This is a genomic window from Streptomyces exfoliatus, assembly GCF_000725545.1.
Classification (GTDB): Bacteria; Actinomycetota; Actinomycetes; order Streptomycetales; family Streptomycetaceae; genus Streptomyces; species Streptomyces exfoliatus.
In genome coordinates this window covers 1-54592 of record NZ_JNZP01000023.1, presented here as the reverse complement: position 1 = coordinate 54592, position 54592 = coordinate 1, and the positions used below count along the sequence as shown (strand labels likewise).

Annotated in this window: 54 protein-coding genes, 2 tRNA genes and 3 pseudogenes; 38 read left to right on the top strand and 21 right to left on the bottom strand. The window is 71.2% G+C overall.

Features of this window, described 5'->3' with window-relative positions; all coding sequences use genetic code 11:
- Positions 1-56 precede the first annotated feature (56 nt).
- The 3 genes from IO20_RS0125995 to ygfZ are packed head-to-tail and all read left to right on the top strand — an operon-like array spanning position 57 to position 2096.
- Positions 57-629, top strand: a complete 573-nt coding sequence (locus IO20_RS0125995; RefSeq protein WP_030218907.1) for a heme-binding beta-barrel domain-containing protein — start codon at positions 57-59, stop codon at positions 627-629.
- 42 nt (positions 630-671) lie between these two features.
- Positions 672-1109: a Fur family transcriptional regulator gene (locus tag IO20_RS0125990; RefSeq protein ID WP_030554316.1), complete on the top strand. Its 438-nt coding sequence runs from the start codon at positions 672-674 to the stop codon at positions 1107-1109.
- A 21-nt stretch (positions 1110-1130) separates the two neighbouring features.
- Positions 1131-2096 carry a CAF17-like 4Fe-4S cluster assembly/insertion protein YgfZ gene (gene ygfZ, locus IO20_RS0125985; RefSeq protein WP_030554314.1) on the top strand — a complete coding sequence of 322 codons (966 nt, stop codon included), beginning with the start codon at positions 1131-1133 and terminating at the stop codon, positions 2094-2096.
- Positions 2097-2175: 79 nt separating this feature from the next.
- On the opposite strand, the gene dtd is transcribed toward ygfZ, so the two are convergent.
- Positions 2176-2601 (bottom strand): D-aminoacyl-tRNA deacylase, encoded by a 426-nt coding sequence (dtd, locus tag IO20_RS0125980; RefSeq protein WP_030218900.1) that lies wholly within the window; start codon positions 2599-2601, stop codon positions 2176-2178.
- A gap of 139 nt (positions 2602-2740) precedes the next feature.
- On the opposite strand from dtd, the gene IO20_RS0125975 reads away from it, so the two are divergent.
- The 4 genes from IO20_RS0125975 (at position 2741) to IO20_RS0125960 (ending at position 7485) form a co-directional block, all read left to right on the top strand.
- Positions 2741-3364, top strand: a complete 624-nt coding sequence (locus IO20_RS0125975) for an RsiG family protein (protein ID WP_030554313.1) — start codon at positions 2741-2743, stop codon at positions 3362-3364.
- Positions 3365-3427: 63 nt separating this feature from the next.
- Positions 3428-4672 carry a GNAT family N-acetyltransferase gene (locus IO20_RS0125970; protein ID WP_030554312.1) on the top strand — a complete coding sequence of 415 codons (1245 nt, stop codon included), beginning with the start codon at positions 3428-3430 and terminating at the stop codon, positions 4670-4672.
- Between the two features lie 126 nt (positions 4673-4798).
- The gene (locus tag IO20_RS0125965; protein WP_030554311.1) at positions 4799-5431 is read left to right on the top strand and encodes a TetR/AcrR family transcriptional regulator; all 633 of its coding nucleotides are present in this window, start codon (positions 4799-4801) and stop codon (positions 5429-5431) included.
- Between the two features lie 77 nt (positions 5432-5508).
- On the top strand, positions 5509-7485 hold the full coding sequence (locus IO20_RS0125960) for a HelD family protein (RefSeq protein WP_030554310.1): 1977 nt from the start codon (positions 5509-5511) through the stop codon (positions 7483-7485).
- 226 nt (positions 7486-7711) lie between these two features.
- Here IO20_RS0125960 and IO20_RS0125955 read toward each other — a convergent pair whose 3' ends face one another.
- Both IO20_RS0125955 and IO20_RS0125950 read right to left on the bottom strand, forming a co-directional pair.
- Positions 7712-9220, bottom strand: coding sequence for an MFS transporter (locus IO20_RS0125955; RefSeq protein WP_051874695.1), 1509 nt, complete (start codon positions 9218-9220; stop codon positions 7712-7714).
- 90 nt (positions 9221-9310) lie between these two features.
- Positions 9311-9796, bottom strand: a complete 486-nt coding sequence (locus IO20_RS0125950; protein WP_030554307.1) for a MarR family winged helix-turn-helix transcriptional regulator — start codon at positions 9794-9796, stop codon at positions 9311-9313.
- 212 nt (positions 9797-10008) lie between these two features.
- On the opposite strand from IO20_RS0125950, the gene IO20_RS0125945 reads away from it, so the two are divergent.
- Positions 10009-10509, top strand: coding sequence for an HAD domain-containing protein (locus tag IO20_RS0125945; RefSeq protein ID WP_030554305.1), 501 nt, complete (start codon positions 10009-10011; stop codon positions 10507-10509).
- Positions 10510-10544: 35 nt separating this feature from the next.
- On the opposite strand, the gene IO20_RS0125940 is transcribed toward IO20_RS0125945, so the two are convergent.
- Both IO20_RS0125940 and IO20_RS0125935 read right to left on the bottom strand, forming a co-directional pair.
- Positions 10545-11297 carry a DUF5710 domain-containing protein gene (locus IO20_RS0125940; RefSeq protein WP_051874694.1) on the bottom strand — a complete coding sequence of 251 codons (753 nt, stop codon included), beginning with the start codon at positions 11295-11297 and terminating at the stop codon, positions 10545-10547.
- An 80-nt stretch (positions 11298-11377) separates the two neighbouring features.
- Positions 11378-11794: a VOC family protein gene (locus tag IO20_RS0125935; protein WP_030554301.1), complete on the bottom strand. Its 417-nt coding sequence runs from the start codon at positions 11792-11794 to the stop codon at positions 11378-11380.
- Between the two features lie 242 nt (positions 11795-12036).
- Between IO20_RS0125935 and IO20_RS39875 the strand changes: the two are divergent.
- From IO20_RS39875 to IO20_RS0125895, 8 genes and pseudogenes are all read left to right on the top strand, one after another.
- Positions 12037-12189, top strand: a pseudogene (locus IO20_RS39875) (transcriptional repressor); the annotation flags it as partial.
- Positions 12190-12301: 112 nt separating this feature from the next.
- Positions 12302-12955 carry a hypothetical protein gene (locus tag IO20_RS41550; RefSeq protein ID WP_063761440.1) on the top strand — a complete coding sequence of 218 codons (654 nt, stop codon included), beginning with the start codon at positions 12302-12304 and terminating at the stop codon, positions 12953-12955.
- Positions 12955-15828, top strand: coding sequence for a M48 family metalloprotease (locus IO20_RS0125920; protein WP_030554298.1), 2874 nt, complete (start codon positions 12955-12957; stop codon positions 15826-15828). The genes IO20_RS41550 and IO20_RS0125920 overlap by 1 nt, the downstream gene beginning before the upstream one ends.
- A gap of 89 nt (positions 15829-15917) precedes the next feature.
- The gene (locus tag IO20_RS0125915; RefSeq protein WP_030554296.1) at positions 15918-16463 is read left to right on the top strand and encodes a hypothetical protein; all 546 of its coding nucleotides are present in this window, start codon (positions 15918-15920) and stop codon (positions 16461-16463) included.
- Positions 16460-17683 carry a hypothetical protein gene (locus IO20_RS40835; protein WP_169749547.1) on the top strand — a complete coding sequence of 408 codons (1224 nt, stop codon included), beginning with the start codon at positions 16460-16462 and terminating at the stop codon, positions 17681-17683. Before IO20_RS0125915 ends, IO20_RS40835 begins: the two co-directional genes overlap by 4 nt.
- A 664-nt stretch (positions 17684-18347) precedes the next feature.
- A complete protein-coding gene (locus tag IO20_RS0125905; protein ID WP_030554292.1) occupies positions 18348-18803 on the top strand; it encodes a helix-turn-helix domain-containing protein in 456 nt (151 codons plus the stop codon).
- A gap of 35 nt (positions 18804-18838) precedes the next feature.
- On the top strand, positions 18839-19405 hold the full coding sequence (locus tag IO20_RS0125900; RefSeq protein ID WP_030554290.1) for a hypothetical protein: 567 nt from the start codon (positions 18839-18841) through the stop codon (positions 19403-19405).
- Positions 19406-19493: 88 nt separating this feature from the next.
- Positions 19494-19841 carry a DUF2516 family protein gene (locus IO20_RS0125895; RefSeq protein ID WP_030218866.1) on the top strand — a complete coding sequence of 116 codons (348 nt, stop codon included), beginning with the start codon at positions 19494-19496 and terminating at the stop codon, positions 19839-19841.
- A gap of 37 nt (positions 19842-19878) precedes the next feature.
- On the opposite strand, the gene IO20_RS0125890 is transcribed toward IO20_RS0125895, so the two are convergent.
- From IO20_RS0125890 to IO20_RS0125880, 3 genes are all read right to left on the bottom strand, one after another.
- Positions 19879-21108, bottom strand: a complete 1230-nt coding sequence (locus IO20_RS0125890) for a PP2C family protein-serine/threonine phosphatase (RefSeq protein WP_030554288.1) — start codon at positions 21106-21108, stop codon at positions 19879-19881.
- Between the two features lie 414 nt (positions 21109-21522).
- Positions 21523-22572: a C40 family peptidase gene (locus tag IO20_RS0125885; protein WP_030554286.1), complete on the bottom strand. Its 1050-nt coding sequence runs from the start codon at positions 22570-22572 to the stop codon at positions 21523-21525.
- A gap of 239 nt (positions 22573-22811) precedes the next feature.
- The gene (locus IO20_RS0125880) at positions 22812-23642 is read right to left on the bottom strand and encodes a hypothetical protein (RefSeq protein WP_030554285.1); all 831 of its coding nucleotides are present in this window, start codon (positions 23640-23642) and stop codon (positions 22812-22814) included.
- A gap of 312 nt (positions 23643-23954) precedes the next feature.
- Between IO20_RS0125880 and mshA the strand changes: the two genes are divergently transcribed.
- From mshA to IO20_RS0125865, 3 genes are all read left to right on the top strand, one after another.
- Positions 23955-25322, top strand: coding sequence for a D-inositol-3-phosphate glycosyltransferase (gene mshA / locus IO20_RS0125875; RefSeq protein ID WP_030554283.1), 1368 nt, complete (start codon positions 23955-23957; stop codon positions 25320-25322).
- Complete coding sequence (locus tag IO20_RS0125870) at positions 25315-25815, top strand: type III secretion system chaperone family protein (protein WP_030554282.1); 501 nt, start codon at positions 25315-25317, stop codon at positions 25813-25815. The genes mshA and IO20_RS0125870 overlap by 8 nt, the downstream gene beginning before the upstream one ends.
- 113 nt (positions 25816-25928) lie before the next feature.
- Complete coding sequence (locus IO20_RS0125865; RefSeq protein ID WP_030554280.1) at positions 25929-27608, top strand: glycosyl hydrolase family 28-related protein; 1680 nt, start codon at positions 25929-25931, stop codon at positions 27606-27608.
- Here the strand turns inward: IO20_RS0125865 and IO20_RS0125860 are convergent.
- Positions 27595-28575, bottom strand: coding sequence for an AraC family transcriptional regulator (locus tag IO20_RS0125860; RefSeq protein ID WP_051874693.1), 981 nt, complete (start codon positions 28573-28575; stop codon positions 27595-27597). The two genes, IO20_RS0125865 and IO20_RS0125860, sit on opposite strands and share 14 nt — an antisense overlap.
- Positions 28576-28681: 106 nt before the next feature.
- Here IO20_RS0125860 and IO20_RS0125855 point away from each other — a divergent pair, with 106 nt between their 5' ends.
- Positions 28682-29617 carry an MBL fold metallo-hydrolase gene (locus tag IO20_RS0125855; protein WP_030554276.1) on the top strand — a complete coding sequence of 312 codons (936 nt, stop codon included), beginning with the start codon at positions 28682-28684 and terminating at the stop codon, positions 29615-29617.
- Here the strand turns inward: IO20_RS0125855 and IO20_RS0125850 are convergent.
- A complete protein-coding gene (locus IO20_RS0125850) occupies positions 29596-30930 on the bottom strand; it encodes an MDR family MFS transporter (RefSeq protein WP_078946169.1) in 1335 nt (444 codons plus the stop codon). The two genes, IO20_RS0125855 and IO20_RS0125850, sit on opposite strands and share 22 nt — an antisense overlap.
- A 125-nt stretch (positions 30931-31055) precedes the next feature.
- Between IO20_RS0125850 and IO20_RS0125845 the strand changes: the two genes are divergently transcribed.
- The 3 genes from IO20_RS0125845 (at position 31056) to IO20_RS0125835 (ending at position 32928) form a co-directional block, all read left to right on the top strand.
- Positions 31056-31817 carry a phosphoglyceromutase gene (locus IO20_RS0125845; protein WP_030554270.1) on the top strand — a complete coding sequence of 254 codons (762 nt, stop codon included), beginning with the start codon at positions 31056-31058 and terminating at the stop codon, positions 31815-31817.
- Between the two features lie 223 nt (positions 31818-32040).
- The gene (locus tag IO20_RS0125840; RefSeq protein ID WP_030554269.1) at positions 32041-32391 is read left to right on the top strand and encodes a hypothetical protein; all 351 of its coding nucleotides are present in this window, start codon (positions 32041-32043) and stop codon (positions 32389-32391) included.
- 69 nt (positions 32392-32460) lie between these two features.
- Positions 32461-32928 carry a GNAT family N-acetyltransferase gene (locus tag IO20_RS0125835; RefSeq protein WP_030554267.1) on the top strand — a complete coding sequence of 156 codons (468 nt, stop codon included), beginning with the start codon at positions 32461-32463 and terminating at the stop codon, positions 32926-32928.
- Between the two features lie 51 nt (positions 32929-32979).
- On the opposite strand, the gene IO20_RS40830 is transcribed toward IO20_RS0125835, so the two are convergent.
- Together IO20_RS40830 and phoU are read right to left on the bottom strand one after the other, a co-directional pair.
- The gene (locus IO20_RS40830; RefSeq protein WP_169749546.1) at positions 32980-33135 is read right to left on the bottom strand and encodes a hypothetical protein; all 156 of its coding nucleotides are present in this window, start codon (positions 33133-33135) and stop codon (positions 32980-32982) included.
- 162 nt (positions 33136-33297) lie between these two features.
- Positions 33298-33978, bottom strand: coding sequence for a phosphate signaling complex protein PhoU (gene phoU, locus IO20_RS0125830; RefSeq protein ID WP_030554266.1), 681 nt, complete (start codon positions 33976-33978; stop codon positions 33298-33300).
- Between the two features lie 264 nt (positions 33979-34242).
- Here phoU and phoR point away from each other — a divergent pair, with 264 nt between their 5' ends.
- Together phoR and phoP are read left to right on the top strand one after the other, a co-directional pair.
- Positions 34243-35472, top strand: coding sequence for a two-component system sensor histidine kinase PhoR (phoR, locus tag IO20_RS0125825; RefSeq protein WP_030554265.1), 1230 nt, complete (start codon positions 34243-34245; stop codon positions 35470-35472).
- Positions 35473-35477: 5 nt separating this feature from the next.
- Positions 35478-36149 (top strand): two-component system response regulator PhoP, encoded by a 672-nt coding sequence (gene phoP, locus IO20_RS0125820; RefSeq protein ID WP_465270246.1) that lies wholly within the window; start codon positions 35478-35480, stop codon positions 36147-36149.
- Positions 36150-36260: 111 nt separating this feature from the next.
- On the opposite strand, the gene IO20_RS0125815 is transcribed toward phoP, so the two are convergent.
- A complete protein-coding gene (locus tag IO20_RS0125815) occupies positions 36261-36905 on the bottom strand; it encodes a copper chaperone PCu(A)C domain-containing protein (protein ID WP_030554264.1) in 645 nt (214 codons plus the stop codon).
- A 605-nt stretch (positions 36906-37510) separates the two neighbouring features.
- Between IO20_RS0125815 and IO20_RS0125810 the strand changes: the two genes are divergently transcribed.
- The 6 genes from IO20_RS0125810 (at position 37511) to IO20_RS0125785 (ending at position 43775) form a co-directional block, all read left to right on the top strand.
- On the top strand, positions 37511-37993 hold the full coding sequence (locus IO20_RS0125810; protein WP_003953493.1) for a CarD family transcriptional regulator: 483 nt from the start codon (positions 37511-37513) through the stop codon (positions 37991-37993).
- 333 nt (positions 37994-38326) lie between these two features.
- On the top strand, positions 38327-39076 hold the full coding sequence (ispD, locus tag IO20_RS0125805; protein ID WP_030222315.1) for a 2-C-methyl-D-erythritol 4-phosphate cytidylyltransferase: 750 nt from the start codon (positions 38327-38329) through the stop codon (positions 39074-39076).
- Positions 39066-39581, top strand: a complete 516-nt coding sequence (ispF, locus tag IO20_RS0125800) for a 2-C-methyl-D-erythritol 2,4-cyclodiphosphate synthase (RefSeq protein WP_030554262.1) — start codon at positions 39066-39068, stop codon at positions 39579-39581. Before ispD ends, ispF begins: the two co-directional genes overlap by 11 nt.
- A 65-nt stretch (positions 39582-39646) precedes the next feature.
- The gene (gene cysS / locus IO20_RS0125795) at positions 39647-41047 is read left to right on the top strand and encodes a cysteine--tRNA ligase (RefSeq protein ID WP_030554259.1); all 1401 of its coding nucleotides are present in this window, start codon (positions 39647-39649) and stop codon (positions 41045-41047) included.
- Between the two features lie 80 nt (positions 41048-41127).
- Positions 41128-42093, top strand: a complete 966-nt coding sequence (gene rlmB / locus IO20_RS0125790) for a 23S rRNA (guanosine(2251)-2'-O)-methyltransferase RlmB (RefSeq protein WP_030554257.1) — start codon at positions 41128-41130, stop codon at positions 42091-42093.
- 92 nt (positions 42094-42185) lie between these two features.
- Complete coding sequence (locus IO20_RS0125785) at positions 42186-43775, top strand: DoxX family protein (protein WP_030554255.1); 1590 nt, start codon at positions 42186-42188, stop codon at positions 43773-43775.
- A 103-nt stretch (positions 43776-43878) separates the two neighbouring features.
- On the opposite strand, the gene IO20_RS0125780 is transcribed toward IO20_RS0125785, so the two are convergent.
- From IO20_RS0125780 to IO20_RS0125770, 3 genes are all read right to left on the bottom strand, one after another.
- On the bottom strand, positions 43879-44595 hold the full coding sequence (locus IO20_RS0125780) for a nucleotidyltransferase family protein (RefSeq protein WP_030554254.1): 717 nt from the start codon (positions 44593-44595) through the stop codon (positions 43879-43881).
- Between the two features lie 53 nt (positions 44596-44648).
- Positions 44649-45059: a hypothetical protein gene (locus tag IO20_RS0125775; protein WP_030222298.1), complete on the bottom strand. Its 411-nt coding sequence runs from the start codon at positions 45057-45059 to the stop codon at positions 44649-44651.
- 232 nt (positions 45060-45291) lie between these two features.
- Positions 45292-46389, bottom strand: a complete 1098-nt coding sequence (locus tag IO20_RS0125770; protein ID WP_030554252.1) for an ABC transporter ATP-binding protein — start codon at positions 46387-46389, stop codon at positions 45292-45294.
- A 182-nt stretch (positions 46390-46571) separates the two neighbouring features.
- Between IO20_RS0125770 and IO20_RS0125765 the strand changes: the two genes are divergently transcribed.
- Positions 46572-46645, top strand: a tRNA-Thr gene (locus IO20_RS0125765).
- A 71-nt stretch (positions 46646-46716) separates the two neighbouring features.
- On the opposite strand, the pseudogene IO20_RS38855 reads toward IO20_RS0125765, so the two are convergent.
- The 4 genes and pseudogenes from IO20_RS38855 to IO20_RS39860 form a co-directional block, all read right to left on the bottom strand.
- A pseudogene (locus tag IO20_RS38855) lies at positions 46717-47110 on the bottom strand (tyrosine-type recombinase/integrase); the annotation flags it as partial.
- A gap of 170 nt (positions 47111-47280) precedes the next feature.
- A tRNA-Ser gene (locus IO20_RS40390) sits at positions 47281-47361 on the bottom strand.
- The gene (locus IO20_RS0125755) at positions 47326-47700 is read right to left on the bottom strand and encodes a hypothetical protein (protein ID WP_342668791.1); all 375 of its coding nucleotides are present in this window, start codon (positions 47698-47700) and stop codon (positions 47326-47328) included. Before IO20_RS0125755 ends, IO20_RS40390 begins: the two co-directional genes overlap by 36 nt.
- 184 nt (positions 47701-47884) lie before the next feature.
- A complete protein-coding gene (locus tag IO20_RS39860) occupies positions 47885-48229 on the bottom strand; it encodes a hypothetical protein (RefSeq protein ID WP_245685047.1) in 345 nt (114 codons plus the stop codon).
- On the opposite strand from IO20_RS39860, the pseudogene IO20_RS41545 reads away from it, so the two are divergent.
- The 5 genes and pseudogenes from IO20_RS41545 to IO20_RS0125735 form a co-directional block, all read left to right on the top strand.
- A pseudogene (locus IO20_RS41545) lies at positions 48197-48295 on the top strand (dCTP deaminase); the annotation flags it as partial. The gene IO20_RS39860 and the pseudogene IO20_RS41545 overlap by 33 nt on opposite strands.
- Positions 48296-48882: 587 nt before the next feature.
- Positions 48883-49236 (top strand): hypothetical protein, encoded by a 354-nt coding sequence (locus IO20_RS40385; RefSeq protein WP_157850803.1) that lies wholly within the window; start codon positions 48883-48885, stop codon positions 49234-49236.
- A 24-nt stretch (positions 49237-49260) separates the two neighbouring features.
- Positions 49261-50253, top strand: coding sequence for an ice-binding family protein (locus IO20_RS37725; RefSeq protein ID WP_078964552.1), 993 nt, complete (start codon positions 49261-49263; stop codon positions 50251-50253).
- Positions 50254-50606: 353 nt separating this feature from the next.
- Entirely contained in the window at positions 50607-51191 is a 585-nt protein-coding gene (locus IO20_RS0125740) for a DUF5819 family protein (RefSeq protein WP_051874689.1), read from the top strand.
- A 61-nt stretch (positions 51192-51252) separates the two neighbouring features.
- Positions 51253-52305, top strand: a complete 1053-nt coding sequence (locus IO20_RS0125735) for an HTTM domain-containing protein (RefSeq protein WP_030554246.1) — start codon at positions 51253-51255, stop codon at positions 52303-52305.
- A gap of 3 nt (positions 52306-52308) precedes the next feature.
- On the opposite strand, the gene IO20_RS0125730 is transcribed toward IO20_RS0125735, so the two are convergent.
- Positions 52309-52707, bottom strand: a complete 399-nt coding sequence (locus tag IO20_RS0125730; protein ID WP_030554244.1) for a thiol-disulfide oxidoreductase DCC family protein — start codon at positions 52705-52707, stop codon at positions 52309-52311.
- Between the two features lie 430 nt (positions 52708-53137).
- Between IO20_RS0125730 and IO20_RS0125725 the strand changes: the two genes are divergently transcribed.
- Positions 53138-53560, top strand: a complete 423-nt coding sequence (locus tag IO20_RS0125725) for an STAS domain-containing protein (protein ID WP_030554242.1) — start codon at positions 53138-53140, stop codon at positions 53558-53560.
- Positions 53561-54592 lie beyond the last annotated feature (1032 nt).

The following is a 54592-nucleotide window of genomic DNA, read 5'->3' as shown; positions in this document are numbered from 1 at the left end:
GAAGAAGCTGTACCAGGGCCAGCGCTAACCACTTCTAGAGAACGCCAGAGCTGCTCATGATCGAGATCCCGTCCGACCTCAATCCGGACCTCGTCCCCCTCGCGTTCCTGCTCGGCACGTGGGAGGGCGCGGGCGTCTCCGACTTCCCCGGCGCCGAGAAGTGCAACTTCGGCCAGTCCGTGACGTTCAGCCACGACGGCCGGGACTTCGTCGAGTACCACTCCCACTCCTGGGTCCTGGACAACGAGGGCAACAAGGTCCGCCCGCTGGAGAGCGAGAGCGGCTACTGGCGCATCGACAAGGACCGCAAGGTCGAGGTCGTCATGGTCCGCGACGACGGCGTCGTCGAGATCTGGTACGGCGAGCTCGCCGACCAGAAGCCGCAGATCGACCTGGCGACGGACGCCGTCGCCAGGACCGCGGCCTCCGGCCCGTACTCCGGTGGCAAGCGCCTCTACGGCTACGTCAAGAGCGACCTCATGTGGGTGGGCGAGAAGGCGACCCCCGAGGTCCCGCTGCGGCCGTACATGTCGGCGCACCTGAAGAAGGTCGTGACGCCGGAGGAGGTCGCCGACATGGCCCGCAACCTCGGCGACCTGCCTGACGACGGCATCGCGTTCTTCCGCTAGAGACCTATTAGGCGCGTGCCGCGCCCTCCTACACTGGAGGGCGTGGTGAGCACCGACTGGAAAAGCGACCTGCGGCAGCGCGGCTATCGGCTGACGCCGCAGCGTCAGCTTGTCCTGGAGGCCGTCGACGCGCTGGAGCACGCGACGCCCGACGACATCCTCGTCGAGGTCCGCAGGACCGCGTCGGGGGTGAACATCTCCACCGTCTACCGGACCCTGGAGCTCCTGGAGGAGCTCGGGCTGGTGAGCCACGCCCATCTGGGGCACGGGGCTCCGACGTACCACCTCGCCGACCGGCACCACCATCTGCACCTGGTCTGCCGGGACTGTTCCGGGGTGATCGAGGCGGACGTCGAGGTGGCCGCCGAGTTCACCGGGAAGCTCCGGGAGACCTTCGGCTTCGAGACGGACATGAAGCACTTCGCGATCTTCGGGCGGTGCGGGGACTGCGCTGGGAAGGCAACCGGCGCGGAGTCGTAGGCGAGTCGTAGGCTTTCCCTCATGAAGAGCCCTCTGCTGTCGCTCCCGGGTGCCGTCGCCGCCGAAGGCCGCGACGAAGGTGTCGCCGCGCACTACGGCGACCTGTTCCGTGAACAGCGCACCCTCGCCGAAGGCCACGGCTTCGTCGACCTCTCGCACCGTGGTGTCGTCACGGTCACCGGTGACGACCGGCTGAGCTGGCTGCACCTGCTCGTCACCCAGCACGTGACGGACCTGCCGCCCCACCGGGCCACCGAGGCGCTCGTACTCTCCGCGAACGGGCACATCGAGCACGCCCTGTACCTCGTCGACGACGGCGAGACGCTGTGGGCGCACGTCGAGCCGGGGACGCGGGAGGAGCTCGTCGCGTACCTGGAGTCGATGAAGTTCTTCTACCGGGTGGAGGTCGCCGACCGTACGGACGAGATCGCGCTCGTGCACCTTCCGGCCGGTTCCATCGCCGAGGTGCCCGAGGGTGTCGTCGTACGGGAGACCCCGTACGGCCGCGACCTGTTCCTGCCGCGCCCGGACCTGGAGTCCTTCGCCGACTCCCACGGGCCGGCCGCCGGGATCCTGGCGTACGAGGCGCTGCGCGTCGAGGCGCACCGGCCGCGGCTCGGCTTCGAGACCGACCACCGGACGATCCCGCACGAGGTCGGTCTCATCGGCAGCGCCGTCCACCTCCAGAAGGGCTGCTACCGGGGGCAGGAGACCGTCGCCCGGGTGCAGAACCTGGGGAAGCCGCCGCGCCGCCTCGTCTTCCTCCACCTGGACGGCAGCGAGGTGCTCCTGCCGGGGCACGGCACCCCGGTGCGGCTCGCGGCCGACGGGGAGGAGGGCCGACAGCTCGGCTTCGTGACGACCTCCGCCCGCCACCACGAGCTGGGGCCGATCGCCCTCGCCCTGGTGAAGCGGAACGTACCCGTGGACGCGCCGCTGATCGTCGGGACGACGGCGGCGGCGCAGGAGGTCGTCGTCGAGCCGTAGGGCCGTAGGACGCGACCTCGGGGTCAGAGACCTCGGGGGTCGGACCTCGGGTCAGAGACCTCGGGGTCAGACCTCGGGGTCAGACCTCGATCAGTACCGTGAACGGGCCGTGGTTCGTGAGTGAGACGCGCATGTCCGCTCCGAAGCGGCCCGTCTCCACGTGCGCGCCGAGTTCCCGCAGACGGTGCACGACCTCGTCCACGAGGGGTTCGGCGACGGGGCCGGGCGCGGCGGCGTTCCAGGTGGGCCGGCGGCCCTTGCGGGCGTCCCCGTAGAGCGTGAACTGAGAGATCACGAGCAGCGGCGCGTTCACGTCCGAGCATGACTTCTCGTCGTCCAGTACCCGGACGGACCAGAGCTTTCTGGCCAATTGGGCGGCCTTCTCCGGGGTGTCCTCGTGGGTCACCCCGACCAGCACACACAGCCCCTCGCCGGTGATCTCACCGACGGTCTCCCCTGCGACGACGACACTCGCGCCGTCGACCCTCTGCACCACTGCACGCATGCGCCCCAACCTACCGAGTCGCCCGCAGGCCGGTGGATGAGGGGCCGAACGGGTGCAGAGCGCCTGCACGCGCGCGGGCAGGAGTGGCACCATGCGTGTCAGGCGGTGCGGCTCCGCACCGGTCGAGGGGACGATTCTCATGAGTGCACATGGCACCGGGCCGACGCCGTTCGGCCCCGTACCTCTGATCCGCGCCGGAACCAGGGGCGGCGGTGGACCGGGCGGAGGCCCGGCCACGCGCCCACCCGTGCAGCGGACCGCCGAACCGGCCCTGCCGGACCGGGCGCAGCCGGACCTCGGGGCGCTGCGGCTGCCCGAGCTGCGGGCGCTGCGCCGGGAGGCGCAGAGCGACGAGGCCGACCTGAGCTATGTGCGGAGGATGCTCCAGGGGCGGATCGACATCCTGCGGGCCGAGCTGGCGCGGCGGACCGATCCCGAGTCACCGGTCCTGGACCGGCTCTCCGAGATCCTGGCCGACGTGCCGTCGCGGCATCGCAGTTCGGCCCGGCACGTGACGCTGTCGACGCCGCGGAGCGAGGAGTACCGGCGGCTCGCGTCCGAGATGCTGTCGGAGGTCGAGCTGTCGGACCTGTCGGCCCGTACGGACGACGAGCTGCACACGGCGATGGGGCGGCTCGCGGGCTACGAGCAGCAGATCTCCCGGCGTCGGCAGCACCTCCAGCGGACCGCCGACGACTGCAGCGCGGAGATCGCCCGCCGCTACCGGGAGGGCGAGGCCCAGGTCGACGACCTGCTGGCCTGACCCGGTCAGGAGCGTGCGGAAACTCGGGTGCGGGCGCGAAAGGGCCGTGCGTAGGGTCGGAGGATGACTGTCGACGTACGCACGGTGGCGGAGTCCGAGTTCCCCGACTGGCAGCGGGCCCTGCGCACCGGGTTCCTCCGCCCGCCCGTCGTGTCCGACGAGGAGGCCGCCGACCGGCTTGCGCACGTCGACCTGGCGCGGACGCTGGGCGCCTTCGACCGTGGCCGGATCGTCGCCACCTTCCGGTCGTTCCGGCAGGAGGTCAGCACGGTCGGCGGGGGCAGTGTCACCGCCGACGCGATCAGCCAGGTCACGGTTTCCCCGACGCACCGCAGGCGCGGCCTGCTCAGCCGGATGATGGCCGCCGACCTGTCCGACGCGAAGGAGCGGGGCGACGCGGTCGCGACGCTGATCGCCGCCGAGTACCCCATCTACGGGCGGTTCGGCTTCGGCGCGGCGAGCTGGATCACCGAGTGGAGCGTGGACGTCCGCAGGGCGGGGCTCGACCCGCGCCGCTCGGGCCGCCCGGAGGACGGCGGCCGGATCGACCTGACCGACGCCGAGGAGATCCGCAAGGTCGGCCCGGAGGTGCACGCGCGTCTCGCCGCCGTCCGGGCCGGGATGACCAGCCGCAGTACGCGTGACTGGGAGCTTCGTACCGGCCTCGGCGTGCAGGAGGAGCCGTGGCGCGAGCGGTTCCACGCGGTGTACCGCGCGGAGTCCGGCGAGGTCGAGGGCTATGTGGCCTACACGGCCGACGACAAGTGGGACGACGCCAAGCAGCCGCTGAACACCGCGACGGTGCGGGACCTGATCGCCTGCACCCCGGCCGCCGAGCGCGCCCTCTGGCACTTCCTCTGCTCCATCGACTGGATCAACACGGTCCGCTCCGGGTACCGGGCCCCCGACGACCCGCTGCCGCTGCTGCTGCCGGACCCGCGCGCCGCGAGGACGCTGACGCACGCGGACATGCTGTGGGTCCGGGTCCTGGACGTCGTCCGGCTCCTGGAGAGCCGGACGTACCCGGTGACGGACGGCCTCGTCCTCGACGTGCGGGACCGGGACGGGTTCGCGGGCGGCCGCTACCGGCTCGACGCCTCCCCGGACGGCGTCTCGTGCGCCCGTACGGACGAGACCGCCGATCTCGCCTTCGACATCGCCGAGCTGGGCACGCTCGCCTTCGGTGACGAGTCGGCGGTACGGCTCTGCCGGCTCGGGCGCGTCGAGGAACTGACGGCGGGCGCCGCCGCGCGCGCCGACCTGCTGTTCCGTACGCCGCTGCGGCCCTTCTCGCCGGACATCTTCTGACCCGTCCCTCTTCCGCTGCCGATCCCGATACCCCTGCGGTACGGGATCGGGGACGCGTTTCCGCCCGGGCCTCGCGCGTCACTAGGATCGAACGTCGGGCGTGTGAGTGCCGGGAGGCGGCGGGTCATGGCAGGTGGCGAGGGCGGCAGGGGTGACGGGCTGCGCGAGCGGAAGAAGGAGCGCACCCGGCAGGCCCTGTCCGACGCCGCCGTCGCGCTCTTCCTGGAACGGGGCTTCGACGCGGTCTCGGTCGCCGAGGTGGCCGCCGCGGCGGAAGTCTCGAAGCCGACGCTCTTCCGGTACTTCCCCGCCAAGGAGGACCTGGCCCTCCACCGGTTCGCCGATCACGAGGACGAGGCGGCCCGTGTGGTGGTCGCCGGGCGCCGCACCGGCACCGCCCCGCTCGACGCGCTGTACGCGCACCTGCGCGACGGGCTCGCCCGGCGCGATCCCGTCACCGGACTCTGCGACCATCCGGCCGTCCTGGCGTATCTGCGGCTGCTGTACGGCACGCCGGCCCTGGTGGCCCGCATGCACGCCTATCAGCTGAGGTCGGAGGCGGCCCTCGCGGACGCGCTCGCCGGTGACCCTCTGGGCGCACGGCTCGCCGCCGGGCAGATCGTGACCGTGCTGCGCATCCTCGCGGAGGAGAACACGGCCCGGATCGCGGGCGGGGAGACGGTCGAGGCGGTGGAGGCGGACGCGGTGGCGGCGGCGGAGCTCGCGTTCCATGCGCTGCGCGAGGGGCTTCCTTACTGAGTGCCGGCCGGCCCGCACCCGCTGCGTGAACAAGTAAAGAATGTAACCCAGTAACGTTTTCCGTTAGGCTTCTCGGAATGACGTCACTGGACCTTGAGCTCGTGCGCGAACGCTCCCACCACGACGCCTGCCGCGCCGCCCTGACCCGGATGACCGAGGACGTGGCCGAACAGGTCGTCACCGGCGAGGACACCGCCGCGTCCGGCGCCGACGCCGAGGCGCTCGGCAGACACCTCCGCAGCCGCGCCAAGGAGATGCGGGAGCAGCCGCCGGGCCCCCTGTTCTTCGGACGCCTCGACCGCGAGGACGGGCAGACCCACCACATCGGCCGCCGCCGGATCGCCGAGGACCCCGCCGCCCCGCCGCTCGTCGTCGACTGGCGCGCCCCCGTCTCCCGCGCCTACTACCAGGCCGGCGCCCACGACCCGCAGGGCGTCCTCCGGCGCCGCCGCTTCGGATGGGCCCCGCAGAGCCGGGGCGCCTCGGAGGACCTGACCGCCCTGGAGGACGAACACCTCACGGCCGGCGGGGCGGTGACGGTCAGCGCCCTCCTCGCCGGGGAGATCGAGCGCCCACGGGTCGGGCCCATGCGGGACATCGCTGCCACGATCCAGCCCGACCAGGACGACCTCGTACGCTCCGAACCGGCCGCCTCCCTGTGCGTCCAGGGCGCGCCCGGCACCGGCAAGACCGCCGTGGGCCTGCACCGGGCCGCGTACCTCCTCTACACCCACCCGCAGCGGATCCGCCGCTCCGGCCTCCTCGTCCTCGGCCCGCACCGCGCTTTCCTCTCGTACATCTCCGAGGTGCTCCCGGCGCTCGGCGAGACCGGCATCCGGCAGGCCACACTCGACGAGGAGATCGCCCGCCATCCGGTGCGCGCCGAGGACGGCGAGGCCGCCGCCCTCGTCAAGCACGACGCCCGGATGGCCCGGGTGCTGCACCGCGCGTTGTACGGCCGGGTCGATCCGGCCCCGGCGGCCGACCTCGCCGTCCCCGACGGCTCGTACCACTGGCGGCTGCCGGCCGCCCTGCTCGCCGAGATCGTCGCGGCCGTACGGGAGGAGGCGCCGCCCTACGCGACGGGCCGCGAGCGGGTCCGCGCCCGGGTCGTACGGGCCCTCCAGCTGCGAGCCGAGCGCCGGTCGGGGCCGATGGGCGCGGCCTGGGCGCGGCGGATCGAGCGGGCGCGGGCGGTGACCGCGTTCCTCGACGCGTGCTGGCCGAGGACGAGCCCGGAGGAGGTGCTCGCGGGGGTGCTGGCCGACCCTTCCGATCCCGTTCTGACGGAGGCCGAGCGGGCCGCGATCCGGTGGGACCGGCCGCCGCGCTCGTACCGCTCGGCGCGCTGGACCGCCGCCGACCTCGTCCTGCTCGACGAGCTGGCCGGCCTCGTCGAACGTCCCGAGAGCTACGGCCACGTCGTCGTCGACGAGGCCCAGGACCTTTCGCCCATGCAGTGCCGGGCCATCGCCCGCCGCACCGCCTTCGGCTCGCTCACCGTCCTCGGGGACCTCGCCCAGGGCACCACCCCGTGGGCCGCCCGCAGCTGGCGTGAGCAACTCGCCCACCTGGGCAAGGCCGAGGCGCCCGTGGTGCCGCTGACCCTCGGCCACCGCGTCCCGGCGGCCATCGTGGACCTCGCCAACCGGCTCCTTCCGCACCTCGGCGCGGACGTACCGGCGGGCCGCTCCGTCCGGAGGGACGGTGAGGTGGAGGTCCGGCGGACGACGGACCTCCTCGCCGCGACCCGCGAGGCCGTGCGGGACGCGCTCGCGCGAGAGGGCTCGGTGGGCGTGATCACGGCCGACGGCCTGGCCGGCCCGGTGCGGGAGGCGGTGCGCGCCTGCGGGGCGGGGGAGCGGGTGACGGTGCTGCCCGCGACGGGCGTCAAGGGCCTGGAGTTCGACCACGTCGTGGTGGTCGAGCCCGCCGCGATCGTGGCGGCCGAGGCGCGCGGAGCGAACCGGCTGTACGTGGTGCTCACCCGGGCGGTGTCCAGGCTGACCCTGGTGCACGCGGCAGAGCTTCCGGGGTGGCTGAGGCCGGAGTGAGGCGGCCTCTACACCTCGTACAGCGAGGTGAGTTCGATGCCGATACGGCTCAGGGCCGCCCGCGCATCGGGCGGTTCCAGGAGTACGGGGAACGCTCCCCCGACGGCCGGCGGCCCATCGGAAGAGCAGGGCGGCGACGAGTCGGTCGGCTCTCATGGCGCCGTTGTCGCCGTGCTCGCCGCCGTGCTCGTCGCCGCCTTCGGGGCCGTGCCCTGCACCGCGCTTCTCAGTGGGTCGCGAGGGCCTTCGGGGGGTTCGGCGCCGTGGTCGCCTCGGGTGCCTGGACCGCTTCGGCCGCCTGCGGGGCTTCCGGACGGTGGGCGGTCGGGCGGCGCAGGACGGTGAACGTGAGGGCCAGGGCGACGAGGAGGAGACCGGCGCCGACGCCGAACGCCAGGTGGTAGCCGCCGGTCAGGGCCTCGGCGGCGGGCCTGCCCGCCTCGGTGAGGGACTCGGTGCGGGAGGCGGCCAGGGTGGAGAGGACCGCGACACCGAGCGCCATGCCGATCTGCTGGGTGGTGTTGAAGAGACCGGAGGCCAGACCCGCGTCCTTCTCCTCGGCACCCGACATGGCGAGCGAGGTGAGGGCGGGGAGCGCCAGGCCGAAGCCGGCGGCGAGCAGCATCACGGGGAGCAGGTCGGTGACGTAGTCGGCCTGGACGGGGAGGCGGGTCAGCAGGCCGAGGACGCCGACGAGCAGGAGGAGGCCGGTGAGGAGGATGTTCCGCTCGCCGAAGCGGGCGATGAGGCGGGCCGAGACGCCGAGCGAGACGGCGCCGATGACGAGCGCGGCGGGCAGCATCGCGAGGCCGGTCTCGGCGGCTCCGTAGCCGCGGACCTTCTGCAGGTAGAGGGCGACGAGGATCTGGAAGGAGAAGAGCGCGGCGACCATCAGCATCTGGACGGCGTTGGCGCCGGAGACGCTCCGCGAGCGGAGGACGCGCAGCGGCATGAGCGGGTTCGCCGCCTTCGCCTGGCGGACGAGGAACCCGGCCAGGAGGACGAGGGCGAGGGCCCCGAGACCCAGGGTGTGCGCCGAACCGGCCCCGTACTCCTCGATCTTGACGACCGCGTAGATGCCGGTCATGAGACCCGTGGTGACGAGCAGCGCGCCGATGACGTCGGCGCCGGCGCCGAGCCCGAGGCCGCGGTCGGAGGGGAGGGCGCGGAGGGCCACGAGGAGGGTGGCGATGCCGATGGGCAGGTTGATGAAGAAGATCCAGTTCCAGGTGAGCGCGTCGGTGAGGACACCGCCGAGGACCTGGCCGAGGGAGGCGCCGGCGGCGCCGGTGAAGCTGAACACGGCGATGGCCCGGGCCCGTTCGCGGGGCGCGGTGAAGAGGGTGACGAGGATGCCGAGCCCGACCGCGGAGGACATCGCGCTGCCGACGCCCTGGAGGAAGCGGGCGGCGATGAGGACCTCGGGGGAGGCGGCGACCCCGGCGAGGAGGGAGGCGGCGGTGAAGATCCCGGTGCCCGCGAGGAACATCCGCTTGCGCCCGATCAGGTCGCCGAGGCGGCCGGCGAGGAGGAGGAGCGAGCCGAAGGCGATGAGGTAGGCGTTGACGACCCAGCTGAGGCCGACGGGGGTGAAGCCGAGGTCGCCCTGAATGGCGGGCATCGCGACGGTGACGATGCTGCCGTCGAGGACGGTCATGAGCATGCCCGTGGAGAGGACGCCGAGGGCGACTCCGGGGGAGAGGGCGCGGGTGGAGGGGCGGGCCGGGGAGGGCATGAGGGTCACTCCTGTTCGGTGGGGGCAACAGGAGTGACATTAGCAGAAGGTTTTGTTGCAGACTATTTTTTACGGAACGTGTTCCGGGGGTCAGGCGCGCTGGCGTGCGCGGCGGGTCGCCTTCGGGCCCTCGACCGGGGTCTCCAGGTGGCCGGTGGCCAGGCGGTTCAGGGCGCGCAGCAGGGCGGTGCGCTCGTCGTCGGGGAGGGAGGAGAGGGCGCCCTGGTGCACGCCGTCGACGATCTTCTGGCTCTCCCTGGCGACCTTCGCCCCCGCCTCCGTCACGGCGATGATCCGCGCCCGCCGGTCGGTGCTCGACGGCCGGCGCTCGGCGAGCCCGGCCTTCTCCAGGGCGTCGACGGTGACCACCATGGTGGTCTTGTCCATGTCACCGATCTCCGCGAGCTGCGCCTGGGTGCGCTCCTCCTCCAGGGCGTGGGTCAGGACGCAGTGCATGCGGGGGGTGAGCCCGATGGCGCCGAGTTCGGCGGCCATCCGGGTCCGCAACACGTGGCTGGTGTGGTCGAGGAGGTAGGAGAGGTCGGGCTCGGTCCGGGTGGGTGCCATGGCTGTCATGCCTCCCAGGGTAACCAGGGTCGATCCGTCGCGGATTATCGAGAAGCGGACGAGTGGGGGCCGGGGCCCGGACCCCGGTCGTGCTCCGGACTGCGGTCGCACCCGACCTCGGTCGTACCCCGACCTCGGGCATGCTCCGGACCTCGGTCGTGCCCCGGACCTCGGTCGTGCCCCGGACCTCGGGCATGCTCCGGCTTCGTCACGATGGAGGCATGACGATCGCGCCGCTGCTCTTCCTGGACGTGGACGGGCCGCTCATCCCCTTCGGGGCGAGCGGCGGGGCTCACCCCACGTACCCGCCCGCCCCGCCCGCGTCCGTGAGCCCGCTCCTCGCGCGGCTCGACCCCGCGCAGGGACCGCGGCTCGCGGCACTGCCGTACGCGCTGGTGTGGGCGACGACCTGGCAGGAGGACGCGAACTCCTGGATCGCCCCGCGCCTCGGGCTGCCCGCTCTGCCCCTGGTGCGGTGGCCGGACGAGGATCCCGCGCCGGCGGCGGGCCGCCACTGGAAGACGGCGGCGCTCGTGGCGTACGCCGCCGGGCGGCCGTTCGCGTGGGTCGATGACGAGATAGGCGCCGCCGACCGCGAGTGGGTCACCGCCCACCACCCGGGCCGGGCGCTGCTCCACCGCGTGGACCCCTGCCGTGGGCTCACGGCGACCGATTACGAGACGCTGACGGCCTGGGCGGGGCTCCCGGCAGGACCGGCCTGAGGGCCGGCCGGTCAGAGGCGGGGGGAGGGGGCTCGTCATGCCCGCTCACCGCCCTTGCGGGCGGGGAAGCCGGAGCGGGCGGGCGGGGGAGGCGACTGGCGGGGCACGGAGGCGGCGGCTTGGGCCCGTTCGCCCGCCCCCGGCGGCGGGGCGAGGGCGATGCCCGCCCCGGTGAGGATGCCGAGGTCGAGCTCCCAGGCGTACCGGGAGCGGTCCTCCCATACGTCGAAGGCGGCGCGGACGTGCTCGCGGGCCTGCGGCTCGCTCATCCCCGTGACCTTCACCAGGTGGGCGAAGGCCTGCTCCTCGACGCCGCGCACCTGGGCGAGGCCGAAGTGGGTGACGGTGTGGCAGTCGGTGCAGAGGCAGATGAGCCGCTTGAGGATCTGGACGCGGGCGGCCGCGTCGAAGGTCCACCGCTCGTGGACCTCCAGCCACCGGCGGGTCTCCCGGTCCTCGCCCGCCCCGCAGGCCTCGCAGCGCCGCCCGGCGCGGCGGGTGACCATCCGGCGCAGCCGCTCCCAGTCCGTCTGCGCCACGCAGGAGCGGACGTGGGTGAACCAGCAGGTCCGCGGCACGAGATCGACGAAGAGGCCGTCGCCGAGGGTCCGGTCCTCGCCGGGCAGCAGCTCGGGGACGTCCGCGGCGGCGGCCCACCGGGCCAGTTCGGCCATCCCGGGCCGGGGCGCGTACCACCGTTTGGCGGCGGGATCCCAACGGGCCCCGCCGCGTTTCGCCGCGTCCTTCTCGGCGTACGGCACGTCCAGCCAGACGCGTTCAACCGGCATGCTCCGCCTCCCTGTTGGGCACGCACACATGCTGGCACGCGCGCGGGAGGGCCGGGCGGGTCACGCGCTGGGGGGGAGGCCTACGCGGTGCGGGGCTTGCTGAACCGGACCACGTTGCCGGCCGGGTCGCGGAACGCGCAGTCGCGGACGCCGTACGGCTGGTCGACCGGCTCCTGGAGGACGTCGCCGCCCGCCGCCCGGATGTGTTCGAAGGTGGCGTCCACGTCGTCCGTGGAGAAGATCACGGCGCGCAGCAGGCCCTTGGCGAGCAGCTCGGTCATCGCCTGCCGGTCGGCGGCGGAGGCGCTGGGGTCGGCGAGCGGCGGTTCCAGGACGATGTCCACGTCCGGCTGCGCGGGCGACCCGACGGTCACCCAGCGCATCCCTTCGAAACCGACGTCCTTGCGTACTTCCAGACCGAGGGCGTCGCGGTAGAAGGCGAGCGCCTTGTCGTGGTCGTCGACGGCGATGAAGCACTGCGAGAGGTTGATGTTCATGCGATCGACGCTACGGTCGGCCGCCGGATTCCGCTTCTTCGATCCTGACCGGTCGCTCGCGAACGGGCGAACGGGGCGCGACCGCTGACGCACGCAGACTGCAGCGGGGCCAGTGGCAATTGCTTAGCGTGACCGGAAGTCGCCGTACGAGACACTGGGCTACTCGTCGAGAGGCCCAGTGCTGGTCGTCAGGGGTGAACTCGCTGACCTGGACGAGGCCGCCGGCCGTCAGCTGACGGTGTCACGACAACCTGGTGTGCCGTGGCTGCGGCCGGGCGGTGGAGGTCGGCGGCCCGGCTGTCGAGCGGTGGGCCGACGCGATCGCCGCGGAGCACGGCTTCGTGGACGTCGACCACACCCCCGAGATCTTCGGTACCTGCGCCGCCGCGGGCTGAGCGCCACTGGGCTCGCGGCCACGTTCCGGAAGATGGCGTTCTGATCCCCGCGCGGCGCCGGAGCGCTACTCTCTGGTTTCGCGTCGTCGGTCGGCGGCTCGGTGGAGGTGTCGTGGACGTTGAAGCGCTTCGTGTACGCGATTTGGTCCGGCAAGTGGTAACCGAGGTTGCCCCGGAGGAACTGCCGCTGCTGGCGGGTCTCGCCGGGTTCGATGACGCCACGGCTGTGCAGCGGCTGGGCGGCGAGGTCCGGCGGCGGGAGCCTCTGGGCTTCGGGCTCGGTGAGGTCGCCGCGCTGGTGACCCCGGTGGTGTGGCTGGCGGTGGACCAGGCCACGCAGCAGATTGTCGGGACCTGGGTGCAGAACCGGGTCGCCAGGACCGGCGCCGCCCTGCGCAGGGTCTTCCGCAGGTCGGCCTCCGAGCCGGTCGTGATCCCACCGCTGACGCGTGAGCAGCTCGTGCTCGTACAACGGTCGGTGCTGACGATGGCCGCGCAGCGCGGGCTGGAGCCGGAGCGCGCGGCGGTCATCGCCGACGCGGTGGTGACCCGGCTGGTACTGGCCGAGCCTGAGCCCGAGGCGGCGGTCGTAGCGGAGGTTGAGCCAGACGGCCCACCCGAACTGCTCGCTCCGCGTACACCGGTCCGCCCGAGCGGGTCCGCGTTGCCGGACGCACCGGTACAACCGAACGAATTCACAAGGCGGGACGGAGTACCGGAGGGGCCGGAACAGCCGGACGAACCCACACGGCCGGCCGGGGACTGATGGTTGTCTTATCCTCCGGCGCCCCCGGCGCAGGGGCCGCCGAGCAGCCTGCCGACGCCGCCCCGCTCGACGAGCGGGTCCTCGTGGCCGGCACCACCTTGCGTTTCGTGCTGATCTTGGCCCTGCTGGCCGCGGCCAGCGTGAGCATGATCCCCCGGACTGTCTGGCACCTCCTCGCCTCACCCGAGAAGGCCAATCTGGAGGTGGCCTGTTACCTGGCGGCGGGGATCGACCCGAGCGTGTCGGCGAACGCGAGCTTCGTCCAGTCCCGGCGTCAGCCCGCCGCGCTGGAGGAATGCACGGCTCGGTTCGCGCAGGACTTCACCCTCGTGTCGGTCGGCGTCGGGCTCGTGGCGCTCGCCGCGGCATCCGCCGTCTACCGGCTGCTGCCGCTGTGGCGGACCCGGCGTACCAGGGTCGTCCCCCTGGACATCGTGGACGTGCACGGCCGCCTCCGGCCACTGCTGGACGAGCTGGTGACCGTTGCCGGACTCAACCGCACGCCCCGCTTTGTTGTCGATCCGGCCTCGCGGACGACCGGCGCCGTCGCATTCGGCCGCCCGCGCCGGCCCGTGATCCGCCTGGACGGCGGCCTGGTGGTCACCGCTGACGGCGAACAGGAGCGGTTCCGTGCTGTGGTGCTGCACGAGCTGGCGCACCTGCACCACAAGGACATCGGCATCACCTACGCCACCGTAGCCCTGTGGCGGGTGTTCCTCGTGCTGGTACTGCTGCCGTGGACGGCCGTCGGCCTGGACGTCCTCCTCCTGCGCGGCTCGGCGGAGGTCCGGGGCATGTACGCCCCGTTCAACACGCACGCCCAACTACTCGGCGGCCTGCTGGTCCTGGCGGTCTACCTCTCCCGACTGGAGATCCTGCGCCACCGCGAGATCTACGCCGACCTCATGGCCGCCCGCTGGGGTGCGAGCGCGCAGCCGTGGGAGGACGGCGCCGCCCGCCAGCACGCCGGGGAAGGGTGGCGGAGACCGTTCGTCCGGTTCGCCGCGCTCTGGCGCACGCACCCTGCGCCGGCCCTGCGCCGCGCCTCCCTGGCCGACCCGAAGGTGCTATTCACGCTGAGGGCGCTGCCTCTCCTCCTCACGGGGCTGGCAGCCGACATCCTGGTCTGGCACCTGAACGCGCTGTTGTACGAGTTCCTGTGGCCCGGTGCCGTGCTCGTCGCGGGCCTGGTTGTCGGCATCGGCGGCGTCGCGCTGTGGCGTGCCGTGCTGTACGCGCTCCGGGCAGGGCGGACGGTCCCCTCGGGGTGGTCCGTTGGCCTGTGGCTCGGGCTCGGCGTGGTGGTGGGGGAACTGACCGGGCCGCGCGCCGCGATGAACCAGTGGCTGCCCGCCCACCCCGAGGCACTGCTGATCCTGGTGGCTGCGCTGGTCCTGCTGATGACGTGGACCACGCAGAACGCCGAGTGGTGGCTGCGGGCCCGGCGGGAACATCCGCCGGGGCCGGCCATGCTTGCGGGCCTGGCGGTGCCCGCGCTCGCGTACGCCTCGGTCCAATACTGGTGGCGGTCCGTGGGCGAGGTCCTCACGGACGGCTGGCCGTTCACGACGGCCGGGGTGCTGGCCTCGTACGGACTGCCAGGACTGCCGCCCTCGGACCTCGGGCCGCTGTGGCACGTCGTCGCCGTGCTGGGCCTGCTGCCCGGAACGCTCACGGGTGCCGGGAGTCTGTGGTGGGCGCAGGTACTTCTCTGGGCACTGCCCGTGCTCGCGCTGGTCGCCGCCTCGCGCCCAGGCGGCGAAGGGGCACGTGGAGGGGGACAGTCGCCCGTCGCCGGGCTGGCAGGCGGGCTGACGGGCGGAATCGCCTGCTCGGCCGGGCTGGCCGTGGCGCTGGCCTGGCTGCGGGACGCGGAGCTCGGAGACTCGGGGGCGGTCGGGCCGCTCCGCCTCGCACAGATGATGGTGCCGGTCCTGGTGATCTGCGCCGCAATGGCCCTGACCGCCGCCGTCGTCGCCGCGCTCACCGACTCCGGGTGGCTGACAACCGGACTGATGGCGGCGGGTATCACCGCATTGTTGGGCGTGGTGGCCGCGCACATCCTGGTCCGGGCGAACGCGGGCAGCGGGTCGTCGGCGGTGGCCTGGTCGCTCTCGCGGGAGGCCCACCTTCCTTACGCCGTGGCCCTGGGCACGCCGGTGGCGGGCCTGGCCGCCTTCGTGGGTCGCGGCGTCGGGCTCGCGGGCCGGGGCGTCGCGCTGCTCGTGCGTCGGGTGACCACCAGGCGCAAGGGCGGGCCGCACCCGGACGCGCGGCCCGCGCCGGTCGAGGAGCGGCCGCTCCGTCCGAAGTGGCGGCGTGCTGTCCGCCTGGCCGCGGTCGGCGCCGTCGTGACCTGGATCGGAGCGACAGCACTCGCCGTGGACGTGTCCGCGGCGTCCGGACGGGTCTCCCGGCCGGCCCTGGTGCCGGACCGCCCGGCGCCCGAGCCCTCGGCTGCGGTGTCCCGGCTCCAGCACCAGGCGTGGGCGGCGGCGGGCGGCCTGGAACGCATCGAGGCGCTGCGGACCGTGGAACTTCGGTACAGCGCCGCTTTCACGGCCGTGGGCGAGGCCACCGACGACGCCGGTTTTCTCCAGGCAATGGACCGGGTCACGGACGCCTGTGGAGCGATGGACCAGGCGACGCGGCGGGCGGGCGCCTACCTCGACGTGCCCTCCGCGGCAGGACAGCGAATTTGGACGCGTGTGCTGACCCGCCATCGGGAGATGACCGACACCTGCCGGGCCCTAGCCATGCGACCGGATCCCACGACGGCCAAGGCGGCGGACATCACCCACCAAAACGCAATCGATTCGGTCGACGCGATGTCCTACTGGCTCGCCGAAAAGGGGGCGATCCGTCCGAAGTGACGCCGTAGAGGCAGGAGTCGACCCTGTCGACCCGACACCCCGGTCCACCGACCCAACCAACCTCACCGACCCCACCGGAGGGCGCACAGATGACGATCACCCCCACCACGTCGCGGCGGCGCGTCACGGTCCTGCTGCTGAGCGGCGCACTCGCACTGACCGCGTGCGGCGGAGGCGACGACGGCGTGGACAAGGGCCCCGCCGCCCCGGACAAGAAACCGGGCGAACACCACACCGTCGTCCTAGAGGTCACCTCCGACTACGGGCGGCCGGTCGCGATCAACTACTTCGGGCACGTCACCGGCCCCGACGGCATGAAGGTGCTTGGGCAGAAGGACGGGGAACTGTCGGCCCAGTCGCCGTGGAAGACCACGCTCTCGGTGGAGGGCAAGAACCCGTGGGTCAGCCTGATGGCCAACGGAACTGGATGTATCGGTCGCGCGACCGGCGGCGACTCCTGCGAGACCGGGGCCATCCCGGACCGTAAGGACTTCGAGGGAACCGGTACGACCACCTGCCGCATCACCGTCGACGGCAAGGTCGTCGCGGAGCAGTCGTACACCTGGCCCACCATCATCCCGGTCACCTGTCTCACTCCGCTCAAGGGCAAGGACAAGGGCGGCGACGGGCAGTGACAGAGTCCGTCTCCTCCCCCGCACCCGGCCCGGCGCCGGATCCGGACGCGCGCCGCCGCTCACGGCGGCGGACCTTGTTGCTCGCGCTGCTTCTCCTCCTCCTCGCCGTCACCGGCCTGATCCTGTGGATCTTCATCGGGCCGGACGGCGACGACGGGGCGGACGACGCCCGCGGCGCGTCACCACGCGCTGAGCTGACGCGCGCCGCCAACCTCCTGCGTGACCTCCCGGCGTTGCACTACACGGGCACCATGGGCATTGCAGGAGCCCAGGAAGCCGCGGGCGGCGAGGACGCACAGGTGGACCTGATCGTCAGCAATCCCGCCGACGCGCTCGGCACGTTGGCGATGCCCAGTGGTCCGGCACTGGACTACGTGGGCATCGATGGCAAGTCGTTCCTGCGCGGGGAGACCGAGGCCTGGCGGGGGTTCGGCATGGCCGAGAAGTCGAAGGTGCTTGCCGAGCACCCGTCGATGGTGCAGCCAGGAATGTTCTTCTCCCAGGACCTCGCCACCACTCTGGCGCCCCCGGCGCTGGCGAAGACCGTGCGGGCGGAGGACGTCCCGGACGAGAAGATCACCATCGGCACGCCCGTCACCATGGGCGATCACACCTGCACCCCGTTCCACGTCGATGACACCACCATCTGCCTGAGCGACCAGCAGGCGGACGGCGCCCGGTTCGTCGACCGGATCAGTTTCGGCGACACAGCCGTGCTCGACGTCGAGGTCCCGTCCAGGTCCGAGGTGGAGCGGTTCTCCACCGACTTCCGCGCGGAACTGCCCGAGATCCGCGACGCGGTGGATCACCGGATTGACGTGACCACCCAGATCCTGCGCGACTACAAGGGTAAGTGTGCCCCCACGGCCTGCGTCTTCACCGCCCGGGTGACCGTCACCTACCTGGGGTCCACCTCGGAACCGGACGCCTCCAAGGCTGTCCCGGTGACCTACTCGTGGGCTGTCGACCGGGACGGAACGCCGGTGGAGTTGGACCCGGAGTGCTCAGGCACCCTCACGATCAAGCCGGGCAAGTCGAAGGACCTGTCGTGCACCGCGACCGGGCCGTCCGTCGGAGAAGCGACCCAGGGGCAGTACCACGGAGAGATCCACGTCTCCGACCGCGCCCTGACCGAGGAGGAACACCAGCGCCTGCTACGCCTGGCCGCGGACAACAGCGAGAAGATCGCCGCGCTCCCCGATCCGCCGACTCCCCGCTGAGGGGCGAACAGGCGTCGCAGGTAGGGGCCGACCGCCCTGGCGCTGCCTGTGGAAGTCCCTGGCAGCAAGTCGAAGCGGGGCGAGTACTGCGTGACGCCACCGCCTGCCACGTCGTGTCCGCCCTGGAGAAGACAGTGGCCGCCCGCCTTGGCATCCCGCTCGTGCACCGGACGCGCATGCCGCGCCAGCGCACCTGCCCCTCGGCCGGCCGAAACCAAATCTGGCACTCGAAACACATGGGCTCCCGCACCAGCAGACGGTGCTGGAGCCCGCGTACTGCGAGGGCATATCCGAGCCTCAGGGACTCCGGCGGCGGTTCCGGCGCTCGACTGGCCAGGACACACCCCGGGCCCCGGTGTCATGTGCCCAACATGCCTGATGAGCCGTCGGATAGCCGTGAGGCCGTATGGAAACCGAACTCATGCCTCACGTACCCAACGCCCTGATCCGGCCCTAGATGATCGGCATCCTGTCGGGTGGGGTGCCCCCGTGCGACTTCCTCGACCTGAACGAGACCCGTTCGACTTCGCCGGGACCGGATACGACAGTCTGCGGGCCAACGCGACAGTTGGCGTGACGAGTCACAGGTGTCTGCCGCTGCCGCGATGCCCACTTTTGCAAGCGGCTGCTTGCAATAGTTAGCAGAGGGTGGCATGGTCGGAGCATGGCATCGCTCAACGTCGGCAATCTCGGTGAGTACCTCCGCGAACAGCGGAGGACCGCGCAGCTGTCCCTGCGGCAGCTCGCCGACGCCGCAGGCGTGTCGAACCCGTACCTGAGCCAGATCGAGCGCGGGCTGCGCAAGCCGAGCGCCGAGGTGTTGCAGCAGGTCGCCAAGGCGCTGCGGATCTCCGCCGAGACGCTCTACGTGCGGGCCGGAATCCTCGACGAGAAGGAGCGGGACGAGCTGGAGACGCGGGCCGTCATCCTGGCCGATCCCTCGATCAACGAGCGGCAGAAGCAGGTGCTGCTCCAGATCTACGACTCCTTCCGCAAGGAGAACGCGGCCGAGAGCGCCGCGGAAACCGCGGCGGAGACCGCGGCCGCGAACACCGCCCCGTCCGCCTCCGCCTCCGCCTCGTCCGCCTCCGTGCCCGATGCCGAAACGCCCCTGAAGTAGCTCGCTCGTACGTCACATCCGGGAGGACCACCAGCATGGCCATCATCGACGAACTGCGTACCCCTCTCTACTTCGCCGCCGGCACCGCCGACCTCGCCGTGCAGCAGGCCAAGAAGGTCCCCGGCCTGATCGAGCAGCTCGCCGCCGAGGCGCCCGCGCGGATCGAGGCCGTACGGAAGACCGACCCCAAGGCCGTGCAGGAGAAGGTGGCCTCGCAGGCCAAGGAGGCCCAGGCCACCGTGCAGTCGAAGTTCGCCGATGTCGTCGGCGGTCTCGACACGGACCTCAAGAAGCTCGGCGAGACGGCCCAGGACCTCGCGCTGCGTGGCGTCGGCGTCGCCGCCGAGTACGCGGTCAAGGCGCGCGAGAAGTACGAGGAGGTCGCCGCCCACGGCGAGGAGGCCGTCAAGGCCTGGCGGGGCGAGGTCGCCGAGGAGATCGTCGAGATCGCCGTCGTCGTCGAGCCGGAGGAGACGAAGGCGGAGGAGACGAAGGCGACGCATACGGAGGCGTCCGACGCGTCCGAGAAGGCGCCCGCCAAGAAGCCGGCGGCCCGCAAGGCCCCCGCCAAGAAGACGGCCGTCACCGCCGAGAAGGAGTAGGCCGGGGCACCATTGCGGGTACGAGGTGCGTTGCACCGGGTACCTTGACCGCGAGGCGCTCTTCCCCTCTTCCTAGGCGGTGCTCAGCATGTTGCGCATGGGATTCGATTCCCTTCTCTCTCTGGTGATGTTCCTGGTCTTCACCGGCTTCGCCGTCGCCGCGCTCGTCTTCGCCGCCATGGCGCGCGAGGACGCGTACCGTGCCGCCGAGAAGCAGACGAAGAAGTTCTGGCTGATCATCCTGGGCATCAACCTCGTCGTGAACCTGCTGCTGCCGATGCTGTTCCTGCAGATCGCAGGCGTGATCGCCGCCATCGTCTTCATGGTGGACGTGCGGCCCGCGCTCGCGCAGGTCTCCGGCGGAGGCCGTGGCGGGCGCCGGGGCGGCGGCTCCAGCAGCGACGGACCGTACGGCCCCTACAACGGCGGCCGGTGACCGCAGACGGCGAAGGACCAGCGACAGGGCCCGGGGATCATCCCCGGGCCCTGTCCCGTTCCAGGGCCAGGACCGCCACGTCGTCCGTCAGCTCGCCGCCGTTCAGCGACCGGACCTCGGTGACCGCCGCCTCCAGGAGCTCCTCGCCCCGCAGGCCCTCGGTCAGCTGCCGGTTGATCATGTCGACCATCCCCTCCTGACCGAGCCGCGGTGAGTCGGGCCCCGCCGAGCGTCCCTCGATCAGCCCGTCCGTGTACATCAGCAGGCTCCACGCGCCGCCGAGCTCGACCTGCCGGCGCGGCCAGCGGGCGCGCGGCAGCAGCCCGAGGGCCGGGCCGCCGTCCTCGTACGGAAGCAGCCGGGCCGCCCGCCCCTGCCGGGCGATCAGCGGCGAGGGGTGGCCGGCCAGGCAGAGGCCCGCCCGGCGGCCGTCGGGCGCGATGTCGACGGTGCAGAGGGTCGCGAAGATCTCGTCGCTCTCCCGCTCGTGCTCCAGGACCTGCTGCATCGTCGAGAGCAGCTCGTCACCGCAGAGGCCGGCGAACGTCAGGGCCCGCCACGCGATCCGCAGCTCGACGCCGAGCGCGGCCTCGTCGGGGCCGTGTCCGCAGACGTCACCGATCATGGCGTGGACGGTTCCGTCCGGCGTACGCACGACGTCGTAGAAGTCGCCGCCGAGCAGCGCGCGCGAGCGGCCGGGCCGGTAGTGGGCCGCGAACCGCAGGTCGGAGCCCTCCAGGAGCGGGGTGGGGAGCAGCCCGCGTTCCAGGCGGGCGTTCTCCTGGGCGCGCAGGCGGGACTCGGCGAGCTTCACCTGGACGGCGTCGGCGCGCTTGCGTTCGACCGCGTAGCGGATGGCCCGGCTGAGCAGCCGCCCGTCGAGCTCCTCGCGGAAGAGGTGGTCCTGGGCCCCGACGCGTACCGCCTCGGCCGCCAGCTCCGCGTCGGCGGAGGCCGCGAGCGCGAGGACGGCGTGGCGCGGGGCGAGGCGCAGGATGTGCCGCAGCGGGGCGAGCGGGTCGTCGCCCGCCCTGGGGCCGGGCAGGGAGAGGTCGACGAGGACGCAGTGGACGTCGTCCGTGAGGAGCCGCTCGGCCTCGGTGAGGTTGCGGGCGGTACGGATGCGGACCCGGGTGCCGGCGGCGTCGGCCGCGTCGAGCAGTTCGGGTACGGCGAGGACACCCGCCGGGTCGTCCTCGACGACCAGGAGAGTGAGATCGGTGCGGTCGGTGCCTGTGACTGTGCCTGTCATAGCGGTGGCGTCCATAGCGGTGGCGTCGCCGGGTCCCGCAGCAGCAGAGACGATTCTCTGACGCGGTACGGATACGGGCATCGGTCCGGGTTTCCTTCCCTCCCCCCGAAGGTGCGCAGGGCGCCGGGTGGCGTCCCGCCCGTCCCGGACCATAGCGGTAGGGCGGTGCGCAGCGGAATGGCGCTCGGCGGGGGAGCGGCCGTGGCGGGATTGGCATATGCCGCGGAAAGGGAGGTACTTGCCCGGGTGTGCTGTGCGGGAGGCCCCGGAGGCAATGAGAAACGTCACGCCCCGGGGTCGCCTGCCGCTCCGGCGGTGCCGTGCACTGCGTCACGTCGGGTTGGGCGTCGCGCCCGTCAGCGGCACAGGCGCAGGGACGAGCAGCCGGTGCGCGGCCGTGTCCCGCGGAGACGTGACCGGCCCGGCCCCTCACATCGGCCGCACGACCCCCAGGATCTCCATCGAGCCCGCCCCCGCGATCGTCACGTCCCGCCCGGGGCGGGGTGCGTGCACCATCGAGCCGTTCCCGATGTACATCCCGATGTGGCTCGCGTCCTTGAAGTAGACGATCAGGTCACCGGGCCGCATGTCCTTCACGTCCACGCGCGGCAGCAGTCGCCACTGCTCCTGCGAGGTGCGCGGTATCGGCCGGCCCGCCGCGCCCCAGGCGCTCTGGGTCAGCCCCGAGCAGTCGAACGAGTCCGGTCCCTCGGCGCCCCACACGTACGGCTTGCCGATCTGGGCCGTCGCGAACGCGATCGCCTTCTTGGCCTCCGGCGTCGCGGTCGCGCTCAGGCCGGCGAGGACGCCGGTGCCGAGCCAGGTCGTCTGGGCCCGCTGCCGTTCCTGTTCCTCCAGGCGCCGCAGCCGCTCCCGCTCCTCCGCGGCGAGCTCCGACTCCAGCTTCTTCGCCGCGGCGATCTTGTCGTTGATCTGCTTCTTCGCCTGGGCCTGCTTGATGCGGTGGGCTTCGAGCTTGGTCCAGTTGGCGCCCGCGTCCTTCGCGTACACGTCCAACTGGGCCTGGGTCCGCGTCATTTCGCCGAGGAGGTCGGTGGTGGCCTTCGCGCCGTCCCTGAGCCGTCCTGCGGCGTCGAGGAAGAGCTGCGGGTCGTCGGTGAGGACGAGCTGCGCGCCTTCGGGGAGTCCGCCGTTGCGGTACTGGGCACGGGCGGCGGCGCCGGCCTTGGCCTTGAGGTCCTCGATCTTCTCGCGGCCGGCCACGATCATCCGGGCGACCTCGACGAGCTCGGCGGACTGCTCCTTGGTCTGCTCCTCCGCGAGGTTGTACGCGTCGGTGGCGACGGCGGCCTGCCGGTAGAGGGTGTCTATCTCCTCGCGCACCTGCTCCAGGGTCTTCTTCGGAGGAAGCGGCGGGTACGGCGCGGCGGCGGCCTGGAGGGTCAGCGCGGGAGAGGCCAGCACGGTCAGGGCGCAGATCACGGTGATCGCTGCGGTGGCGTGGCGGCGTCGGTTCACGAGCTCCCCCTCGAATGACCAATCCGATGACTGATGCCGAAATCTGATTTACCGTCAGTAACGTGCGCTGACCTTGGCGATAGTGCCATGCGAAACCGCAAAACGACAGGGGAAACCGGGGCTTGTCGGACCCGCCTCCCCCACGGGGGACGCGTGAGACGCGTGTGACGTTCCCGGCGTACGGGAAATTCAGCGGGAGTTGGGGAAAGACGAGGGTCGCCAGGGCTTTTCGGGTCTCCTCAACCCCGGGGCGCCAGCGCCTCCCACCGGACCGTCACCTCGCCCTGGCGCCAGCGCCGGGGCCCGTCCGCCAGCGGCCAGTCCGCCGCCAGGTCGCGGACGGCGCGGATCCAGCGCTGCCGGGCGCCGAACGAGGCGTACGGAGCGGCCGCCGACCACGCCCGGTCGAAGTCCCGCAGGAACGCGTGCACCGGCTCGCCCGGCACGTTGCGGTGGATCAGCGCCTTCGGCAGTCGCTCCGCCAGGTCCGAAGGGCGGTCGAGCGAGCCCAGCCGGGTCGCGAAGGTCACCGTGCGCGGTCCGCCGCGGTCGAGCGCCACCCACACGTGCCGGCGCCCGATCTCGTCGCAGGTGCCCTCCACGAGCAGCCCTCCCCCGTACCTCCCGGGCCCGCTCCCCGCGGGGTCCGGGGGCGCGAGCCGCCCGCACAGCCGCTGCCAGACGGCGGCGACCTGCTCCTCGTCGTACTGGCGCAGCACGTTCGCCGCCCGGATCAGGGCGACCTGGCCGGGCACCGGTACCTCGAAGCCGCCGTGCAGGAAGGAGAGGCCCTCGTGCTCGTACGGCTTCGCGGCCTCGACGCGGGCGGGTTCGATCTCGATGCCGTAGAGACGGGTGCGGGGGTCGGCGGTGCGCAGCCGGGCGAGGAGTTCGACGGCGGTCCAGGGAGCGGCCCCGTAACCGAGGTCCACGGCGACGGGCGGCTCGGGGGAGCTGCGCAGGGCGGGGCCGTGGACGGCGGCGATCCAGCGGTCCATGCGGCGCAGACGGTTGGGGTTGGTGGTCCCGCGGGTCGGTGTGCCGACGGGGCGGGTGGTGCGCGGGGCCATGCCACGAGCGTAAAGGGTCGTGGCCCGCCGCTCACGGCCCGGGCGCGGCACCGGCCGCCACGTCCCGCGCCCCGCTCCCGCGGCGGCAATGAATTGGCAAAGCACCCCGCCGGCGGAAATGAAGGAGGGCATTCCGGTGTTCTGCCGGGTGGAGGACGTCCGCGCCCTCCGAGAGCCATGCCCGACAGACCGACCCGGCCCGCCGTCACCAGCGCAGCCCCGACCCACCAGCCCCGCCCCGTCCCACCAGCTCAACCCCAGCCCGCCCCCCCAGCTCAGCCATTCAGGCCCCCGAGCGGAAGGACCGCCGACGTGAGCCAGTACGTGTCCCGGTTCGCCGGAACCCGGCACCGGCACCCGGCATCATCCCGGCTCCGGCTCCCCGGCCGGAACCGCAGCCCGCGCCGCGTGGCCATGCTCAGCGTCCACACCTCCCCGCTGCACCAGCCGGGCACGGGCGACGCGGGCGGCATGAACGTCTACATCGTCGAGCTGGCGAAACGTCTCGCCGCCATCGACATCGAGGTGGAGATCTTCACCCGGGCCACCACCGGCGGCCTCCCCCCGGTCGTGGAGCTCACCCCCGGTGTCCTCGTGCGCCACGTCGACGCGGGCCCGTACGAGGGCCTGGCCAAGGAGGAGCTGCCGGCCCAGCTCTGTGCCTTCACGCACGGCGTGATGCAGGCGTGGGCCGGTCACCGCCCTGGCCACTACGACCTCGTCCACTCCCACTACTGGCTCTCCGGGCACGTCGGCTGGCTCGCCGCCGAACGCTGGGGCGTCCCGCTCGTCCACGCCATGCACACCATGGCGAAGGTCAAGAACGCGGCGCTCGCCGACGGCGACACGCCCGAACCCGCGGCCCGGGTGATCGGCGAGACGCAGATCGTGTCGGCGGCCGACCGCCTGATCGCGAACACGGCCGAGGAGGCCGACGAGCTCGCCCGCTTCTACGAGGCCGATCCCGGCAAGATCGCGGTCGTCCACCCCGGCGTGAACCTGGACCACTTCCGCCCCGCCGACGGCCGCGCCGCGGCCCGCGCCCGGCTCGGGCTGCCGCAGGACGCCTTCATCCCGGTCTTCGCGGGCCGCATACAGCCCCTGAAGGCCCCCGACGTCCTGCTGAAGGCCGCCGCGGTGCTCCTCGACCGGGACCCGTCGCTGCGCTCGCGCATGATCGTTCCGGTGGTCGGCGGCCCGAGCGGCAGCGGTCTCGCCAAGCCGGAGGGGCTGCAGAAGCTGGCCGCCCGGCTCGGCATCGCGGACGTGGTGCGCTTCCACCCGCCGGTGGGCCAGGACAGGCTCGCCGACTGGTTCCGCGCGGCGAGCGTCCTCGTCATGCCCTCGTACAGCGAGTCCTTCGGCCTGGTCGCCATCGAGGCGCAGGCGGCCGGCACCCCGGTCGTCGCGGCGGCGGTCGGCGGCCTGCCCGTCGCCGTACGGGACGACGTGACCGGCTTCCTCGTGCAGGGGCACGACCCGGCGGACTACGCCCGCGCGCTCGGCCGGTTCGTGGCCGACCCCGACCTGTCGGCCCGGATGGGCGAGGCGGCGGCCCGGCACGCCGGTTCCTTCGGCTGGGACACGGCGGCCTCGGGCACGGCGGACGTCTACACGGCCGCCATGCACGACCACCGGCTGCGCGAGAACCGCCGTCGCGTACGCTCCCACCATGGCTGAGACCGAGGACGTCCGGCGGATCGTCGAGGACACCTTCAAGGACGCGGAACTGGAGTGGGAGTCCCCCGAACCGGGCTCTTACGTGGTCAAGCTTCCCGGCACGCGGAAGCTCTTCACGACGCTGTCACTACGCGTCGGGCGCCACTCGCTCTCGCTCAACGCCTTCGTCATCCGGCACCCGGACGAGAACGAGGCGGGCGTCCACCGCTGGCTGCTCGAACGCAACCTCAAGCTGTACGGGGTGAGTTACGCGGTCGACGGCCTCGGCGACGTCTACCTCGCGGGCAGGCTGCCGCTCGCCTCCGTCACGCCCGAGGAGCTGGACCGGCTGCTCGGCTCGGTCCTGGAAGCGGCGGACGGCGACTTCAACACGCTCCTGGAGCTGGGATTCGCGTCGGCGATCCGGCGCGAGTACGAGTGGCGGGTCTCGCGCGGCGAGTCGACCCGGAACCTCGACGCGTTCAAGAACCTGACCCAGAAGCCGACGCGCTAGCCGCGCGCGGAAACCTCCCCTCTACCGCCCCCTTCCCGCAAGGGCCGGGCGGTGCCATGCTCACGCCCAGCATAAATCTGAACACCGTTCATATACATGAAAGGTTCAGGGGCATGGCACTCAGCAGAAGGCAGTTCGTCGGCGGCGCGGTGGCGGTGGCGGGAGCCACGACGGCGGGAATCGGCGCGACGGCGTTCACCCCACCCACTCGCTCCGCCGGACCACCCGCCCACTCCGCCGCACTCTGGCGCGAGTTCGAGACCGCCCCCTACACCCACCCGCAGATCCCCTACGTGGGCCGGGCCGGTGCCCACGGCGGTGCCCGGCGCTCACCCCGCCCGCCGGCCCTGGCCGACGCCCTCGCCCACGGGGCCACCCCCGACGGCTCGGCCGACTCGGCGCCCGCGATCAACCGCGCCCTCACGGAGGCGGGGGAGCGGGGCGGCGGCACCGTCCTCCTCCCGCCCGGCATCTACCGGATCGACGACTACCTCCGGATCGGCCACAGCGGAGTGGTCCTGCGCGGCGCGGGCTCCGGCCGTACGACCCTGCTCGCCACGCGGAACCTCACCGAGCTGATCGGCCCGTACGGCTCCCGCTACGGCGGCGACAAGTCCTCCTGGTCCTGGGCCGGCGGCCTGATCTGGCTCTCCCCGCACGCCCGGCACGCCTCCCTCGTCGCCGCGATACGGGACCGGGCCTGGCCCTTCGAGGGCTGGACCGGCAACCGGCGCGACGAGTGGACCACCCTCACCGCCGTCCGTCCGGCCCGCCGCGGCGACCGCACGGTCACCGTCGAGGACCCGTCGGCCCTCCGGCGCGGACAGCTGGTCCTCCTCCGCCTCGCCGACGACCCCTCCCACACCCTCCTGCAGCACATGGCGGGCGGCGGCCCGGGCCCGGAGGCGTACACCTGGGCCGAGAGGACGAAGCTGACCAGCTACGTCCCCTACGAGTGGCCCGTACGGATCACCGCCGTGCGCGGCCGGACGGTGACCCTCGAACGGCCGCTGCCGCTCGACGCGCGCCCCGAGTGGGACCCCCGACTCGTCTCCGGGGCCGAGCCGCTCACGGGCTCGGGGGTGGTCGGCCTGACCCTGGAGGCCGTGGAGACCCCGCAGGCCCCGCACCTCCTCGACAAGGGCCACAACGGCGTCACCTTCCAGTGCGCGTACGACTGCTGGGCCGAGGACGTGGTCGTCCGGCACGTCGACAACGGCTTCGGGCTCGTCGCCGCCTCCGCCTGCACCCTGCGCCGCACCCGGGTGGAGGGTCGCGGCTCCCACCACCCGTACTACTGCCGGGAGGGCGCGCACGACAACCTGGTCGAGGACTTCCACATCGCCGCCCGCACCGTCCCCGCCCCGGTCGGTACCCAGCTCCACGGCATCAACGTCGAGGGCCTGTCCAGCCACAACGTCTGGTCGCGCGGGGTGATGGAGATGGGCACCTTCGACACCCACCGGGGCATGCCCTTCGCGAACGTACGGACCGAGATCACCGTCGAGAACAACGGCCGGCACGGCGGCGACGCCTCGGCGGGCCCGCTCTACGGGGCCCGGTTCGCCCACTGGAACGTGACGGTGACCAACGGCAGGGCCGGCCTGGTGAAGATCGACACCGTCGCCCCGTACAGCGCGACGGTCGGCATCAGCGAGGTCCGCGAGTTCGACCAGACGGACGTCCCGGACTTCACGGGCGACCTCCACGCGCGCGTGGAGGCGTACGGAAACCCGGCCTCGGTGCGCCCGCGGAACCTGTACGAGGCACAGCGGGCGCTCAGGAGGCGATGACGGCACCGGCACCGGCACCGACGACACCGACACCCGCGCCGGCACCGCGGCCGGCCGCCGCCGCGCGGTACTGGCCGGGCGTGGTGCCGAACTCGCGGCGGAAGGCGTGCGAGAGGGCGTACGGCGTGGCGTAGCCGACGCGGCGGGCGACCGCGGCCAGCGGATCCGGGGTGTCCCGGAGCAGGGCGGCGGCGCGGGTCAGCCGCCACCACGTCAGGTACGCCATCGGGGGCCGGCCGACGAGGGCGGTGAAGCGGCGGGCCAGGGTGGGCCGGGAGACGCCCGCCTCCGCGGCGAGCCGGTCGACGGTCCACGGGGCGGCCGGGTCGGAGTGCAGCGCGCGCAGAGCGGCGGCGGCCACGGGGTCCCCCAGGACCGCCGGCCAGGCTCCGGCGGTGGCCTCGGTCATCCAGGAGCGGATCATGTAGACGAGCAGCAGGTCGAGCAGGCTCGGCAGCGCGATGGACGAGCCGGGCCGCAGCTCGTCCAGCTCGCCGCTGAGCAGGCCGATGGCGGCCCGCAGTTCGGGGTGGCCGTCTCCCCGGTGCGGGAGGTGCACGAGGGACGGGAGCTCCGCCAGGAGCGGATGCGCGCGGCTGTGGTCGAGCCGGTACTTGCCGCAGAGCATCTCCACCTCGCTCTCGTGAGAGGGGGAGAGGGCCGGGCGCGGCAGGGTCCCGTCGGCCCACCGGGTGAACGACACGGCCCGCCCGACCGTCGCCGCGTCGGCGGGCGAGTCGGCGATGACGTGCCCGGTGCCGTGCGGCAGCAGCACCGCGTCCCCCGCGCCCAGGGCCACCGGGTCGCCGCCGTCGGGCAGCAGCCAGCAGCCGCCCTTCAGGACGATGTGGAACCCGGCGCCGTCGTACGGATCGAGCCGCGCGCACCAGCTGCCGCCCACGCGCACCCGGTCGGAGGAGGGCCGCCCGACACGGACGGCCGAGATCGCGTCGCTCACCACGTCCATGCCGGAAGCGTAGCGCTGACAGGCGATCAGGAGTGAGCCGTACGCGTATCGAGAGGAGCCGTACAGGCATCGAGACGCTCACATCTCCCTCCCTAGGCTCGGTCCCATGACGAACGAGAGCACGCAGAGCATCGTCCTGGGGGACGTCGAGGTCACCCGGATCGTCGAGTGGCGGGGGCCGTTCGGTCCCGCGCGCGGCCTCGTGCCGGCCGCCGGCGCCGAGGTGTGGAAGGACAACGAGGACTGGCTCGCGCCGGACCACTGGGCGCCGGACGGCGGCAGCGCGGTCATGGCGCTGCAGAGCTGGGTGCTGCGCAGCGGGGGACGGACCGTCCTGATCGACACGGGGGCGGGCGACGGGCGCGAGCGGCCCCACTCGCCGCACTTCCACCGGCGGCAGGGGGACTTCCCCGGCCGCCTGGAGCGGGCGGGCATCCGCCCCGAGGACGTCGACATCGTCGTCAACACGCACCTGCACGCCGACCACGTCGGCTGGAACACCCGCGACGCGGACGGGGAGTGGGTGCCGACGTTCCCGAACGCCCAGTACCTGCTTCCGGCCGCCGACGACTTCCACTTCGGCCCGGAGAACGCGTACGGCAACGGCGTCCAGGAGGACGACCGGCTGGTCTACGAGGACAGCGTCGCGCCCGTCCACCGCGCGGGGCGGATCCTGCTGTGGGACGGGACCCATCGGATCGACGAGCACCTCACGCTGGAGTCCGCGCCCGGTCACACGCCCGGCTCGGCCGTGTTGCGGCTCGCGTCCGGGGGAGACCGGGCGGTCTTCGTCGGAGACCTCCTGCACAGCCCCGTACAGATCCTCGACCCCTCGTGCAACAGCTGCTTCTGCCTGGATCCGGCGCGGGCGGCGGCGACCCGCCGTCGGGTCCTCGAACGGGCCGCGGACGAGAAGGAGCTGGTCGTGCCGGCGCACTTCGGCGGGGCCGGGGCCGCCGAAGTGCGCCGGGAGGGAGCGGGGTTCGGGCTCGTACGGTGGGCCGCCTACGGCGCGGGGGCTCAGGCGACGACGGAGGCCTGACCGGCGCCGGAGGTCTTGGCCGTACGGTCGAGGGCAGAGTCCGCCGTGTCACCGTCGAGACCACCGTCGCCGTTTCGGTCCGTGTCCCGGTCAGTGTCCGCGTCGGCCAGGACCTTTCGCAGCCGGGTGAAGTACCCGGCGGCGGCGAGGACGCCGATGGCGGCCGTCGCGGCCCACAGGACATCGGGACCGGGACCGCCGACGATCGCACCGGCGGCGATCGGGGCGACGAAACCGGCGACGGCCCAGGACATGCCCATCACGCCCTGGTAGCGGCCGCGGGCGTGCTCGGGAGCGAGCCGGGCGGTGGCGGCGGCGTTCGTCGGGACGTGGATCATCTCGCCGACCGTCCAGACGATCACCGTCGCGGCGAAGGCCACCGGCGAGCCGGCGAGGGCGGTCGCACCGGTGCCGAAGGCGAAGAGGAGGGAGGAGAGGCTGAGCAGGACGACCGGGGAGCGCTTGTCGGTCAGCTTGTTGACGAGCAGCTGGAAGCCGACGATCACGATGCCGTTGACGGCGATGACGACGCCGTACGAGGAGGGGGAGAGGCCCTGGTCCGCCATGGTGAGCGGCAGACCGATCCAGGGGGCGGTGAAGACGAGGCAGACGAGGAGGTTGAGCAGGACGAGGCTCCGGAAGGGGGCGTCGCGCAGCACGGTGAACATGCTGACCTTCGCCTCGACGACCGGCTCGCCCGCCTTGTCGGTACGGGCCTCGGGGCGGGTCTCGGGCAGCCGGAGGAAGACGATGACCGCGCACAGGGTGGTGGCGACGGCGTCGACGACGAAGAGGGTGCGGTAGCCGAGGAAGATCGCGGCGCCGCCGCCGATGGAGGCGATGGCGAAGCCGAGGTTGAGGGCCCAGTAGTTGAGGGCGTAGGCCCGGCGCACGTCGTGGGCGGGCACCATGTCGGCGATGGTCGCGTTGATGGACGGGCGCACGGCCTGCATGGCGACGCCCATCAGGAGGACGACCGTGGCGATGGCCCAGGCACTGGTGACGAAGGCGAGGGCGGCGGCGCTGGCGGCGGCCGCGAGGTGCATGGTGACCATGGTGGGGCGGCGGCCCCAGCGGTCGGTGAGCGCGCCGCCGAGCGGCGACCCGGCGATGCCGCCGAGGCCGTGGAGGGCGACGACGAGTCCCGCGAACCAGGGCGAGTGCCCGAGCTCCACCGTCAGGTAGAGGGAGAGGAACGTGAGGACGAAGGCACCGGTCCGGTTGACCAGGGTCGACAGCCAGAGCCACCAGAAGCCGGGCGGTAGGCCGGAGACCGTCTCGCGCGCTGATCGTCTGAGCGAGTCGATGGACATGTGTGGCCGCCCCCTGCTGTACGTAAGCCCTGCTTCCGGCTCTCGTAACTTACGCATCTCATACGTCGGACGCCAGCGAATTGACGACGCGCGTCAATCGTCGGCGGTCGATTAGGCTCGTCCGCATGGCCGACGCACCGTACAAGCTGATCCTCCTCCGCCATGGCGAGAGCGAGTGGAACGAGAAGAATCTGTTCACCGGTTGGGTGGACGTGAACCTCACCGCCAAGGGCGAGAAGGAGGCGACGCGCGGCGGCGAGCTGCTCAAGGACGCCGGCCTGCTGCCCGACGTGCTGCACACCTCCCTCCAGAAGCGCGCCATCCGCACCGCCCAGCTCGCGCTGGAGTCCGCGGACCGCCACTGGATCCCGGTCAACCGCTCCTGGCGCCTCAACGAGCGCCACTACGGCGCCCTCCAGGGCAAGGACAAGGCCCAGACGCTCGCCGAGTTCGGCGAGGAGCAGTTCATGCTGTGGCGCCGCTCGTACGACACCCCGCCGCCGGCGCTCGCCGACGACAACGAGTACTCCCAGGCGCACGACGCCCGCTACGCGACGATCCCGCCGGAGCTGCGCCCGCAGACCGAGTGCCTCAAGGACGTCGTCGAGCGGATGCTCCCGTACTGGTACGACAACATCGTCCCGGACCTCCTCGCCGGCCGCACGGTCCTCGTCGCCGCCCACGGCAACAGCCTCCGCGCCCTGGTGAAGCACCTGGACGGCATCTCGGACGCCGACATCGCGGGCCTCAACATCCCGACCGGCATCCCCCTGTCCTACGAACTGGACGAGAACTTCAAGCCCCTCAACCCGGGCGGCACCTACCTCGACCCGGACGCGGCCGCCGCGGCCATCGAGGCCGTGAAGAACCAGGGCAAGAAGAAGTAGCCCTGCCCTCTGTCCTCGAAAGAGCCCCCGACCGCCGGTCTTCGGCGGGGCGGGGGCTTCTTCGTGCTTCGAGTGCGTCGGTGGGCGACGGCCTCGCGCCGACCGACGTTCGGCCGGACGGGTGAGGGGGAAACCTTCCGGCGGAGGAGCGCCGCTTGGGGGCCGTCACCGGAGGTTAGAGGTGCGGGTGGAACTGTCACTCCTCATGTGAAGCGAGAACCCCGTGCGTCTCCGGCACTCCCTCGCCGCCGCTTGCGGCGCCCTGGCCCTCACCGCCGCCCTGGCCGCCCCCGCCCACGCCGCCACCGGCGACTTCGGTTACCGGTTCGTCGGCCTGGACGGGTCTCCGCAGAACGTCACGCTGCACGACCCCGCCGGCGGTGAGTGCGTCACGATCCCGGAGGCCGCCGACCCCGCCGCCTCCGCGCCCGCCTTCGCCCCGCACAACGACACGGACCAGTACGCGATCGTCTTCACCGAGCCCGACTGCACGGGCGACTCCTGGACCCTGCGCCCCCACGGCCGCCCCGCCACCGACCGGCTCAAGCTCCGCTCGGTCGTGTTCGTGAGCTAGGGGGTGTGAAAGACCCCAGCCCGCGATAAACAGCGGCGCCCCGAGCCCGGCGTCGGTACCTTTCAGGCCATGAGCACGTCACCGCGCCTGGAGAAGGTCACCCCCGCCAACGTCGACGCCGCCCTCGCCCTGCGCGTCCACCCCCACCAGGAGCGCAACGTCTCCCCCGTGGTGCGGTCCCTCGCCGAGGCGTACGCCTTCGGGGAGGTGGCCTGGCCGCGGCTGATACGCGACGGCGACCGGCTCGTCGGGTTCCTGATGGCCTTCTTCGACATCCCGTGGAACGAGGAGAAGGACCCCACCGACCGCCGCAGCGGTCTCTGGCGCCTCAACATCGCCGCGGACGCCCAGGGCGAGGGGTACGGACGGTTCGCCGTCGAAGCCGTACGCGACGAGCTGCGCCGGCGCGGAACACCGCTGCTGTACGTGACCTGGGAGCCCGGCGAGGACGGACCCGGCGAGTTCTACCGCCGGCTCGGCTTCCGTACGACCGGTGAGGTCAGCGGCGGCCAGACCGTCGGCGTACTCGACGTGTGAGAGAGCGGGGCGAGGGGTGGGGTGCGGATGCCGCGCCCCACCCCCCCTCGGTCAGCCCGAGCAGCCACCGCACTGGCACGGGGCGCCCGACTGGCAGCCGCAGCCGCAGCCCGAGCCGCACCCGCAGGCGCCCAGTACGGGCAGGAGCATCGGCTCCCGCGGCGCCTCCGGCCCGGAGTCGCTCGTCGTCATCGGGGATTCGGCCATGAGGGTCCCTCCCTTTCGAGGCGTGCGTCGCCTCCCCCCATTGCATGCCCAGCCGGGCGGGCGCATCAACGGCGCATCGGCGCCCGCGCGCCTACGCGCCCCCGGGCACCCGAGCCCTCCGGCCCCGCGGACGACGCCCCGCACCCACGGCACCCGCCAGGGTCACGCGCCCTCGACCGGCGAGTCGGAGGCCTGCAGCTCGTCCGCGTGCTCACCCGTCACCAGGTACACGACCCGCTTCGCCACCGACACCGCGTGGTCGGCGAACCGCTCGTAGTACCGGCCGAGCAGCGTCACGTCGACCGCCGTCTCGATGCCGTGCTTCCAGCGGTCGTCGATCAGGTGCTGGAAGAGCGTCCGGTGCAGCAGGTCCATCTCGTCGTCGTCCTGCTCCAGCTGGAGCGCCAGGTCGACGTCCTTCGTGATGATGACCTCCGCCGCCTTCGCCATCAGGCGCTGCGCCAGCTGCCCCATCTCCAGGATGGTCGCGTGCAGGTCCCGCGGCACCGCCGACTCCGGGAACCGCAGCCGGGCCAGCTTCGCCACGTGCTGGGCGAGGTCGCCCGAGCGCTCCAGGTCGGCGCTCATGCGCAGCGACGTGACCACTATCCGCAGATCCGTCGCCACCGGCTGCTGGCGCGCGAGCAGCGCGATGGCCCGTGCCTCCAGCTCGTGCTGGAGGTTGTCGACCTTCTGGTCCGCCGCGATCACGCTCTCGGCGAGCTTGAGATCCGCGTCGAGCATCGCCGTCGTGGCGCGCCCGACGGCCGACCCGACGAGCCGGGCCATCTCGACCAGGCTCTCGCCGATCGAGTCAAGTTCCTCGTGGTACGCGTCCCGCATGGATGTCCCTCTCTACGCAAAGCTCCGGGGTCCGGGTGGGGCTTCGGACCCCCACGCTCCCACGTTCGGCCCCCTACGCGTCCGGTTCCATCCCCACACATGAACCGCCACTTTCCCCCAGGTGAACTCTGGGCTACGCACGCCACCGTCCCGTCCGGGGCAAATGAACCAGCCCCGTCTTCACAGTGAACTCTGAGCGACGAGTGTTCGAGGAGCCACTCGGACGGCTGGGAGAGTGTCCGCGACCACGCATAACCTTGAGGCATGGACGTGAACGCGGCAGTCGCCGCATTGGCCGCGATCGCCGGCGTGTGCACCGGCGTGATCGCCATGCTGGCGTTCCGCTGGAGCGAGCGCGACCAGGCGAGACCCACCCGTACCTCCCTGCACACCGACGCCGTGCTCCCGCCCGGCGTCGACACCGTGCTGTCCGTACTGCGCTCCTCCGCGGTCGTCCTCGACGAGAGCGACTCCGTGGTGAAGGCCAGCTCGGCGGCGTACGCCCTCGGTCTGGTCCGCGGCGGGAAGCTGGCCGTCGAGCCCATGCTCAACATGGCCCGCGACACCCGCCGCGACGGGGAGATACGACAGGTCGAGCTGGACCTTGCCCGGCGCGGCTCCGGACGCGGCGAGGCCCTCGCCGTCTCCGCCCGGGTCGCCCCGCTGGGCTCGCGGCTCGTGCTGCTCCTGGTCGAGGACCTCACCGAAGCCCGCCGTATCGAAGCGGTACGGCGCGACTTCGTCGCCAACGTGAGCCATGAGCTCAAGACCCCGACCGGCGCGCTCTCCCTGCTCTCCGAGGCGGTCATGGACGCCTCGGACGACCCCGAGGCGGTCACCCGCTTCGCCGGCCGCATGCAGATAGAGGCGACCCGCCTCACCAATCTCGTACAGGAGCTCATCGACCTCTCCCGTGTGCAGAACGACGACCCGCTGGAAGACTCCGAGCCCGTGTCCGTGGACGAACTCGTCGCCGAGGCGATCGACCGCTCCCGGCACACCGCCTCCACGAAGCAGATCAGCATGGTCTCCGGAGGAGCGGCCGACCTGCACGTGTGGGGAAGCCGGGGTCAGCTCGCCGCCGCCCTCGGCAATCTCGTGGAGAACGCCGTCAACTACTCACCGGCCCGTACGCGGGTGGGCATCGCCGCCCGCCGCATCGCGGCCCCCGGCGGCGACCTGATCGAGATAGCGGTGACCGACCAGGGCATCGGCATCTCGGAGAAGGACCGCGAGCGGATCTTCGAGCGCTTCTACCGCGTCGACCCGGCCCGCTCCCGTGCCACCGGCGGTACGGGGCTCGGTCTGGCGATCGTCAAGCACGTGGCCGCCTCGCACGGCGGCGAGGTCACCGTCTGGAGCACCGAGGGCCAGGGCTCCACCTTCACCCTGCGGCTGCCCGAGGCGGGCACCGTACGGGACCGCCGGCCCGCCTCCTCCTCCACCCCTGATCTCATGACCGAACCGCTTTCTGCCCCGGAGGTCCTTCCGTGACCCGAGTGCTCGTCGTCGAGGATGAGGAATCCTTCAGCGACGCCCTGTCGTACATGCTCCGCAAGGAAGGCTTCGAGGTCGCCGTGGCGGCGACCGGGCCCGACGGCCTCGACGAGTTCGAGCGCAACGGAGCCGACCTCGTCCTCCTCGACCTGATGCTTCCCGGGCTGCCCGGCACCGAAGTGTGCCGCCAGCTGCGCGGGCGCTCGAACGTCCCGGTGATCATGGTGACCGCCAAGGACAGCGAGATCGACAAGGTCGTCGGACTCGAAATAGGAGCCGACGACTACGTGACGAAGCCCTTCTCCTCGCGGGAGCTGGTCGCCCGCATCCGCGCGGTCCTGCGCCGCCGCGGCGAGCCGGAGGAGGTCACCCCCGCGGCCCTGGAGGCCGGCCCGGTCCGTATGGACGTCGACCGTCACGTGGTGACGGTCTCGGGCGGCAAGGTCGACCTGCCGCTGAAGGAGTTCGACCTCCTGGAGATGCTGCTGCGCAACGCGGGCCGCGTGCTGACCCGCATGCAGCTGATCGACCGGGTGTGGGGTGCGGACTACGTCGGCGACACGAAGACGCTCGACGTCCACGTGAAGCGCCTCCGCGCCAAGATCGAGCCGGACCCGGGCGCCCCGCGCTACCTGGTGACGGTCCGGGGCCTGGGTTACAAGTTCGAGCCGTAGACCGGACGGGAGTCGGTCCGGGGCCTGGGCCACACGTCTGAGCCGTAGACCGCCTTGGACGTACGTGAAGGGGCGCCCCCGAGCCGGGGGCGCCCCTTCACGCGTACACGATCAGTGGCCGGCCGCGGTGGTCGCCTCGCCCGACGGCTCGCCGCCGTGCTCGGAGCCGTGCTCCGAGCCGTGCTCCGCCTCGCCCGTCGGCGACGCCGACGCGGTGGGGGAGCTGCCGGGGGGAGCCGGAACGACCTCGGGGCCGAAGTCCTTGAAGTAGCTCTTCGCCGGGACGACGAAGGCGCTCAGGCTCACGTCGCCGGTCTCGCTCAGCTTGAACGTGACCTTCTGGGCGTCGCCGGCGCGCGCGGCCTCGGAGCCGTTCTCGATGAGGGCGGAGGCGTTGCCCGCGCCGCCGATCACGACGGAGCCGTTGGCCGGGACGGTGATCGGGCCGGTGCCCTCTGCCGCCTTCAGCTTCACGGTCGCGCTGCTGCCCGGCAGGCTGATGGATTCGAGGGTCTGCGGCTGGTCCCCGTTGTTGAAGAGGGTGGCGGAGACGGCGGCCGGGCCCTTGGAGGCGGCCTCGGGCTGGGTGATGACGAGCGCGTTCTGGATCTTGACGTCGTCCACGGTGACGGCGGCGTTGTCCGGCCGGACGCCGAGCGTCTGCGCGTCGTTGCCCGCCCCGCAGGCGGACAGCGCGGCGATGGAGAACACGATGGCGGTGGCGGCGAGGGCGCCGCGTCGAAGGCTGCGGCTCACGGCGGCGGCATCTCCTAGGACGTACGGACAGGCTAAGGACAGGTTTGTGAGCTAAGGACCAGCTAAGGGTGTGTCAGCGCGCTTAGGTTACCGAGCCCTACTCTCCGTCCCGCACCCGACCCGCCCCTAACCGGCCCCCGCCCGTCTCCGTCCGGCGTCCGTCACCGGCCGTCGTGGCCGGATCACGACCCATTGACCTGTTGTTCACATAACCGCCTTGATCAATTCGAGGGTCGCCTCGCATTCCGGGTCCCGCGCCTCCGGAAAATCCCGGAGCGGGGTCGGCTGATCAATTACGGAATCATCGTGCGATGCATCCGTACGGGTGGGCGATCCTCGAACGGAGTAGGCGAAGAAGGCGGCTCCGAACCCGACAAAACGGGGCATCGCTCCTCGGTTGTGGGGCTCCGGGTAGGTGTAACGTGCGCGTTTCTCTGCGTCCACGCAGCGGCTCCGACCTGCGAATACCGCCTTCCGGAAGCCCTCCGCAGCACGTTCGTGATGCTGTTGTCAAGCCCCGAGATATGCCCTGACCTGCGAAAACGCCATTCAGAACAAGCTCTATCCGTGTTACCCTGGATAGCCACGGAAGGGGTACCTGTCACATGACGTTCAAGGTTGGCGACACCGTGGTCTATCCCCATCACGGGGCCGCGCTGATCGAGGCCATTGAGACTCGCCAGATCAAAGGCGTGGACAAGACCTACTTGGTGCTCAAGGTCGCCCAGGGCGACCTGACGGTTCGTGTGCCGGCGGACAATGCGGAGTTCGTCGGTGTTCGCGACGTAGTCGGTCAGGACGGGCTGGACCGGGTCTTCGAGGTGCTTCGCGCGCCGTACGCCGAAGAGCCGACGAACTGGTCCCGTCGCTACAAGGCAAATCTCGAGAAGCTCGCCTCTGGCGATGTCATCAAGGTCGCCGAAGTAGTCCGCGACCTCTGGCGGCGCGAGCGCGAGCGGGGTCTCTCCGCGGGCGAGAAGCGCATGCTCGCCAAGGCTCGGCAGATCCTGGTCAGCGAGCTGGCCCTCGCGGAGAACACGAACGAGGACAAGGCCGAGGCTCTCCTCGACGAGGTCCTCGCGTCCTGAGCGTGCTCTGACGACATCCGAGCGCGTTACCAAGTGAAGCGATGCCGCGGTGCCCGTTGGCGTGCTGTGATCCACACAGTGCCGTCGTCGGGCGCTGCGGCATGTTCGCGTACGTATGCGGAGCGTACGCGCGGTGGCACGCACACGGTCACGAGTCACGTGTGTCCACACCGTCGAGAAAGTACCCGCACCCCCTGTTACGTCCGAACCCCTGTGCTCGGGCGGCAACGCCTCGACCGTCGTCACGGAAAGGGCCCGGTCAAGGCGGAGCGTCCGGCACGGTGAGGCCATACCCATGTCGGCCGCGGAAACAAACCTGCCGGAGTGCAACCGATGTCAGACGAAGCGCGTCCTAGCCGTACCGCCGTGGTGATCCCGGCCGCAGGACGGGGCGTACGCCTCGGGCCGGGCGCCCCCAAGGCGCTGCGCGCGCTGAACGGCACCCCCATCCTCATCCACGCCGTCCGCGCGATGGCCGCCTCCCGGGCGGTCTCGCTCGTCGTCGTGGTCGCGCCCCCCGAGGGCGCCGCCGAGGTCAAGAACCTCCTCGACGCCCACGCCCTCCCCGAACGGACCGACTACCTCGTCGTCCCCGGCGGCGACACCCGCCAGGAGTCCGTGCGCCTCGGCCTCGAAGCGCTCCCCGAGGGCGTCACCACCGTCCTCGTCCACGACGCGGCCCGCCCTCTCGTCCCCGTCGACACCGTGGACGCGGTCATCGAGGCCGTACGGGACGGGGCCGTCGCCGTCGTCCCCGCGCTGCCCGTCGCGGACACCGTCAAGGAGGTCGAACCGGCCGAGAAGCCGGGCGACCCCGAACAGGTCGTCGCCACGCCGGTCCGCGCCCGGCTCCGCGCCGTCCAGACCCCGCAGGGCTTCGACCACGACACCCTGGTCAACGCCCACGCGACCATCGCCCTCACCGGTGAGGGCGCCACCGACGACGCCGGCATGGTCGAGCGGCTCGGCGCGCCCGTCGTCGTCGTGCCCGGCCACGAAGAGGCCTTCAAGGTGACCCGCCCCCTCGACCTCGTCCTCGCCGAGGCCGTACTCGCCCGCAGGAGGGCCAACGATGGCTTCTGAGCAGCCGAACCTCCCCCTGATCCCCCGTACCGGCATCGGCACGGACGTCCACGCCTTCGAGAAGGGCCGCGAACTCTGGTGCGCCGGCCTCCTCTGGGAGGGGGAGGAGTACGGCCTCGCCGGGCACTCCGACGGCGACGTCGCCGCCCACGCCGCCTGCGACGCGCTGTTCTCCGCCGCCGGCATCGGCGACCTCGGCGCCCACTTCGGCACCTCGCGCCCCGAGTGGTCCGGCGCCTCCGGCGTCACCCTCCTCGCGGAGGCCGCCCGGATCGTCCGCGCCGAGGGGTACGAGATCGGCAACATCGCGGTCCAGGTCGTCGGCGTCCGCCCCAAGGTCGGCAAGCGGCGCGACGAGGCCCAGAAGGCGCTGAGCGCGGCGGCCGGAGCACCCGTCTCCGTGTCCGGCACGACCACCGACGGACTGGGCCTGACGGGCCGCGCCGAGGGCCTCGCCGCCCTCGCGACCGCCCTCGTCTACCCCGTATCGCCCCAGAGGCCGTGAAAAACGTGCCCCGCGATACCGCAACAGGTCGCGGGGCACTACCACACGCCCACTACCCTGGAGTGGTGACTATTCGCCTGTACGACACCAGCGCCCGGCAGATCCGTGACTTCACCCCGCTCACGCCGGGCTGCGTCTCGATCTACCTCTGTGGCGCCACCGTCCAGGCGGCCCCGCACATCGGGCACATCCGTTCGGGGCTGAACTTCGACATCATGCGCCGCTGGTTCGCGTACCGCGGCTACGACGTCACGTTCATCCGGAACGTCACCGACATCGACGACAAGATCATCGCCAAGGGCGCGGACCAGGGCCGCCCCTGGTGGTCCATCGGCTACGAGAACGAGCGCGCGTTCAACTCCGGTTACGACGCGCTCGGTTGCCTGCCGCCCACCTACGAGCCCCGCGCCACCGGGCACGTCCCCGAGATGATCGAGATGATGCGCGGCCTCATCGAGCGCGGTCACGCGTACGAGGCCGACGGCAGCGTCTACTTCGACGTGCGCTCCTTCCCGGGATACCTGGAGCTGTCCAACCAGGACATCGACGACCTGCGGCAGCCCGCCGAGGACGGCATCACCGGCAAGCGCGACCCGCGTGACTTCGCGATGTGGAAGGCGACCAAGCCGGGCGAGCCCGACTGGGAGACCCCGTGGGGCCGCGGCCGTCCCGGCTGGCACCTGGAGTGCTCGGCCATGGCCCACAAGTACCTGGGCTCCGCCTTCGACATCCACGGCGGCGGGCTCGACCTGATCTTCCCGCACCACGAGAACGAGATCGCCCAGGCCAAGGCCTTCGGCGACGAGTTCGCGCGGTACTGGGTGCACAACGCCTGGGTCACCATGAGCGGCGAGAAGATGTCGAAGTCGCTCGGCAACAGCGTGCTCGTGTCCGAGATGGTCAAGAACTGGCGCCCGATCGTCCTGCGCTACTACCTGGGCACCCCGCACTACCGGTCGATGATCGAGTACAGCGAGGAGGCCCTGCGCGAGGCCGAGTCGGCGTTCGCCCGTATCGAGGGCTTCGTCCAGCGCGCCACCGAGAAGGCCGGGACGACCGTCGCCCCCGCCGACGAGGTGCCGCCCGCCTTCGCCGAGGCCATGGACGACGACCTGGGCGTGCCGCACGCGCTCGCGATCATCCACACCACCGTCCGCCAGGGCAACAGCGCCCTCGCCGCGGACGACAAGGACGAGGCCATCGCCCGCCTCGCCGAGGTCCGTGCCATGCTCGGCGTCCTCGGCCTGGACCCGCTCGACCCGCAGTGGGCCGAGGAGACCGGTGGCGGCGAAGAGCTCCACGGCGCCGTCGACACCCTCGTACGGCTCGTGCTCCAGCAGCGCGAGTCGGCCCGCGAGCGCAAGGACTGGGCGACCGCGGACGCGATCCGCGACCAGCTCAACCAGTCCGGTCTCGCCATCGAGGACAGCCCCGACGGCCCCCGCTGGACGCTGGGCAACCGTTAGAAGACGTGCCGCTCGGGGCTCCGGGCGGCACACTTCAGTTACAGACTTTTGTACGCAGGCAATAGAGGAAACAGGTAGTCATGGCCGGGAACAGCCAGCGCAGGAACCGTCGCACGTCCAACAAGAAGGGTGCGACGGTCGGCAGCGGTGGCCAGCGGCGCAAGGGCCTCGAAGGCAAGGGCCCGACCCCCAAGGCCGAGAACCGCAAGGGCCACAAGGCGTTCCGCGTGACCAACGCGATGAACCGGCAGGCGGCCAAGCGCAAGCCCGTCGCGCGCCGCGGCGGCAAGGGCACGTCCGAGATGGTCGTCGGCCGCAACCCGGTCTTCGAGGCCCTGCGCGACGGCGTGCCCGCCTCGACCCTGTACGTGCAGCAGTTCATCGACAACGACGAGCGCGTGCGCGAGGCCCTCAACCTCGCCACCGGCCGCGGCAACATCAACATCATGGAGGCGCCGCGCCCCGAGCTCGACCGGATGACGAACAACCTGAACCACCAGGGTCTCGTCCTCCAGGTCCCGCCGTACGAGTACGCGCACCCCGAGGACCTCGCCGCGACGGCCTACGACCACCACGAGGAGCCGCTGATCGTCGCCCTCGACGGCATCACCGACCCGCGTAACCTCGGCGCCGTCGTCCGCTCCGTCGCGGCCTTCGGCGGCCACGGCGTCGTCGTCCCCGAGCGCCGCGCCGCCGGTATGACCGCCGGCGCCTGGAAGACCTCGGCCGGCACCGCCGCCCGTACTCCGGTCGCCCGCGCCACCAACCTGACGCGCTGCCTGGAGGCGTACCAGAAGGCCGGTCTCGCGGTCGTCGGCCTCGCCGCCGACGGCGACCACGACATCCACGACCTCGAGGCGCTGTCCGGCCCGGTCGTCATCGTCGTGGGCTCCGAGGGCAAGGGCCTCTCCCGACTCGTCGGCGAGACCTGTGACTTCCTCGTCCGCATCCCGATGCCGGGCGGCGCCGAGTCGCTCAACGCCGGTGTCGCCGCCGGTGTCGTGCTCTACGAGGCGGCCCGCCGCCGGATGGGCACGTCCCTGTAGTACTTTCGGCCCCGGCCGTGGCGTGATCTTGACGGGTCTCGGACATTTGCGAGCCGTCAAGGCAGTGTCCTAAACCCAGATCACTCGGTTAGATGAGTGTGGACACCAGAACGCCCCGGCCGGGGTTCGACGATCAGCCCGCGTTGAGCATGGTCAAGGTGGATTCCGATCCCGCCCAGGTGATCGTGAACCACGCCAGCTTCCGTGTGCGGCTCGCACCCGCCCCGCAGCCGAAGTTCGGCGCCGGCGCCCGCACCGCAGCCCTCTCCGGGGTCGCGGCGGGAGCGGGCGGCGCCCGCCGCCGTCCCGTCGTATGGACCGGAAAGTCCTCACCCGGCGCGACCGGCCTCCTCCAGGCCGTCCGCGAGTCGTCGGTCTCCACCCTGGAACCCGGCATCGGCCACCCGGGCCATCCGGGACACTCCGGGCTCGACGCGGGCGCCACCCAGGCCATCCCGCGCATCGACGACACCATGCCCACCCCCGTGGTGACCGCCGACTCCGGACCCCTGCTGCCGCCGATGCGCCGAGCCGAGGGCGCGTACGACGAGCTGTACGAGCTCCGCCCCGAGACCGGTGGCCCGGGAGCCCACGAGGACGACGACGCGGCGCACGACCGGTCCCCGCAGCGCCACGGGCAGGACAGCGTCCGGCACGCCTACTACCCCGGCCGCCGGATGAACCTCGGCGTCGTCCTGCTCCCGCTCCGCGTCTTCCTCGGCTTCATCTCGATCTACGCGGGCATGGGCAAGCTCTGCGACCCCGTCTACTTCGACGGCGGCGAGCGCGGCTCCATGGTGAAGTGGCTCAACTCCCTGCACCCCTGGGCCCTCGCCGAACCGCTCCGCGACTTCGCCCTCCAGCACCCCGTCGGCGCCGGTCTCACCGTCGCCTTCCTCCAGGTCGTCGTCGGCGTCCTCACCGTCTTCGGCCTCTGGCAGCGCGCCGCGGCCGTCGTCGGCGCCCTGCTCTCGGCCGCGCTCCTGCTGACCGTCAGCTGGAGGACCGTCCCGGTCTACGACTCCGCCGACATCATCTACCTCGCCGCCTGGTCCCCGCTGATCATCGCCGGAGCCCCCGTCTACTCCCTCGACGGCCGCCTCGCCGGCGAGGCCTGGCGCACCCTCGGCCCCCGCGCCGACCTCTGGGAGCTCCGCCGCCGCGTCATGCGCCGCAGCACCCTCGTCGCCTCCGTCGTCGTCGGCCTCACCCTCCTCATCGGCTCCGTCCTCGGCGGCGCCGTCCGCTCCACCGAGATGGTCACCGTCCCCGGCCCCAACGACGACCCGATCAACCACCTCCCCGGCCGGCCGCTCTCCACGGAGACCACGAGCCGCGCGCCCTCCACGGCCGCGTCCACCGCGCCCCGGCCGTCCGCGACCAGCGAGGCCCCGGCCGAGCGCGAGGAGACGCGGGAGGCGACCCGGCCCACCGAGACGACCCGCGAGGCGAGCCGGACCCAGGAGCAGCGCCCGACCGCCACCCAGGGCAGCAGCACCGGCGCCACGAGCAGCGGGCCCACGGAGTCCCGGCCGGAGCCCCCGCCGACCACCAGCGACACCCCGACCAGCACAGGCGGCACGTCGAGCGGCGGCTCCACCGGCGGTTCGACGGACACGCCCCCGGAGAGCGGATCGACGTCGGGCGGGGCGAGGAACCCGATCGGCGGCCTGCTGGGCTGAGAGGCCCGTAGGGGATCTCGTACGGGATCCCGTCCCGGATACGGAGAGGGCGGCACCGCACGAAGCGGTGCCGCCCTTTCTGCTGCTCTGAACTCGCCGGCTCTCAGCCCCTCTGGAGGGCGAGTTCCTTCGCGGCCTCGGTGAGGTCCTTGGCGGTGTCGATGGCCCGCCAGTACGCGCCCTGGGGGAGCGGGAAGCCGGCGAGGCGCCGCTCGCGGGCGAGCCGGGGGAAGGTGGTCCGCTCGTGGTCGCCGAGGTCGGGGAGCAGCTCGGTGAAGGCCGCGGAGAAGACGTACACGCCGGCGTTGATCAGGAACGGCGACGGCGGCGACTCGATGAAGTCGGTGATGTGCCCGAAGGTGTCGGTCTCGACGGCGCCCCACGGGATCCGGGGACGGGCGAGGGCCAGCGTGGCGAGGGCGTCGCGCTCCGCGTGGAAGGCGGCCATCTCGCGCAGCGAGAAACGGGTCCAGATGTCGCCGTTGGTGGCGTACCACGGCTGGTCGGGCGCGGGCAGGCGGGCGGCGGCGTACTTCAGGCCGCCGCCGCGGCCCAGCGGCTCGGTCTCGACGACGGTCGTCACCTTGAGGGGGAGTTCGGCGCCTTCGAGCCACTCCTGGAGCACCTCGGCGAGATGGCCGCAGGAGACGACGGCGTCGGTCACGCCCTCGGCGGCCAGCCAGGAAAGCTGATGGCCGATGATCGGGGTCCCGGTGCCCGGGATCTCGACCATCGGCTTGGGGCGGTCGTCGGTGTACGGGCGGAGCCGTGAGCCCTGGCCGCCCGCCAGGACCACGGCCTGCGTCGGAGTGGTGTGCATACGGGGAACGATAGGTGCCCCGTACGCCCGACGGCCGGACGCGCGACGGCGCCTCAGCTCGCGCGCATCACGCCGGTCGCGTACGAGGTGTCGCAGACCGGTCGGGAGAAGGACTGGGCGCGGGAGGGGCCGTACTGCTCGACGGCGGCACGGCCGAGGGAGCGGGCGATGGACATGCAGTGCTTGGCGAGGGAGGGCCGGTTCTCCACCTCGCGCTGGAGGTGGGTGAGAGCCGTGCCGGGGTCCTTCTCCTGGAGCTCGGCGAGGAGCTGGTCGCGCAGGACGTCCTGCGGGGCACGGGACTTGGCCCGGACGGAGACCTCGGAGGAGGACGCCGTGAGCTGGGTCCCGGCGTCCTTGCCGGCCCACGGTACGGCGGACACCGCGAGCGTTCCCGAGAGCACCAGGACGACGGGCAGGACGAGGGCGAGAGAGCGGCCGATTCGGCGGGCAGTGTGCGTCACGCAGGCGAGCGTAGCGGGCGGTAGTGATATGGCGACATTTAGTCACTCTCGCGGGGGATGGTTCGAGGCGACTTTTCGAATCCCGTGTTGACGCGGGGGGTGTCGGCGGGCCCTGAATGCCGGGGCATGTCGGGGTTTCGCCGGGTAAACCACCCGGGAGGCTGCCACATGGACCAACGGCCCCGCGTCCACGAGGGACACGGGGCCGAGGAGAGGTCGTCGGGACCGGGGGTCAGTCGCTGAGGCGCGCGCCCGTGGAGGTCGAGAAGACGTGGAGCTCGGCGGCGCGGGGCACGACGTGCAGCGTGGTGCCCTTGGCGGGGACGCCACGGCCGCCGACGCGGACGACCAGGTCCTTGTCCTCGCCGCCGACGCGGGTGGAGCCGTACACGAAGCCGTCGGAGCCGAGCTCCTCGACGACGTTGACGGTGACGGCCAGGCCGTCCTTGCTCGTCTCGCCCGAGACGTCGAAGTGCTCGGGGCGGACGCCGACGGTGACGGTGGTGTCGCCGTTGGCGGACGCGGCGGCGATGGCGTCACGGGTGACCGGGACGACGCTGTTGCCGAACTTCACGCCGCCGTCGACGATCGGGACCTCGATCAGGTTCATGGCGGGGGAGCCGATGAAGCCGGCGACGAAGAGGTTGGCGGGCCGGTCGTACATGTTGCGCGGCGAGTCGACCTGCTGGAGCAGACCGTCCTTGAGGACGGCGACGCGGTCGCCCATGGTGAGGGCCTCGGTCTGGTCGTGGGTGACGTAGACCGTGGTGATGCCCAGACGGCGCTGGAGGCCGGCGATCTGCGTACGGGTCGACACACGCAGCTTGGCGTCGAGGTTCGACAGCGGCTCGTCCATGAGGAAGACCTGCGGCTCACGCACGATGGCACGACCCATGGCGACACGCTGACGCTGACCACCGGAGAGCGCCTTCGGCTTCCGGTCCAGGTACTCGGTGAGGTCGAGGATCTTCGCGGCCTCTTCGACCTTGGCGCGGATCTCGGACTTGTTGACGCCGGCGATCTTGAGCGCGAAGCCCATGTTGTCGGCGACGGTCATGTGCGGGTACAGCGCGTAGTTCTGGAACACCATCGCGATGTCCCGGTCCTTCGGCGGCAGGTGCGTGACGTCGCGGTCGCCGATGCGGATGGAGCCGGCGTTGACGTCCTCGAGACCCGCGAGCATGCGCAGGGAGGTCGACTTGCCACAGCCCGAGGGGCCGACGAGGACGAGGAACTCGCCGTCCTCGATCTCGATGTCGAGCTGGTCGACGGAGGGCTTGGTGGCACCGGGGTACACCCGGGTCGCCTTGTCGAAAGTGACGGAAGCCATGGTGATGTGTCCCTTCACCGGCAGGAACGTGCCGGACGATCCGAGTAAAGGAAGGATTGAGGTCTAGTCCACCGAGATGAACTCCAGGCGACGCTACCTGCCGAACCGCGATCTGTCAGCAGTCGAACGGCAACGAGATTTCCGACCGTCCCCCGTACGCCGTTGGTTACACTGCACTCGCTGCCTCCTTAGCTCAGCTGGCCAGAGCACCGCTCTTGTAAAGCGGGGGTCGTCGGTTCGAACCCGACAGGGGGCTCATGGCAGAGGGCCAGCGCAGGGGCACGATTCCCCGGTGCTGGCCCTTTCGCATGATCACGGCCGTGCCACCTACGTGCCAGAAGGCGGCGGATCGCTGCCCTTCCGGGCTTGGCGGACCATCTCTCCGAGCTTCCCCGCGATGTGCTGATCACGGTCGCTCGTCATGTGCTGATAGATCAGCGCGGCCCGGGTGGTGCTGTGCCCCATCCGCGTCATCAGCTCGCGCGTGCTGGCCCCGGTGCTGGACGCGAGGGTGTTCCCGGTGTGCCGAAGGTCGTGGAAGTGCACATTTCCGGAGACGCAGGCCTTCGTGCGGGCGGCGGTCCAGTCGTCCCGGAAGTTGCTCCGCCGCAGCAGGCCGCAGCAGGCCGCCGCGGGGACCCCGGAAGAGGTGGCCGTCCTGCCCGGCCCCGGCGAAGTGCTCCAGGCGGTGAGTCAGCTCGGGAACGAGTTCGGCCGGGAAACGGAGGCCGGTGTGGTCGCTCCGCGTCGGTACCGGTCTCTACGGCGCGGGGCCCGTGCCCCCACGTGCCCCAACTAGCGGTTAACCACGGGGAACACCGGTCAGCCGCAGGGAAGAGGCAGGAGAACGGCCCCGACCGTGTCATCTGGTAGGCCGTTCTACCTGCTCGGTGGGTGTGGGATTTGAACCCACGGTGACTCGCGCCACGACGGTTTTCAAGACCGTGTACGGATCGACGCTCCCAAAGCGTCGAGTGCGCCCACGGCCGCGTGGATATGAGCCGGGCCGCGACGCAACCGTTCTCCCGCGCACCACCAGGAGAGTCGCTCTTCCGTGTCCTCCATTGGATGCATGCCCAGGCCATGCTCGGGGCACAGGGGCCACGCCTGCCACAGAAGCTCCATGACGGTCTCCTGCGCGGCATCGGCGACGCTCGCCAGCGCAGAGGCAAGGCTGTCCTGTGAGTTCGGGTCCAAGTGGTTGCCGTGCCACTCGCCGTTGGCCATGGCGACGTAGACGTTCTCCGGCTCATCCGCGTCGTAGGACGGAAGGGCCAGCAGCTGCAGGGGTTCCAGCTGGGGAAGCGTCACCGCTAGGTCCCGGTTCAGAAGGGCGAGAGCCTGGTCCCACACTGGGTGCTCGCCCGGCGAGACGCGGCGAGGCTCAGGGGGGTCGAAGAGAGCGCACATGAGCACCATCCTCCGCCATGCCAGGGACAGCCCCCATCGCTCAACAGCGTCGCCCCCATGCAGAGACCGCGTGCGGGGGCTGACATCAGCGGCTGACGGGTGCGTACACCAGCACCTCTGCCCGGCCGTCGAACCAATCGACGATGCTCTCCACCGAGGCGGTGTCCCACTTCTCGCGGTCCGCGCCCCGCTGGGCCCGGTGGCGGCGCAGGACCTCGACGGTGTCGGAGTCCAGGGCGATGGTGCGCGCGCCCGCGCCGGTCCTGGGGGCGTCCTCGTAGACCTCCCAGCCGTCGACGACGAGCTGCTTGGCGACGGCGATGAGGCCGGCGTCGAGAGGGGTGTGGGTCCACTTCTGACCGCACGCTTCGCCGTGCCGCCACCGGCCTCGTCCTCCAAGCCCGGACTGCTCTACCTCGGCGTCACGCACGAGCGCGCCGGCTCGGAGACGTACGCGCAGATGCTCAACGGCGACCGCACCATCGGCGCCCTCGGCCCCGCCGAGGCCGGGTTCGCCACCAAGTGGGATGCCCATTCGCTGGCCATCCAGACGGGCGGCCTCCCACCCGAACGCGGACCGTTCTGGCACCTTCCGCGAGCTCGCCTTCGACTGAAACAGCGGGCATCCGCCTGCTCAGTAGGAGCTCAGCGGCTGCTGTCAGTTGAGAATGCCGAAGTCGGAATCGGGGTGAAAGATCCTTCACGCTGCGGTGGGCGAAGGCCGGCACGGCAGGGACGGCCAGCAGGAGTCGGCCGTCTCCGCCGGACCGTCACCAACCGCTCCTGGTTGCTTCCCGCCGCATGCCCGACGCCATCCAGAAGCGACTGATGCATCCACGCTCGGATGAGCCTGTCGATGTAACGCCTGGTGACGTAGCTGGAGAGGTGGCGCGCGGCTTCGTTGCCCCACTCCAGGTAGGCCTAGAGCCTCATGTATGCAGAATCGTTAATTCCGCCCACTGAGGTTTCTCGCTTCATTGTGGACGGATCGAAAAGCGTTGAGAACATGCCGTCGAGTTTCAGGGTTACAACCATATTGAAATAACGCCAGTCGGCGGCGATTGATCGGCGTCGAGCGCCTACATGTTAAAGGCGCGACGGCAGGAATTTACTGCATCGGCGGTGGATCATCACGCGGATAGGGGAATCTGCTCGGCTCGCCATTATCGTACATTCTTTGATCCGTATCGGTTGATTCTGTCGACACGGCCCGACCGGATCGTCATCGAAGTCGGATTCCTGCGTAATATGCCGCCGACAGAAGAGGCGATTCCCATCGAAGAGGGACGCCGGACGCCACCACCCCGTACAGGAGTTGGCTCCTTAATGACACTGAACATTCCCGATGCGCCACAACGGCGCACAATGACGGCCTGGATCGCGGGGGTACTCACCCTGCTGGTCGCTGTTGCCGTCGTCGCAGTGACGCCTACATGAGCAAATGCGGCAACAGCGGTCCCGTTGGGTACCGCGACAAGCTTCGCGGTACTGGCCGGTTCGACGGTCACCAACGAAGGTAATTCTGTGGTCACCGGCGATGTCGGTGTATCCCCGGGTACGGCCGTTACGGGCTTCCCGCCCGGAACGGTGGTGGACGGGACGATCTATGCAGGCGCGGCGGCTGCCGGAGCGAAGGACGATCTTGGCACCGCGTACGACAACGCCTTCGGCCAGCCCAAGGAATTCGACCTTTCCCCGGCGCCCGTGACTCCCACGCTGATTCCGGGTACCTACGCCGTCGAGTCCGGTCTCCTGGTCAACGGGACCTGGACTCTGGACGCCCAGAACAATCCTGACGCTGTCTGGGTGTTCCAGGTTCCTGCGGGACTGACCACCGCATCCGGGAGCAGCATTGTCCTTCAGAACGGCGCCCAGGCCTGCAACGTGTTCTGGGTGACCGACGAGTCGGCCACGCTGGGATCCGGCTCGACCTTCGTGGGCACCCTCATGGCGCTCACCGCGATCACTGTCAACAGTGGGGCGACCATCGAGGGCCGTGTACTGGCCCGCACCGCGGCCGTGACGCTGAACAACAACGTGATCACCAGGCCGGAGTGTGAGAACACCACCACCACGACCACGGGTGACGCTGCTACGGGCGATACCGCCACGGGTGACGCTGCTACGGGTGACGCTGCCACCGGCGACGCTGCTACGGGCGATGCCGCTACGGGTGACGCTGCCACCGGCGACGCTGCTACGGGTGACGCGCCGCTACGGGTGACGCTGCCACGGGCGATGCCGCTACGGGTGACGCTGCCACGGGCGATGCCGCTACGGGTGACGCTGCCACGGGTGACGCTGCTACGGGTGACGCTGCCACGGGCGATGCCGCTACGGGTGACGCTGCCACGGGTGACGCTGCGACCGGTGACGCTGCCACGGGCGGCCATGACACGGGCGGCCACGACACGGGCGGGTACGGCGACGACTGCGCGTGCGACTCCCCCGTGAAGCCGGGGAAGCCCGGCCACCACAAGCCGTAGAAGCCCGGCCAGCGCAACAGGCCGGATAGGCACAACGTGCACGAGGCGCACGTTCCGCGCTGAATGTGAGACGGGTGGTGCGCGGTGGACCGTCGTCAAGTTCCGTCGCGCGCCACCTGCGGAAGCGGGAGCAGCAGGTGCGAACAGTCAGGATGGGAAGGACCGGGTGGGGCCGTGCTGAGCGGTGCTGAGCCGACAAACGTGAAGTATCCGCAGCGGACCGGCGCTGAGCCGGCAGCGCAGGACGACGGCGGGGGACCGGGTGGCACCCGTGAGAATTCAGGGCCACCCCGCCCGCTGAGCGCTGCCACAGGAGCCGCGGTGGCCCTGTGCCTGGCAGTGACCCTGGTCCATGTACTCCTGGTGTTTCTGTACGTGGCACCTCCGAATGCCATTTCGAAGGCGTACAGCCAGCAGGTCAACGCGTGGGTCCGGCCGGTGTTCGAGCAGAACTGGCGGCTCTTCGCCCCGAATCCCCAGTCCGTCAACCGGCAGATCTCGGCGAGGGTCAAGCAGACAGCACCAGACGGCACCGCACGGATGAGTGGCTGGATCGATCTGACCGCCGCGGACGACTCTGCCGTCAAGCACAACGTCTTCCCGAGCCATACGGCACAGAACATGCTGCGCCAGGCCTGGAATTCGTACCTCAAAACGCACGGGAGCGACAACAAGCCGCGCTCGGAGCGGGCCCTGATGATCGAGAAGTATCTGCGCAACATCGCAGCAGAGCGTGTCGCCGCCCAACACGGCGGCACCTTCGATTCCATCCAGCTGCGGGTGATCTCGCGGCCTATTGCTGCGCCCGGCGCAGCGGCTGAATCCCGCCCGGCCGCAGCGACACCGACGCGGGCCGAAACTCGGTATCTGCCCTGGTGGAAGGTGGCCTCGCATGCAGGGAACTGAGCAAGAGCCGGTCGCGGCGCCGAAAGTGTCGGCGCGTACCACCGAGCGGGCCGCCGTACTCATGCCGCAGCGCGTACTCGGCCGGGTCCACGCGTTCCTCGTCCTCCTGACCGAGCGGCCGGTGTCTCTGTACGCAGCGGCGGTGCTGCGCATCGGGTACGGGCTGCTCTATCTCGTCTTCCTGCTCCGCGAGTTTCCCCACCGCGACGAGATGTGGGGCCCAGGGTCACCGTGGACGCCCACGCTGGCCAGGCAGTTGTTCGACCAGAGCGGGTGGGCCAGCATCCTCACCCTCTCCGACAGCCGGGTGTACTTCGAGATCTGCTACGCCGCGGCCCTGGTCACGTGTGCGCTGTTCCTGCTGGGCTGGCGGACGCGGGCGATGTCCGTGCTGTTCGCGGTAGTAGTGGTGTCATTCCATGCCAGGGCGCTCTTCATGGCGGACGGCGGGGACAATCTCATGGTCCTCATGGCTGTATATCTGGTGTTCACCGCGTGCGGCCGGCGCTGGTCCCTCGACGCCCGCAGGGTCCGGCTCCAGGCGTCGGCGGGTGAGACGTCAGACCTGCGGGGCGGCGATCTCCGGCACCATCTCGGCGACGCCCGCATCGTCTTGTCCACGGTGCTGCACAACTGCGGAATGTTCGTCATCGCCGCCCAGGTCTGCTTCCTCTACGGATGCGCGGGCCTGTACAAGGTCCAGGGCCCCAAGTGGGGTGACGGCACCGCCCTCCACTACGTCTTGAACATCGATCTGTTCCGTCCCTGGCCCGAGCTGTCTCAGCTGGTCGCCGAGCAGCACCTGTTGATTGCCGTCGTCGGCTATCTGACGGTGCTGGTGCAGGTCGCCTTTCCGTTCGTCCTGTTCGGCAGAATCAAATACCCTGTTCTGATCCTTCTGTTGGGCATGCACGTGAACATCGCGGTGCTCATGGGACTGCCACTCTTCTCGGGCGCGATGATCGTCGCGGACGCCGCATTCCTGCCGGACCGCTTCTACCGATCCCTGGGAAGACTGTGGCGGCGTACTTTCCGGCGCACAGGAGGCGTGGGAGCGAAAGCCCCGGTCGGGACAGCGCCTGCTTCGGTGCCGCCACAGCCCTCGGCAGAGTAAAGGTCAGCAGTCCGGGTTCCCTCGCATGTGGGCAGGGAGAGAGCAGGTGGCCGTGCCGCCCGGCATGCGGTGGCGGTTCCTCGCGACAACCCGGTAGACGCCCCGTGCCATCCAGTTGGCAGGCGGCACCCGAAGAGCAAACCCGAGCCACCACCAGCGCTTTCGTCCGCACATCAGCACGGCGGACAGGGCGCGCGGTCCACCGTAGACCTCGCCGCCGACAGGACTGATCCAGAGGACCTCGCGGTCGGCTCTGGCTTCGGTGACGTTCAAGGCGGCGAGGTCGGCGTACTGCCAGGGGACGAATTGCACACGCGGCTGAATGATGCGCCGAACCATCTCGATGGTTCTGCCACAAAAACCGCAGTCTCCGTCAAACAACAGAACGGGCTCGCTCGCCATCTGGACTCCACTCCTCGACGTGCTGTGCTGTGCTGAAGAGCTTCAGTGTGTGGCGATCAATGCCGATTGGCAGGGCAACACGACCTACCGGGCCCCTGCTGATCCGGCTGCCGTCGGACGCCGCACATAGCTCACCGGCATCGACGAGTTCCTTTCAGCCGCTGCCGACAGAAGGAACTCCCACTCGACGACGGTTCCTTCGGGGTTGAGGTTGCCGAAGGAGAGCGGCCCGCATGCACGTGCCGGCCCGGTCTGAAGCACCGAAGCCGCTGATGTGTCATCAGGCGCTACGAAGAACCTGACGATGATGCTCACCGCCCACGACCATGAACGGCCGGACATGCCCTAGCGGCGATCGGTGCTGGTCACATGGGGTGAAAGGGTCGCGTGGCTAGTTTCCTGGCCCCGGGCAGGAGCCGTTGACGGGAATGTGAACACCTCAAGCACCGCCTCGATACTGCCCGCTCCCCTCGCCACCCCTGCCCCTGCTGTCGTGCACGACTCGGGCGCGGACACCGCGCCCGGCGTCATAGTCATCGCCTCCTGCGCCACCCTCGGCAGCACCCTGGTCCTCCATCTCGCCGGGGAGATCGACCACTACAGCGCCGCCCCGCTGCGGGCACTGCTGGCCTCGGCCGCCGACAACGGCTGCACCGGCCTCGTCCTGGACACCGCCCGGGTCGCCTTCTGCGACTCCGGCTTGCTCGCTGTCCTCGACTGGTGGCCCAGGCGCGGACGCCGCCTCAGACTCGTGAACCGCTCCCGGGCCGTTCAGCGACTCCTGGCCTCGGCCGCCGCCGCGGGTCGGCAGAGGGCCCAGGCCGGCCCGCCGACGGCAGCGGCCACGTCATGACGTTCATACTCCTGACCTGCGTCGACCGGCGGCGAGCGCGTGCGAGGGGCACGGGGGCTGTGGTCGTGCACGGCCACCTCGACGCTGTCCAGGTGCGCGGTCAGGTCGAGGGTGCAGGTGCCATCGCCGTGGCGCGGGGGCGTTGGCCGTTCCTCCCCGTCGGCGCATCTGCCCCAACGAGCGGCGGTCAACCCGCTGCGACCGCGCTGTGGCTCACCCGTGTCACTGTTCGAGGTCGATTACCTCACTACCGGACACGTGAAAATCTATGCCGGCTGGAGTAGACATTGGATGGTGGCGTGGTTATGGTTTCTCTCGTAGCCCAGAGAGACAGCAGGGCCTGGCAGAGACGAACTGCCGGCAAGTAGTACCCGCAGTACAGATGGTTGCAGTACGCAGGACGGTGCGGCGGTGGAGTGTCGAAGCCAGGGTTGTTGCAGGACGGCGACGGGACTGACGGCCGGACCGGGTGGCCCGCAGTGATCAGGGGCCGCCGCAGCGGGACCGCGGTCATGGCAGATGCGGTACCCGCGAGTGCAGTGCGCAGTACCCAGCAGTGAAGTCAGTGAGCGGTACCCCTGGTGAAGGCGTCGGCTGCGGACGCGCGCACCGGGAAGTTCGGCAGTGGGGTTCTAAGCCAGAGCAGACGCAGGACGGGCAACGGGGCTGGCTGCCGAAGAGTGGCGCTGTCACAGGCCGCTGAGCAGTTCGCAGTACCAAGCAGTACCCGCAGTACGCAGTACCAAGCAGTACCCGCAGTACGCAGTACCCCGTAGTAAGTAGTTGATCACCGAGGAACAACGGAGGAGCGACGCACCATCAGGATCGCCCGGGCGGATGTCTTGAACCCGGGTACCGCAGGACATCGATAGTGAGGTGGTCTCCGGTCAAGCAACCGCGATCCCCGCACTCCCGACAGCGACTGGGTCGGGCAGGCGGACACAGAAGGCCGGCGCGGTATCAGGGTCGGCACGTGGTGTAGAAGTTCCTTCGGGGCCCTGGTGCCGTACGGCACCAGGGCCCCTCCACGCG

Excerpts from the sequence above, each read along its gene's own strand:
- dtd (WP_030218900.1), bottom strand. The coding sequence starts at position 2,601 with ATGCGTGCAGTGGTGCAGAGGGTCGACGGCGCGAGTGTCGTCGTCGCA.
- IO20_RS0125770 (WP_030554252.1), bottom strand. The coding sequence starts at position 46,389 with ATGGCTTCCGTCACTTTCGACAAGGCGACCCGGGTGTACCCCGGTGCC.
- IO20_RS40385 (WP_157850803.1), top strand. The coding sequence starts at position 48,883 with ATGTTAAAGGCGCGACGGCAGGAATTTACTGCATCGGCGGTGGATCAT.
- IO20_RS40830 (WP_169749546.1), bottom strand. The coding sequence starts at position 33,135 with ATGGCCGAATCCCCGATGACGACGAGCGACTCCGGGCCGGAGGCGCCG.
- IO20_RS0125785 (WP_030554255.1), top strand. The coding sequence starts at position 42,186 with ATGAGTGTGGACACCAGAACGCCCCGGCCGGGGTTCGACGATCAGCCC.
- IO20_RS0125730 (WP_030554244.1), bottom strand. The coding sequence starts at position 52,707 with ATGGCGAGCGAGCCCGTTCTGTTGTTTGACGGAGACTGCGGTTTTTGT.
- IO20_RS0125870 (WP_030554282.1), top strand. The coding sequence starts at position 25,315 with ATGGCTGAGACCGAGGACGTCCGGCGGATCGTCGAGGACACCTTCAAG.
- IO20_RS0125810 (WP_003953493.1), top strand. The coding sequence starts at position 37,511 with ATGACGTTCAAGGTTGGCGACACCGTGGTCTATCCCCATCACGGGGCC.
- IO20_RS0125860 (WP_051874693.1), bottom strand. The coding sequence starts at position 28,575 with ATGGACGTGGTGAGCGACGCGATCTCGGCCGTCCGTGTCGGGCGGCCC.
- IO20_RS0125900 (WP_030554290.1), top strand. The coding sequence starts at position 18,839 with ATGGCCATCATCGACGAACTGCGTACCCCTCTCTACTTCGCCGCCGGC.
- IO20_RS0125880 (WP_030554285.1), bottom strand. The coding sequence starts at position 23,642 with ATGGCCCCGCGCACCACCCGCCCCGTCGGCACACCGACCCGCGGGACC.
- IO20_RS0125940 (WP_051874694.1), bottom strand. The coding sequence starts at position 11,297 with ATGCCGGTTGAACGCGTCTGGCTGGACGTGCCGTACGCCGAGAAGGAC.
- IO20_RS0125780 (WP_030554254.1), bottom strand. The coding sequence starts at position 44,595 with ATGCACACCACTCCGACGCAGGCCGTGGTCCTGGCGGGCGGCCAGGGC.
- phoU (WP_030554266.1), bottom strand. The coding sequence starts at position 33,978 with ATGCGGGACGCGTACCACGAGGAACTTGACTCGATCGGCGAGAGCCTG.
- ispF (WP_030554262.1), top strand. The coding sequence starts at position 39,066 with ATGGCTTCTGAGCAGCCGAACCTCCCCCTGATCCCCCGTACCGGCATC.
- IO20_RS0125955 (WP_051874695.1), bottom strand. The coding sequence starts at position 9,220 with ATGCCCTCCCCGGCCCGCCCCTCCACCCGCGCCCTCTCCCCCGGAGTC.
- IO20_RS0125970 (WP_030554312.1), top strand. The coding sequence starts at position 3,428 with ATGACTGTCGACGTACGCACGGTGGCGGAGTCCGAGTTCCCCGACTGG.
- IO20_RS0125920 (WP_030554298.1), top strand. The coding sequence starts at position 12,955 with ATGGTTGTCTTATCCTCCGGCGCCCCCGGCGCAGGGGCCGCCGAGCAG.
- IO20_RS0125915 (WP_030554296.1), top strand. The coding sequence starts at position 15,918 with ATGACGATCACCCCCACCACGTCGCGGCGGCGCGTCACGGTCCTGCTG.
- IO20_RS0125950 (WP_030554307.1), bottom strand. The coding sequence starts at position 9,796 with ATGACAGCCATGGCACCCACCCGGACCGAGCCCGACCTCTCCTACCTC.
- IO20_RS0125945 (WP_030554305.1), top strand. The coding sequence starts at position 10,009 with ATGACGATCGCGCCGCTGCTCTTCCTGGACGTGGACGGGCCGCTCATC.
- IO20_RS0125960 (WP_030554310.1), top strand. The coding sequence starts at position 5,509 with ATGACGTCACTGGACCTTGAGCTCGTGCGCGAACGCTCCCACCACGAC.
- IO20_RS0125995 (WP_030218907.1), top strand. The coding sequence starts at position 57 with ATGATCGAGATCCCGTCCGACCTCAATCCGGACCTCGTCCCCCTCGCG.
- IO20_RS0125905 (WP_030554292.1), top strand. The coding sequence starts at position 18,348 with ATGGCATCGCTCAACGTCGGCAATCTCGGTGAGTACCTCCGCGAACAG.
- IO20_RS0125850 (WP_078946169.1), bottom strand. The coding sequence starts at position 30,930 with ATGTCCATCGACTCGCTCAGACGATCAGCGCGCGAGACGGTCTCCGGC.
- IO20_RS0125735 (WP_030554246.1), top strand. The coding sequence starts at position 51,253 with ATGCCGCAGCGCGTACTCGGCCGGGTCCACGCGTTCCTCGTCCTCCTG.
- IO20_RS0125895 (WP_030218866.1), top strand. The coding sequence starts at position 19,494 with ATGTTGCGCATGGGATTCGATTCCCTTCTCTCTCTGGTGATGTTCCTG.
- IO20_RS0125890 (WP_030554288.1), bottom strand. The coding sequence starts at position 21,108 with ATGGACGCCACCGCTATGACAGGCACAGTCACAGGCACCGACCGCACC.
- rlmB (WP_030554257.1), top strand. The coding sequence starts at position 41,128 with ATGGCCGGGAACAGCCAGCGCAGGAACCGTCGCACGTCCAACAAGAAG.
- ispD (WP_030222315.1), top strand. The coding sequence starts at position 38,327 with ATGTCAGACGAAGCGCGTCCTAGCCGTACCGCCGTGGTGATCCCGGCC.
- IO20_RS0125965 (WP_030554311.1), top strand. The coding sequence starts at position 4,799 with ATGGCAGGTGGCGAGGGCGGCAGGGGTGACGGGCTGCGCGAGCGGAAG.
- phoR (WP_030554265.1), top strand. The coding sequence starts at position 34,243 with ATGGACGTGAACGCGGCAGTCGCCGCATTGGCCGCGATCGCCGGCGTG.
- ygfZ (WP_030554314.1), top strand. The coding sequence starts at position 1,131 with ATGAAGAGCCCTCTGCTGTCGCTCCCGGGTGCCGTCGCCGCCGAAGGC.
- IO20_RS0125935 (WP_030554301.1), bottom strand. The coding sequence starts at position 11,794 with ATGAACATCAACCTCTCGCAGTGCTTCATCGCCGTCGACGACCACGAC.
- IO20_RS0125845 (WP_030554270.1), top strand. The coding sequence starts at position 31,056 with ATGGCCGACGCACCGTACAAGCTGATCCTCCTCCGCCATGGCGAGAGC.
- IO20_RS0125855 (WP_030554276.1), top strand. The coding sequence starts at position 28,682 with ATGACGAACGAGAGCACGCAGAGCATCGTCCTGGGGGACGTCGAGGTC.
- IO20_RS0125835 (WP_030554267.1), top strand. The coding sequence starts at position 32,461 with ATGAGCACGTCACCGCGCCTGGAGAAGGTCACCCCCGCCAACGTCGAC.
- IO20_RS0125975 (WP_030554313.1), top strand. The coding sequence starts at position 2,741 with ATGAGTGCACATGGCACCGGGCCGACGCCGTTCGGCCCCGTACCTCTG.
- IO20_RS0125865 (WP_030554280.1), top strand. The coding sequence starts at position 25,929 with ATGGCACTCAGCAGAAGGCAGTTCGTCGGCGGCGCGGTGGCGGTGGCG.